Raw genomic sequence first — 57,671 nt, 5'->3', positions numbered from 1 at the left:
GAGTAAAAGCAGGATCCCCTATTTGGTTCCTGCTTCTTCTTCTAAAACTATCTGTGCCACGGACTCAACATGACTCGAATGCGGAAACATATCCACCGGCTGCACTTTTTTCGTCACATAGCCACCCTCTTCAAGCACCTTCAAATCTCTTGCAAGAGTAGCCGGATTACAAGATACATACACAACACGTTTTGGCTTCATCGATAGAATCGTTTCCAATAGCTCCGCGTCACAGCCTTTTCTCGGAGGATCGACAACAATGACATCTGCGCGTATGCCTTGAGCGTACCACCACGGCATAATTTTTTCCGCTTCCCCTACTGCAAAATCTACATTTGTGATGCCGTTTAATTCGGCATTTCTTTTTGCGTCTGCAATGGCGTCTGGAACAATTTCAACACCATACACATGCTTCGCTCTTTGAGCAAGGAACAGAGAGATCGTCCCGATTCCGCAATATGCATCTATTACTGTCTCTTTTCCAGTCAAATTCGCATACTCAAGCGCTTTATCATAGAGGACCTTCGTTTGCTCTGGATTCACTTGATAGAATGAGCGAGCTGAAATGGCAAATTTAATGTCACCAATATAATCATGAATGTACTCTTCACCCCAAAGCACGTTCGTCTCATCACCAAAAATAACGTTTGTCCGTTTCGGATTGATATTTTGAACGATCGATTTCACATTTGGAATTTGAGCTTGGATTTCTTCAATGATATTCTTCTTATTCGGAAGCTCTTTTCCTCTTGTTACGAGCACAACCATCACTTCATTTGTTACTTTCCCCTTCCGAGCGACAACATGACGAAGTGTCCCGCGGTGCTTTTCCTCATCATAAGCTCGAATCCCGTATTTGTTAGCGATGTTTTTTACAACACGAATGATTTGATCATTCTCTTCATGCTGAATTAAGCACTCATCCATGTTGATAATGCGGTGGCTTCTCTTTTGATAAAAACCAGCAATGACAAGGCCTCCTTCTTCTCCGACTGGTACTTGCGCTTTATTCCGGTAGCGCCAAGGATCTTCCATCCCTAGTGTCGGGTGTACCGTTACGTCCTTTAGCCCTCCAATTCTTTCAAGCACGTCTTTCACTTGCTTTTGTTTAGAAACAAGCTGAGCATCATAGCTTAAATGTTGAATTTGACAACCGCCACATTGGTGATAGATTGGGCATAGCGGTTCTGCTCTGTGCTCACTCTCTTTTTTAATTTCAAGGAGACGCGCAAAGCCAAAGCCTTTATTTGTTTTTATTACTTTTATATCAACGAGTTCGCCTGGTAGAGTGTTTGGCACAAATAGTGTGTAGCCATCTACTTTTGCCACACCAGCTCCTTCATGCGTTAAATCTTCTATTGTCACTTGTAGCTGGTCATTTTTTCGTACAGGTACTGTCTCTCTTTTCATCTCTTCCCGTCCTTCTTCCTCTATTCATGGTAGTTATTGTACCATAGACAAAGGATTACTCGAAATTCGGTGTTATTCTTAAACGCAAAAAAGGTATCTCTAACTACTGCGAGCTTTGAGACACCCTTTTCACTTAATATATTAACGATATTTCGGTAACCAATCACCGTGAGCTTCAATCAAGTCATCACACATAGCAATGATATCGTCCATCGACAATTCAGAGTTCGTATGTGGATCTAGGAGAGCAGCTTGGTAAATATGTTCTTTTTTCAATGTTGTAGCAGCTTCAATCGTAAGTAACTGCGTATTAATATTTGTACGATTCAATGCAGATAATTGCTCAGGTAGATCACCAATATAGCAAGGCATGATTCCGTTTCGATCAGCTACACATGGTACTTCGACACACGCATTTTCTGGTAAATTCGAAATTAGACTGCCCGTATTTAATACATTTCCACCAAACTTAAATGGCACATTTGTCTCCATCGCCTCAATAATATACGAGCCATATTCATGTGATCTTTCATGAGTTAGTTGTGTGTCATTAACCATTTTCTCACGCATTTCTTCCCACTCTTTGATTTGATTTACACAACGACGCGGGTACTCATCTAGCGGAATATTAAAGCGATCAATTAATTCTGGGTAACGATCTTTAATAAAGTATGGGTGGTATTCAGCATTATGCTCTGACGATTCAGTCACATAGTAACCAAACTTATCCATTAACTCAAAGCGCACCATATCATCATGTTTTGTTTTTTGTTTTTCTTTTGCTCGTTGTTTAATTTCTGGATAAAGATCTTTGCCATCCTTTTTCACTTCTAACAGCCATGCCATATGGTTAATTCCAGCAATTCTTTCTTCTACTCCTGTTGAATCCATATCAAGAGATTTAAATAAATGGTCCGTACAAACTTGAACACTATGGCATAAGCCGATTGTTTTAATGTTTGTATGGCGTAACATAGCACCTGTTAAGGAAGACATCGGGTTCGTATAGTTCAAGAACCACGCATCAGGACAAACTTCTTCCATATCTTTCGCAAAGTCGAATAGGACAGGAATGGTGCGCAAGCTGCGGAATAAACCTCCGATTCCAACAGTGTCAGCGATCGTTTGACGCAAGCCATATTTCTTAGGAATTTCAAAATCAATTACTGTGCTTGGCTCATACCCTCCAATCTGAACCGCATTTATCACATATTTCGCACCTGTTAACGCTTCTTTTCGGTCTAAATAAGCCTTAACCTTAATAGATGGGTTATATTTACGAGCTAAGTTCAGTAGCATTTGCTCTGAATCTCTTAATCTCGTTTCATCAATATCATGTAAAGCAAATTCAAACCCATTTAACGCAGGTACAAACATGCAATCTCCTAATACATTTTTAGCAAATATCGTACTTCCAGCTCCAATAAACGTAATTTTAGACATATGATGTCCTCCTCTAATTTAATAATAGTAGAATAATAGTTTTTTGTTCGTTTTAGCCTTTTACTGATCCTGATGACAGCCCTGCAATAAAGTATTTTTGTAAGATAAGGAATAACACGATCATTGGCAAGGAAGCCATTAGTGCAGCAGCTGCTACTAAGTTAAGATTGTTTTGATTTTCACCAAAGAAACTAGCTAACGTTACGGTTAATGTGTGTACACTCTTATCTTGTAAGAAGAAAATAGCAAACTGGTAATCGTTCCATATGAATACACAAGATATAATTAAAACAGTTGCTGTTACTGGTTTTAATAATGGAAAGATAATCCTAAAAAAGATTCCAAGTGTACTCGCTCCATCAATTTTGGCTGCTTCTTCTAACTCTTTCGGTATCGTCGAACGAATGAACCCTGCATAAAGAAAGATTGTTAATGGCAGATAAGCAGCTACATTATTGAATATCGCAATTTCATGCGTATTGACCATGCCCATATTAACGACGAGTTGATACAACGGTACTAATGCCGTCAAAGGAGGAATAACCATGATTGAAATAAAGATGTAATACACAACCTTGTTTAGTCTCGTTTTAACCCGAGCTAACGGATAAGCCGCCATTGATCCTACAAGAATTAGTAGCATTGCCGCTCCTGCTGTAATAATGATTGAATTCATAAAAGCATTCGTTAAATTCGCACGCTCCCAAGCACGAGCGAAATTTTCTAATGTGAAGTAATCAGGAAATAACCACCTCGAGCTAAAGTCATTACTTACTTTTAAAGAGGTTGTAGCGAGAATATAGAATGGGATGATATGAATAATACAGATCACAAACGCCACAATGGTTAAGATCGTTTTTTTAGATTGACTCATTCGATCCATTTATGCCTCTACCTCCTTACGTTTAAAGTAAATGAGAGCTACTAAGCTAATAATTAAAATAATTGTTGCCATTAATACCCCTTGAGTCGCTGCATATCCAGCGTCTTGTCTTCTAAAATAAAGAGAATACATAAACGTCGACATTGATTGTGAGGCATTACCAGGTCCTCCACCCGTTAATGAAATAATGACATCAAATAATTTTAATCCGCCTATTACATTCAAAACGACATTAATTGTAATTGCCGGGGCTAGTAATGGTAGAGTAATCTTTTTAAACTGAGCGAAAGCTGATGCCCCATCAATAACAGCCGCTTCATAATAGTCTTTAGATATACTTTGCAATCCAGCTAAATAGATAATCATCGCAATCCCAACGAACTGATATGTGTTAACTAACACAATAATCCATGGATTAAATGATGCATTTCCTAGAGCGTTAATGGGCTCAAATCCTAGAAATATTAATAGATCATTTAATGCTCCTCCTTGGTAAGCAAAGAAAAAGTACCATATATATCCCATTATTAACGGACTAATAATAACTGGTAAATACACAATCGTTCGCGTAAAAGCTTTTAATTTAATACTTTGATTTAATAGCAATGCATAAAGCAGTCCAATTACCGTTTGAAAGACGGTACTGCCAATTCCGTATAGCAACGTATTTTTTACAACAAGCCAAGTTGTAGGGTCAGAAAACATCCTTTTATATTGCTCCAAGCCAACCCAGTTATATCCTTGCGAAAACCCATTCCAATCTGTAAACGTTATTTTAATTCCATTTAAAAATGGATAAATAATAAACAAGCTCACAAAACTTAAGGCCGGAATATACATCCACATAAACGAAGATTGTTTCCTCTGTTTTACTTTTGGAGCTTTCTTTGCAACCGCGACTTTCCTTTCCACTACAGTTTGACTCATATTCTCAACTCCTTTTTATACCATCCTTATCCGAAGGTACCTTGGATTGGCTCGCAAGCAGGGATCGTTATTACGTCCCTGCCTACGTTTCCAATTCTACTGATTTCTCAAGCGTAAATATTCAGATTCCATTTCAGCTGAAACTTGTTCAGCCGTCAGTGTATCTGCTAGTAGCTCTTGTCCAGTCGTCGCGTACACATCCCACATTCCACTCGGTAAATAAACACGATCGAAGTAAGGTTGAATTTGAATATGAGCCCACTTATCATAAAATTCAGTATAATAGTTTTCTGTTTCGACATTCGTTATCCCAGCTGGTAATGATGCTGCTTCCGCTAACTTTTTCGCATTTTCTGGCTGAGCAAGAAACTCAATAAATTGTTTTGCTTCATCTAGCTTTTCTGAATCTTTAAAGGCAGCAAATGTATTACGCTCTCCCCCAATCCAACTAGGCTCATCACCTTCCCAGTAAGCCGGCACCGGAAACGTCCCAACTTGAATATCCGGATTAAGTTCTGTTACCGCCGGTCCGAAAGCGCCTCCAGCAAATGCAAATGCGATTTTATTTTGCGCCATTAACTCAATTCTCTGAGCTTCACTAGCAGTTAATACGTCTGTATTTAGTAAACCCTGTTCTTGTAACTCTTTTAAAAACTCAGCGAGTGGCGTATAATTCGACCAATCAAACGAGCCATCTAATAACTCTTCTTCAAAACTATTATTCTCATCCGTTACTAAGAGAGGAGTAGATAATTGATCAAGTACTTGTGCGATTGTATATTGATTACTACCAGGAATCCAAAGTGGGGCTACTTCACCATCACTTTTTTCTTTAACTGTTTCCATTGCACCAACCCACTCGTCGAACGTAGTTGGAAGGTCAATTCCATATTCATCTAATAAAGTTGCATTATACATAATGCCATCTTTTGCCTGATTAATCGGAAATGCATAAACTTTCCCCTCTTCATCTCTCAAAATCGGTGCCATCGCTTCATCGAAATACTCGACCCAATCCATATCACTTAAGTCAGCTGTATACTCACCATATCGATTGATAGCCCAACCATGAGTATCAAATAAATCAGGAAGATCATTTGAGGCCATCCTCACACGCATTTGATCCTCATACCCTGTACCCGGAAAATTCACATCAACTGAAATTCCTGTTTCTTCTGTAAAGGCAACCGCTATTTCTTCAATCGCTTCTTTTTCAGCATCCTCAGATACTCCAGAGTAAAGCGATAGTGCATTACTAGAACTACCTGATCCAGTAGATTCTCCTCCACAAGCTGTCAACACCATTGCACCCATCAAAATACCAGTGAACGTTCTAATTATTTTTTTCATAATGATCCCCCTAGAATTTTTTGATTTGTTCTGCTCTGCAATACAACTAAGAGTTATCTACTGTCATCCCCCCTAAACTTATAAAGCGCTTTCAGTGTTGTGTAAAAAATTAAGAAACAAGATTTGTTTCGCGCCCCGAATTTATTTACTAAATATAATCTATTTCTTAAGTAAAATAATAACTTATATCATTTACTGATTCAATAGTTTTTCCAGAAATTTTTAGACTTTTATACAAAAAAGAGCCTTTTTAGTAAAAAGCTCCAGAAAACATTACTTATTTTATTGTTCTATCACTCTATACGTGAGCTACTTTCACGTACAATTAATTTAGTTGGTATCTCGAGTTTAAAGGGGATCTCCCTGCCTCCCAATCTATCCATCAGAAGCTTAACAGCAGCTTTCCCCATCTCCTCTGTATACACTTTTACCGTCGTTAGCGCCGGCTGAGTAAAGCTTGCCATCTCGACATCATTAAAACTTACAATACTAACATCCTCTGGGATCTTTATCCCTAATTCATGGCAAGCTCTCATGGCACCTATCGCCATTGCATCACTTGCAATAAAAAAAGCACTTGGCAAATCTTCTGCCTCACCCGCTTTTTTCATAGAAGCGTACCCATCACTAATTAGGAATTGTCTAGAAATATACATGTGCTCAGGATTATAGAGACCTCTTTTTTTCATAACCTCTTCAAATGTCCTATGCCGCACATCCATAATTTTATTATTGCTTTGATCCCTTTCTTGGCCACCTATGAAACCAATTTTTGTATGCCCTAGAGAAAAAAGATGTTCCAATGCATCTTTGGTCGCTTTTTCGTGGTCAATAATCACAGCATCAAACTGCTCACTTTTAGAAACATAATTAATAAAGACAATGTTACGGTTAACCCTCTGGCTTAATTCCTTCTCATCCTCTTCACTTATCATCCCTACCACAATAACTCCATCAAGGTTATTCATCTGCACATCAGTCATACCGCCTGAATAATGACTAATTTTCTTTACTAGCAACCCCTTCTCCGAACATTCACTCTCTATCCCTTTACGGATAGATAAAAAGTACGTATCCTCCCACTCATACTCAGGTGAACAAAACATAACAATACCTATTTCCGTTTCACCAACAACAGATGAAACCTTTTTATCTGTATAACGCTTCCTAACAGGAACATATTTTAACTCTTTAGCAATCTCCATAATTCGGTCTCTCGTTTCAACCGTAACAGAGAGGTTTTTATCATTGTTTAACACTCTTGAAACGGTCGCTGTTGAAACCTTCGCAAGCTCAGCGATATCCTTTATCGTCGCCATCCTCTACTCCCTTCCCCTTTTAGTAAAACATTAAGTTAATATTTTAGTTAAGTATTTACTCAATTGTAGCATGACTTGTTACCTAACACAATGGACCCCTTGACCAAAAAAGAAAAACCCTCATAATGAGAGTTTCTGTTCATAGCGATTATCATTATTATCTTCGCTGTTTCCGATCCTTTGGAGTCAGCATTTGAAAGTGTTGATACATATTGACAAACTCAGCTGGTAGTACTCCTCCATACTCACCATCTAAGTTAAGCTGCATATCCCCTTTCACTTGTACTTTAATACGGTTCGCATGAACATACATGACTTTCGGATGGTTAATATGCTCTCCACGGAGCGCTAACGTTGCTAAATGAAGGAACTCAGGGAAGGAGAGCTTCTTAACGATAATAAAATCAAACATCCCATCCTGTAAAGAAGCGTTCGGAGCTAACCTTTCAAATCCTCCAACTGAATTCGTATTTGAGACTAGAAACATCATAATCTCACCTTCAAATAACTTTCCATCATATTCAATTTGAACCATTTGCGGGGACACTTGCGGCAGCTTTTCTAATCCTTTGATGTAATAGGCTAATTGACCAACAGCTGTTTTCATTTTACTTGGTACTTCATACGTTAACTCAGTTAACGAGCCGCCAGCAGCAATATTTACAAAATAACGATCATTTACACGACCAATATCGATTAGCTCAAAATGTTCTCCACACAAAATATCGCATGCTCTTTCAATATCTCTTGGAATTCGTAATGCACGTGCAAAATCATTCGTCGTACCTGCTGGAATAATTCCTAGCTTCGGTCTTTTCTCTAGAGCAGCTAGTCCATTTACTACTTCAAAAATGGTCCCATCTCCACCTGCAGCGATGACCAAATCATACCCAATCTCTCCAGCTTTTTTTGCTGCTCTAGTTGCACAACCTTCTCCTGTCGTTGCATGAGCCGAAGTTTCGTACCCTGTTTTTTCGAGTCGCTCCAAAATATAAGCTAAGCTTTTCCGGATTTGTTCACGTCCAGATGATGGATTGTAGATAAGTCGAGCTCTTTTCATTGCAGATCCCCTACTTTTTTTATCTTAGTCATTGCTTCTCTTTGTCAAATTCACTGCTTGTATTGTACATTACTTAAAGCCTATTCAGCAAATAGCTAAACTTGCATAAGAAAATATATGACACATAGAAAGAAGGGTACTAAAAAAGATATTCACTACCTTTTCAGCACCCTCTCTAGGACTATATTGTCCAGATTATTTAAACGTTTTAGCGCTTCTTAATTTCTTCTAGTAACAATTTATTTACCATAGGAGGATTCGCTTTCCCTTTTGAAGCTTTCATGATTTGCCCTACAAGGAAACCAATTGCTTTTTCTTTCCCATTTTTATAATCCTCAACAATATTAGGATTGTTATCTAGGACTTCGGTTACCATCTGCAAAAGCGCGCCTTCATCAGAAATTTGCACAAGTCCTTTATCTTTTACAATTTGCTCTGGATCTCCACCTGATTCTATCAACTCTTTGAATACCGTTTTAGCAATCTTAGATGAGATGGTTCCCTTTTCAATCAGTTGAATCATTTTCGCAAGTCCTTCTGGAGTAAGAGCAACATCTTGAAGCTCTTTTTGCTCGGCATTTAAATAACCTGACACTTCTCCCATCAGCCAGTTAGACGCTTGTTTTGCTCCTGCACCTTGGCCAACGGTTTCTTCAAAGAAGTCAGACATTTCTTTTGTTAATGTAAGAACAGCTGCATCATACGCTGGCAAGCCTAAATCTTCTACATAACGCTTTTTACGAGCATCAGGAAGCTCAGGAATCTCTGCACGAACACGCGCTTTCCAATCTTCATCAATATACAAATCAACAAGATCAGGCTCTGGGAAGTAACGATAATCATCGGAACCTTCTTTTACACGCATTAACAGCGTCTTGTTAGCTGCTTCATCATAACGACGTGTTTCTTGTTCAATCACACCACCAGATAGAAGCACTTGCTCTTGACGCTTCTCCTCATACTCAAGCCCTTTACGAACAAAGTTAAATGAATTTAAATTCTTTAGCTCCGTCTTTGTTCCAAATTCCTCTTGTCCTACAGGACGTAAGGAGATGTTCGCATCACAACGAAGCGATCCCTCTTCCATCTTACAGTCGGATACACCTGTATATTGAATGATCGCCTTAAGCTTCTCTAAATAAGCGTACGCTTCTTCAGGTGTACGAATATCTGGCTCTGACACAATTTCAACTAACGGCGTTCCTTGACGGTTATAATCAACAAGGGAGTAGCCACCGCCAGAGTGTGTTAATTTCCCTGCATCTTCTTCCATGTGTATACGAGTAATCCCTATGCGTTTTTTCTTACCTTCTACTTCAATTTCAATCCAGCCATTTTCACCAATTGGTTTATCAAATTGAGAAATTTGATATGCTTTCGGATTATCTGGATAGAAGTAGTTCTTACGATCAAACTTTGTATCAGTTCTTACTTCACAGTTCAATGCCATAGCCGCCTTCATAGCAAATTCAACAGCTTTTTTGTTTAAGACTGGCAATACACCTGGATACCCAAGGTCAATGACACTCGTGTTTGCATTTGGCTCAGATCCGAAGTGGTTCGGACTTGCTGAGAATATTTTCGATTCTGTCTTTAATTCTACGTGGACTTCAAGCCCAATAACTGTTTCGAAACTCATCGCTCGTCTCCCCCCTACAACGCCGGTTTTTGCGTGTGATAGTCTGTTGCTTGCTCAAATGCATGAGCCACACGATAAACAGTGCTTTCATCAAAATGTTTCCCAATAATCTGAAGTCCAAGTGGCAAGCCATCCTTGAATCCACAAGGAACAGAGATTCCTGGAACGCCAGCTAAGTTAACTGGAATGGTTAAAATATCATTTGCATACATCGTTAACGGATCTTTTGTATTTTCACCAATTTTAAAGGCTGGTGTCGGTGTTGTTGGTCCAATAATCACATCATAATTCTCAAATACTTTTTCAAAGTCTTGCTTAATCAATGTACGTACTTGTTGGGCTTTTTTATAGTAAGCATCATAATACCCAGAGCTTAATGCAAACGTTCCAAGCATAATACGACGTTTTACTTCATCCCCAAAACCTTCTGCACGTGTTTGCTTGTACATTTCAATAAGGCTCTCTGCATTATCAGTACGATAACCGTAACGAACGCCGTCAAAGCGAGCAAGGTTCGCTGATGCTTCAGATGAAGAAAGTAAATAATACGTTGCAAGTGCATATTTGGAATGTGGAAGCGAGACTTCTTCCCATGTTGCTCCTTGCGCTTCAAGCACCTTTAAAGCATCCAGCACAGATTGCTTCACATCTTCCTCGACACCTTCTCCAAGATACTCTTTCGGAACAGCAATCTTTAATCCTTTTACATCACCCGTTAAAGCGGATAAGAAATCAGGCACGTCAACATTCGCCGACGTTGAGTCCATTGGGTCAACTCCAGTAATCGTCTGAAGAAGGTACGCATTGTCTTCTACATTACGTGTAATTGGTCCAATTTGATCGAGCGAGGAAGCAAACGCAACAAGACCAAAGCGGGATACTCTTCCATATGTAGGTTTTAATCCAACAACTCCACAAAACGCAGCTGGTTGACGAATTGAACCACCTGTATCTGAACCTAGTGAGAATGGCACCTCAGCTGCTGCTACAGCCGCAGCTGAACCTCCACTAGACCCGCCAGGAACTGTTTCTAGATTCCACGGGTTTTTCGTTTCTTGAAAAGCGGAATTTTCCGTTGATGAACCCATAGCAAATTCATCCATATTTACCTTCCCAATTGTGATAGCCTGTGCGTCTCTTAACTTCTGAACAACAGTCGCATCATAAATCGGATCAAAGTTTTCAAGAATGCGGCTTGAACAAGTCGTGCGCAACCCTTTTGTAACAATATTATCTTTCACACCGATTGGCATACCAAATAAAAGGCCACGCTCACTGCTTGTGCTAAGTGCATCATCTAGCTCTCTTGCATAGGCACGTGCCTTTTCTTCATTTAGTGTAACAAACGCTTTAACTTTATCATCAACTTCAGCAATACGCTTGTATGATTCATCAACAAGATCAGAGACTTTTACTTCTTTTTTTTGAATCATTGTATGTAGCTCTGACATCTTATGGTCAAATAATGACATGAAGCTTGTCCTCCCCTATTACTCTATAATTGACGGCACACGGATTTGTCCGTCTTCATGATCTGGCGCATTTTTTAATACGTCTTCAACTGGCAAGCCCTTTTCTGACTTGTCTTCTCTAAGTACATTCTTCATATCAAGAACATGCGTTGTTGGCTCCACACCCGTTGTGTCAAGCTCATTTAACTGTTCTGCAAAAGTAATAATCGCATCAAGTTGTTCTGTAAACATTTTGGCTTCATCTTCCGTAATAGCAAGTCTGGCTAAGTTCGCTACATGCTTCACTTGCTCCTCTTGGATTCGTGACATAATCTTTCACCCCCGAAAAAATTCGATCATTTTGACAATATGATTAATAATACCAAATAACCCTTCTATAGGCAACAAAGCTCGACACTTCCCGACCCATTCAATACGTTAAAAAACCCCTCACTTTAGATCTCTCTTAAGCGAGGGGTTGATACTAGCTGTTTTCGCATACTTTTGTTGTTTTTATGGGTGACGTGTTCTCCACATGTTCGTTCCATTGCGCTCCATTTCACTACGAGAAATAACAGTAACAATATTTACGAAATAACCTTATAAAATGCTTGTTTTTGATTGCTCAAATTCTTCTTTCATCTTATTTGTAGGCTCGTCACCAACAAAACTAAAGACCATTGCGGCAATCCACGCTAAAATAAAACCAGGAATAATCTCATATAGACCTAAAATCGGAAATTGTTCTGGTGATAAGCCAAACCAGCTTTCAAGCTCTGCCCAAATGATCACCGTAAGTCCACCGACAATCATCCCAGCTAAGGCTCCATTTCTCGTCATTCGTTTCCAGAACAATGCTAATATTAAGACTGGACCAAAGGCTGCTCCAAAACCAGCCCACGCATAACCAACTAAATCAAGCACTGAACTTTCTGGATTATAAGCGAGCGCAATGGCAACAAGGGCAATCACAACAACACCAATACGCCCTACCCACACTAACTCTTTTTGACTAGCTTCTTTACGAATAAATCCTTTATACACATCTTCAGCAAGAGCACTTGAAGATACAAGAAGCTGAGAATCAATCGTACTCATGATCGCTGATAAAATCGCAGCTAATAAGAAACCAGCGACCCATGGATTAAAGAGAACTTGTGTAAACATAATAAAAAGCGTTTCGTGTGACCCGTCTGGCAACGCTTGCCCTCCTGGACCATTCGCAGAAAAATAAGCAATCCCTACAAATCCAGTAAAAATAGCCCCAAATAAAGCAAGCACCATCCAAGTCATCCCAACAGCACGAGCTTTTGGAATTTCATTGACTGACTTCACAGCCATAAAACGTGTCACGATATGTGGCTGACCAAAATAACCTAATCCCCATGCAAGCAACGAAACGACACCAATAAACGTTGCCCCTTGGAACGCATCTAAATAGGCAGGATCAATTGCTCCAACAGCATTTACAGTTTCACCCCAGCCTCCCATTTCAGAGATAGCTACAAGTGGTACAATAATTAATGCTAGGAACATAAGAATTCCTTGGAAAAAGTCCGTCCAACTTACTGCAAGAAAACCACCTAAGAATGTGTATGAAATAATCACAATTGCACCAATCCAAAGTGCTTGCGTGTATGTCATTCCAAATGATGCTTCAAAAAGAAGAGCACCACCAACAAGTCCAGAAGAAGTATAAAAAGCAAAGAATACTAATATTACAAGTGCTGATATAATCCGCAAGATTTTTGACTTATCATGAAATCGGTTTTCCAGAAAATCTGGCAGCGTAATCGAATCATTCGCTACTTTTGTATACTTACGAAGACGCGCTGCAACAAACTGCCAATTTAAATACGCACCAATAGCTAATCCTACAGCAATCCAAATTTCACCCATACCACCAATGTACATAGCTCCTGGCAATCCAAGCAATAGCCAACTACTCATATCTGAAGCGCCCGCACTTAACGCAGCTACACTTCCTCCTAATCGCCTTCCACCTAGTACATAGTCTGATAAATTACTTGTTAGCCGATAGGCTGCTATCCCAATGGCAAGCATCCCTACTAAATAAATAATAAACGTTATAATTGTGGCTAATTCCAAGTTTACTCACTCCTTCTCATAAATAACGACACAAACGATAAAATAATTAATAATGGCATTGGAATAAATAGCAACAGCCATGTTGCTGTCGTCAAACCATATTCCATCTTTTCACCTCCTCTTTTACACCATATGCAAGGACTATGCACGTACATCTCCTCACATGACATAAACAAACGTTTGTTTATTTTTTTAGGACACGCTATATACCATAACACGAAATAAGATTCAGAACATTCACTTATATCCCTTTTTTCATTTTTATTGCATGATTATTCAATAACATGTTTGTTGCAACCGTTTTTTTTGATATATAATAATAGATTATACAAACTAATTAATCTTCATTAATTTCTTTAGTGCTTTAAATGAATATAAAAAAGATGCCTCAAAAAGTCAAAAAATAACTTTCAAGACATCTCTTTCATTATAGTTTATTTTTTTATCTCGAACCTTTTACATAAGGTTTTCCAATCGCTTTTGGTGCATCGGCACGTCCAACGAAACCAGCTAAGGCTAAAATCGTTAACACGTATGGTGCTATTAACAAAAAGACAGAAGGAATATTAGCTAATCCCGGTATTTGCGCCCCTGTAATACTCAACGCTTGTGCTAATCCGAAGAATAGAGCTGCACCCATCACACCAAGAGGATTCCACTTTCCGAAAATCAATGCTGCTAATGCCATAAATCCTTGGCCCACAATAGTTGTCCCAGAGAAATTCCCTGCTACTGTAACGGCAAAGATCGCTCCTCCTAATCCAGCAAAAGCTCCACTGAGCATAACTCCGATGTATCTCATTTTGTTTACGTTAATCCCCATTGTATCTGCTGCCATCGGATGCTCTCCGACCGACCTGAGTCGTAATCCAAATGGCGTGTAATAGACGACATAATAAACAATAAAGACCAACGCAAGTGCAATATAGGATGTAATATAGGCATTTGCAAAAAGCAGAGGACCAATAATCGGGATATCACTTAAAACCGGCACATCGAAACGATAAATTCGATTGCGGATCGCGTCTGTTTGACCTTTGTTATACATTAATCGAACTAAGAAAACAGTTAATCCAACAGCTAAGAAGTTTAATGCAACACCACTGACAATTTGATCAGCTCGAAATGTAATCGAGGCAACGGCATGAAATAATGAGAAAATGGCCCCTATTAGAACGGCAGCGAGTAACGCAATCCAGGTAGAAGCAGGACCAACTCCCATACCTTCAAGTGTCAATGTCATAACAATTCCTGTGAATGCCCCTACGACCATTAATCCTTCAAGGCCGATATTAACTACCCCTGCCCGCTCACTAAACAATCCACCTAATCCAGTCAAGATAAGAGGAGCCGCGGCATAAATAGCTGCTGGAATAACAAGTGCTAAAACCTGCATTAAATCCATTTAAATCCCCTCCTTCTTGATACGGTTCATGATCCAGCGAATAAGATAGCTTGATGCAACAAAGAAAATGATCAACGCTATAACTATATCAACTAGTTCGGTTGGCACACCTGCTCTTGATTGCATTGTAATTGCTCCAACCTGTAACCCACCGAATAAGAAAGAGGCAAGTAAAACCCCAACGGCTGTATTTGCACCTAATAATGCTACAGCAATTCCGTCAAAACCAACACCTGAGAAACCAGAGAGAATACTCATGTATCCATACGTTCCTAACCCTTCCATCGATCCAGCAACACCTGCAAATCCCCCGGATATTACCATAGATAGAACAATATTTCTTTGTACATTCATCCCCGCATACATGGATGCATGTTGGTTAAAACCAACTGCGCGAAGCTCGTAGCCTTTTGATGTTCTCCAAAGAATAAACCACATGATTATACATCCAAGCAACGCAACGATAAATCCGTAATGCAATCTTGAAAAATCTGTTAACGATTGTAAAAATGGCGAAGCAAGTGACGCCGATGGAGAGATCGTCTCTGTTCGCTCCCCTGGCACTAGTAAATACGCTCGAATAAGGTAATTAACTGTATACAAAGCAATATAGTTCATCATGATTGTAACAATAACTTCATGAACCTGGAAACGAGCTTTTAGAAAACCTGGAATGAAGCCCCACATTGCCCCAGCTAATGCCCCAACAAAAATAGCCAGTGGAAGATGGATAATTGCAGGTAGATCAAATATGATTCCGACATAGACAGAAGCAAGCCATCCAACAATTACCTGTCCCTCTACTCCAATATTAAAAAGACCTGTTCGAAAAGCAAATGCAACAGCCAGTCCAGCTAAAATTAACGGAGTCATGGAGCGGATCGTTTCACCAATGTAATAAGTTTCACTGAAGATTCCGCTTAATAGGGCCGAATAACCTAAAACAGGATTATATCCGCTAACAAGCATGACGATCGCACCAATTAATATTCCTAAAGATACAGCTATTAAAGGTACGGCCAATGATACTAATCGTCCTTTAGGAAACAATTTATTCACCATGTGGCTCACCTTCTTTCTCTTTCTTTCCGCCGGCCATAAGCAAACCAAGCTCTCTTTCGTTCGTCTGGTCAGCATCGACAATTGCTACTATTTCCCCTTCATACATAACAGCAATCCGGTCACTTACATTTAAGATCTCATCTAATTCAAGCGACATTAATAGGACAGCTCGACCTTTATCACGTTCAACGACAAGACGTCGATGTATCGATTCAATTGCCCCAACGTCTAAACCTCGAGTTGGTTGTGCTGCAATTAAAAAGTCAGGTGAGCGATCTACTTCACGAGCGATAATTGCCTTTTGTTGGTTCCCTCCAGATAACGCTCTTGCTGGTGTATATTCACTCGGAGTTCTCACATCAAAGTCTTCTATTAAAGCCCTTGCTTTCTGATAAATTTCAGGATAGCTCAGTACACCACTCCTAGAGTATGGTTTCTGGTAATACGTTTGTAACACAATATTTTCGCCAATTGTAAAATCAAGGACTAACCCATGTTTATGACGATCTTCAGGAATATGTCCAATCCCGGCTTCTGTTACTCTTCTTGGCTTCATATTCGTTATTTCTTTTCCATTTAACAAAATTGAACCAGACTCAGCTTTTTTCAACCCAGTAATAGCCTCAATGAGTTCCGATTGGCCATTGCCTTCGATCCCAGCTAATCCAAGGATCTCTCCTGCTCTCATATCTAAATTTAATTTATTAACAGCATCAACTCCACGAGAGTCCTTTACGACAAGATCTTTCACACTAACAACAACCTCTTTCGGTTGCGCCGGATCCTTCTCTACTCCAAAATTAACTTCCCTACCTACCATCATTGCAGCAAGCTTATCCGGATTCGTTTCACTGACTTCAACTGTTCCAATACCCTTTCCGCGCCTTATTACCGTACAGCGATCACATACAGCCATAATCTCTTTCAGCTTGTGAGTAATTAATATGATTGACTTACCCTCTTTTACTAACTTTTTCATAATACCGATTAACTCTTGAATCTCTTGAGGGGTTAATACAGCCGTTGGTTCATCAAAAATCAAAATATCGGCACCGCGATATAATGTTTTTAAGATTTCTACCCGTTGCTGCATGCCAACAGAAATGTTTTCAATCTTAGCATGTGGATCCACACGTAACCCATATTGATTAGAAATTTTCTCTACTTCTTTTGCAGCTTTTTTTATATTAATTTTGCCGCCTTTTTTCGGTTCGTTTCCTAAAATGATATTTTCTGTTACAGTAAACTTCTCAACAAGCATAAAATGCTGATGAACCATTCCTATCCCAAGCCTATTGGCAACATTTGGATCTGTGATTTTCACTTTTTCTCCGCGTACTACAATTTCACCCTTTTCAGGCTGATACAAACCAAAAAGAACATTCATCAATGTTGATTTCCCAGCTCCATTTTCACCTAAAAGAGCATGGATCTCGCCCTTCTTTACTTGGAGCGTTATGTTATCATTGGCCACAATTCCAGGAAACTCTTTACGGATGTTATTCATCTCGATGACATAACTCACTTGTAACCACTCCTCACATCTATGTACTCTAAAATATAACGACTAACGTGCAGGCTCCTACTTTTTCTTAAACAAAAAGAGGCAATGAAGGATTGGGCAAACAGCAATCCTTCATTGTCCCTTCTGCCTGCTGTACATATCATTACTGAAAACAAAAGGCTAGTAATCACTAGCCTTTTGTTATTCATTCATTAAAGGGATGAAAGATACTCTTCATATTCCTCATCTGTTTGCGGTACTGAAATTTCACCAGCTTGAATTTGATTTAAGAAATCAACAACAGCTTCGAGTGCTTCTTCAGACATGTTATCTGTCGATGGGGCAATCCCTACTGCTTCATCCTCAAGTCCATATTCAAGGATTTCTCCACCCGGGAAGTCGCCAGCCATTGTACGTTCAGAAACTAAATATACCGCTCTATCCACACGTTTAACCATTGAAGTTAATGTAACGGATTGACCTTCATCGCCATATTCGCCTTCTTCATGTTGGTCACGGTCGACACCAATAACCCAAACAGGCTCACCGTTACGAGCACGGTTAATCGCTTCTGTAAAGACACCATTCCCTGTTCCACCAGCTGCTTGATAAATAATATCTACACCTTGGCTGTACATTGTGTTTGCAATTTGTGCTCCACGTTGCTCGTCATTAAAGCTTTCTGCATATTGCACTTCAATTTCTGCATCTGGATTTACTGCCTTCACACCAGCTTTGAAGCCATTTTCAAACTTTTTAATTAGAGCACCTTCAACTCCACCGATAAAACCAACTTTATTTCCAGCTGTTTGAAGACCAGCGGCTACACCTACAAGGAAAGAACCTTCATGCTCACTAAATGTAACATTTGCGATATTAGAGATCGTTTGTCCTTCTGCATCTGTAACAACAGAGTCAACAATTGCTAACTGCGCATCTTCAGCTTGTTCTGCAATGGTACGAATTGCATCTTCCATTAAGAAACCAATACCCCAAGCAAGATCAACATCTTCACGTACTAAATTACGAAGATTTGGTTCAAAGTCTGCCATATCTCCAGATTGTAGGTAGCGATAACCTGTACCTTCTTCTAAGCCCATATCTTGACCAAACTCAACAAGACCTTCCCAAGCAGATTGGTTAAATGATTTGTCATCAATTCCCCCAACATCGGTAACCATTGCTACTGTAAAGTCTGCAGCTTCGGTTGCTTCTTCTTCTCCATCAGCATCCCCTGTTTCAGGTGCTGGCTCGTCAGCTGCTCCACATGCTGATAGAGCTACAACTGCAGCAGCCGTCATCGTTAACGTACGTAACCACTTTTTCATGTAAAATCCCCCTTTTTTCTATTCCGTGCGAACGCCTTCATTCGGTCCGGACACACTTGTCTATACTAAGTAGACATCTAGTTCTCTGCATAGGTTTTCACGATGCTTAAGTTCTATTCCTATTTTGCTAAAATCTGTTTGCCTACTAGTAAAATCATGTTGTTATGTATTGGTCCCAACTAAATAATCAAGGCATCCTTTGTCAGACATCTGACATCTTACAAGTTATGGAACGAAATAAATATATCATGTACATTACAATTAATAAATAGTTTTTTTAAGTAAAATTCTCTGTTATTCGACATTTTTTTCACGTTGGCATGAAACCTTCCAAATCCATTTACAGTCAAACCAAGCTCCATTATAATGATGGTTTTTCTCTTAGGCTGTTTTCGTAAAGATTGTTGCTGTGAAGAAATGTGTTTTCTCGTAGTGAAATGGAGCGGAAGTCACTCGACTCCTGCGGGATTAAGAGGTAGGGTCGAGACCCCACAGGCCGAGGAGGCTCGACACCTCCCCGCGGAAAGCGAGTGGCTGGAGCGCAATGGAACGAACATGTGGAGACGCGACCACATAAAACAACAAAGTATGCGAAAACAACCTTCTCTTAAACAAGAAAAAGGACTTTGCTAATCCCTAAACGGATTCGACAAAGTCCTTTTCCTTAATCAAACACATGAATAAATGGATCATCATTCGGATTTTGAACAACAATAGCTTCTGTATTTCCTGAAACAGAAGTGATCGTTACACTCACTTTATAATTTGCTTGAAATCTTTGCTGAATTTGACTTGCTACATACTGTGACAATGCAACAATTTCTGCTTTCCCTTGGAATCTAAGCGGTATTTCAATTTGCAATTCTTGAATTTGGTTATCAACATATCGACCTTTTCCAACTACACCGATAAAGTTATCAAAAAACGACTGTACATCGTCTTTAAACCGTTGGAATTGGTCAGCTTCATTACGAGCTTCTTGGTTGGCTTCACTTGATGGGAACAAATAATAGCGCTCATTGATACGTTGCCATCTTTCAAGATCACTTCTTGGCTCAGCTTTAGACCTTGCTATAAAATGACCTGGGATCACAGACTCACGAGGTTGTTCTCTAAAAAGAGCAAAGACAATAGGAATATCCTGAAATGCTCCTTCTTCCATCGTGTCTGAACGAAGTCTTGCTAAAATTTCATTTGCAATCTTTTGCCCTTCTCGCTCAATTACATCGTCTGGAATCGGTAGTTCATAACGGTTATAACGCCCTTGGTCATCCTCTACGCGAAAGTTATAAACACTATTCATCGAAAGACCAATCACAATTCCACCTAGGTTCAATTGACCATTTTCATTCTCCACAAGATAGTTATGTTCCAAAATATGGGATAAATAACGTGGTTGACTTTCTTCCCGCTCTCGCATCGTTGCCCCCTCACCAAGGGGTGGATTTATACCTTGGGGGTTATCTTCCTCATGATACCTCATAAGCCAACTATTTAACGTATTTCTTTTAATAAACTGTCCTTCTCTAAAGTAATAATTCTCTTGATCAAAGTACTCTTGGGCAATTCGCGTTAATCCAATTTCAAGCTGCCCTAAATCAAGCCGATTGTATACAACTGCGTTTCCAAATCCTCTCGATTCCCCGTGCTTATAAGCTCCATCATATAATACACTTTGATAATAATTATCAGGAGTAATAATTTGTGGCACAACTTCTACTACTTGTTCATCTTGATTTTGATCTGTTTCCTCTAACATTTGTTCCTCTTCTTGAGGAGTTATAGGAAAACACCCTGACAATAGCACAAGGAGCAAAAAAGAAATTCCCCACTTCTTTAGCATACAATCTCCCTCCTACTCTTACTCTCGTTTACTTATTGACCGCTTCAACAAGCTTCTCTTCATCCCAAATCTCAATATTTAATTCCTCAGCCTTCGCTCGTTTAGATCCGGCATCTTCACCAGCAATGACAAGATCTGTTTTCTTACTCACACTTCCAGTCACTTTTCCACCAAGTGCTTCTATCTTCTCTTTCGCTTCACCACGCGTAAGCTGCTCAAGCTTCCCTGTTAAGACAACCGTTTTTCCTGCAAACGGGCTATCTGAGACTTCTGATTCAGAAGGAGCTTTAAGCCCTTTATAAGTCATATTAACTCCCAATGACTCTAGCTCGTCAATTAACTCTAACACTTCCTGTGTAGAAAAATATCGTCTAACCGATGCAGCCATTTTTTCACCGATTTCATTTACAGCTACTAACTCTTCTTCTTTCGCCTCAACTATCTTATGAACCGTTTCAAATTCCATCGCTAAGGTTTTTGCTGCTTTCGCTCCAACAAAACGAATTCCAAGACCGAATAAAAGTCTCTCAAGTGAATTATCCTTTGTTTTTTCAATTGCTTCAAGCAAATTGTCTACAGATTTTTCGCCCATTCTTTCTAATTGTAACAGCTCATCTCGGTTCAATTTATAAATGTCAGCGACATCACGAACAAGGTCATGTTCAAACAATTGACTGATCACTTTTTCACCTAAGCCATCAATGTTCATTGCATTTCTTGAGACAAAGTGAATTAACCCTTCCCGAATTTGAGCGGGACATTGCGGGTTAATACACCTTAACGCCACTTCTCCTTCTAACCTAACAAGTTCACTTTCACAAGCTGGGCAATGTGTTGGCATATGGAAATCGCGTTCGCTTCCATCTCGTAATTCAGCTAATACATTCACCACTTCAGGGATAATATCTCCTGCTTTCTTTATGACGACAGAATCCCCCAGTTTTAAATCCTTTTCCCGAATTAAATCTTCATTATGAAGCGAAGCTCGCTTTACTGTTGTACCCGCAACAGTAACTGGTGTTAAAAGAGCAGTAGGTGTCACAACACCTGTGCGTCCTATGCTCAATTCAATATCCTCAAGTTTTGTCACAACTTCTTCTGCTGGGAATTTAAATGCCGTTGCCCATCTTGGACTTTTTGCAGTAAATCCTAATTCTTTCTGTTGATTTAATTTATCAACTTTAATAACAATTCCATCAATGTCATATGAGAGATCTGCTCTTTTTTCCACCCATTCTTCTGTATAAGCAATCACTTCTTCAATATTAGCACAATGCTTGCTTTCCTGGTTCACACGAAAGCCAAGCTCTTGCAAGTACTCAAGCCCTTTCATGTGCGACTCAATTTCCTTATCCTCCAAAGAACCAATGGCATAAACAAAGATAGAAAGATTACGTTTAGCAGCAAGCTTCGGATTTAACTGTCTTAGTGAACCAGCTGCAGCATTACGCGGGTTAGCAAACCTCTCCTCCCCAGCTCTTTCTTTTAACTCGTTTAATGCTTCGAATGAACCTTTGGGCATATACGCCTCTCCTCGTACTTCAATCGTTACAGGTTCACTTAAACGAAGGGGAATGGCTGGAATCGTTTTAAGATTTGCTGTAATATCCTCACCAACTGTTCCATCGCCTCGTGTAGCTCCACGAACAAATTTCCCATTCTCATACGTTAGCGATACAGCCAAGCCATCTATTTTTAGTTCACAGCTATACGTAATATCATCACCAACCAATTGTTTTACACGACGATCAAAATCACGTAAATCACTGTCTGAAAAGGCATTTCCTAAGCTAAGCATCGGAATACGGTGTTCGACCTTTTCAAAGAATGGCAACGGCTCTCCACCTACTCGTACGGATGGAGAATCCTCACTGAAAAATTCAGGGTATTCCCCTTCAAGTTTCAATAGTTCTTGCATAAGATTATCGTATTCTGCATCAGAAACTAGCGGCTTATCTAGAACATAATAATGATGGCCATACTCTTCTAACAACTTCCTAAGTTCCTCTATTCGTTTCTCAGCCTGTAATCGCTCCATTGCTTTCGTCCTTTCTTTCACAATCAAGAGTGACTGAAAGGATACTCAGTCACTCTTGAATAAAATTACTGTTTTGTAATGGGGGCAAACTTGGCAAATAATCGTTTCACACCTGTTGGATTCGGGAACGCAATATCTAACTCGAGAGATTCACCCTCACCTTTTAGACTGACCACCGTCCCAACTCCCCACTTCTTATGCGCTGCTTTATCACCAACACTCCACGAAAAGCTTTCTCCACCTGTTTGCACCGTTCTCGGCCTGTCAATCGTTCTTGAACGTTGCACCTGATTTGGGCTGTTGCGTGATGTCTTCATCCAATCTGGCGCTTGCTTTTCTTCATTTAATGGCTCTAAGCACTCCTGTGGAATTTCAGCAATGAAACGGGAAGGTGGATTTGAACTTGTCCGACCGTATAACGTCCTAAGTCTTGCATTCGTTAAATAAAGCTGTTTCTCAGCCCTTGTAATACCAACGTAAGCTAGCCTTCGTTCTTCTTCCATTTCCTCTTCCTCAAATAACGAGCGACTATGAGGGAAGATTCCTTCCTCCATTCCAATTAGAAACACAAGCGGAAATTCAAGACCTTTCGCTGAGTGAAGCGTCATTAACGTAATCGCGTCTTTGGGTTTTCCTTCATTCTCATCGTCTAATTTATCAATATCAGCTACTAATGCAAGATCTGTTAAAAAAGCAACAAGTGATCTGTCCTCATTTTGCTTTTCAAATTCATTCGTTACTGTTATAAATTCATCGATATTTTCCAAGCGACTTTGAGCTTCAATTGAATTTTCATTTTTCAACATTTCACGATAGCCGGTCCGCTCTAGTAACTCTTCCACTAATTCTGTGACAGATAAATATTCTTGCATTTGTATCCAATGTCCTAGTTGGTCCGAGAAATCTCTCAACTTGGTTACTGTACGACCAGTTAAGCCAATTTGCTCTACTTCCTGAAGAGCAGCAAACAAGGAGATTCCTTGCTCAATGGCAAAGGCACCAATCTTATCTACCGTAGTCGCACCAATTCCACGCTTAGGAACATTAATAATTCGCTGCAAACTAATATCATCATCAGGGTTAGCAATTAAACGTAAATAAGCTAATACGTCTTTAATCTCTTTACGATCGTAGAACTTAGTTCCCCCGACAATGTTATAGTCAATATTAGACTTTACAAAAAATTCCTCAATTACACGCGATTGTGCATTCGTACGGTATAAAATCGCAATGTCAGAATAAGCATAGTCATCCTTCTGCATCGCTTCTCTAATTCGCTCCACAACAAATTGAGCCTCTGATTGCTCCGTATCCGCTGCAAAATAACCAATTCCACAACCAGCATCATTTTCTGTCCAAAGATTTTTCTTCTTTCGGTTTGGATTGTTTTCAATAACACGGTTGGCTGCTTGCAAAATGGTTTTCGTTGAGCGATAGTTTTGTTCGAGCAAGATCACTTTTGCATTCGGGTAATCTTCTTCAAATGAGAGGATGTTAGAAATATCAGCTCCACGCCAACGGTAAATGGATTGATCCGAGTCACCAACAACGCAAAGATTTTTGAACCGCTCCGCAATCATATTTACAAGCATATATTGAGCACGGTTCGTATCTTGATACTCATCAACAAGGATATACTGGAATTTCCGTTGATAGAATTCCAACACTTCCGGAACAAGTTTAAATAACTCAATTGTCTTCATAATAAGGTCATCAAAGTCTAGCGCATGGTTCTTCTTTAATTGCTTTTGATACTCTTCGTAAACTTCAGCCGCTGTTTGCTCATAAGGACCTGTTGCAGTTTTGGCAAACTGATCGGGCTTTTTCAGTTCATTTTTTGCACTACTTATCGTCCCAAGAATGCTACGTGCTTCAAATTTCTTCGGATCAACGTTTTTATTCTTTAATATTTGCTTAATGACTGTTAACTGATCTCCTGAATCTAATATTGTAAAGTTACGATTATAACCAATTCTGTCAATGTCTCTACGTAAAACCCGTACACACATGGAGTGGAATGTCGAGATCCAAATGTCCTCAGCGACAGGTCCAACAAGTCCTGCGACACGATCCTTCATTTCACGAGCAGCTTTATTTGTAAACGTAATCGCAAGTACACTCCAAGGGGCGACTTCTTTTTCTCTTAATAAATAAGCAATGCGATGCGTAAGTACACGCGTCTTCCCACTTCCAGCACCAGCCATTAACAATAATGGCCCTTCCGTATGAGTGACTGCTTGCCTCTGTTCGGGGTTTAACCCTGCTAACATTTTTTCAATTATTTTCGCTTGCACACCCTCACCACCAAACATTTGTTCTCATTTTTTATTTTACTTTGAATAGATCTTTATTTCAATGCTTCTTTTACTGCATGAACCGTTTCAAGAGCTGCTTGTAAATCTTCATAGATTATATTACCAACAATCACCGTATCGGCGTATTGTGCCATTTCTTTTGCCTGTTCCACAGAGTGAATGCCACCGCCATAGAACAACTTCGTTTTATCTAGTACGTTAGAAACTTCTTTTACGATATCGACATCGCCGTAAGTTCCACTGTATTCTACATAGAAAATCGGAAAATGGTAGAGCTTCTCTGCCATTCGTGCATATGCAACAACATCTTCATGAGAAAGATCGGTATTCGCTTCTGTAAGCTTGGCCGCTTTCGCTTCGGGGTTCAAAATGCAATAGCCCTCGACGACAATCTCATCCCAATTCATGATTGCACCGTATTCTTTGATCGCCTGATGGTGGTAACCAGAAATCCACCTTACATCCCGACTATTTAAAACAGATGGAATGAAAAAATAATCAAACCCAGGAGTAATCGCATCAATATTTGAGACCTCTAGCGCACATGACACCGTGTAGCGCCTGACTCTAGCAAGCAGCTGCAATGTATTATCAAGCGTTACTCCATCCGTTCCTCCGATAATAAGTCCATCCGTACCAGACTCACAAATTGCCTCTAACGCTTCGTCTGATATATCTTTGTTCGGATCGAGCTTAAATACATGTCGCCACTTTGTGTACTCTAGCATCATTATCACTCCTGCTTATCATTATTTCCAAGTAAGTACCTATCTGAACAGACATTATATCAAAGAAAAGTATGGTTGTCGCTGAGAGCACTGAAAAAGGGCGTTTTTTCCTTTTCCAGTGCTCTCGAAGCAATGAGCCGAACCGTCCCAATTTTTAAAAGCCTGCTATAAGTGGGTTTCATAGGTGCAAACTTGCTTTGCACCTGCAGCCGACTTTAGGAGGATCATGTTTCTCATAGCAGGCACGCAACGAGTGAAGCCATTACGGCTTCACTGAGTATATTTCAGCGCTCTAGTTTTCCCCATAAGAAAAAAGAAGAGTTCTTCCAATTCAACTGAAAGATACTCTTCTCCTTAAATAAACGTTTATATGAATAGAGACTATTACAACTCATCAAATCCGTTCACATCTGATACTTTCACATATTGTCGTGATTTTTGTTCAAAGAAATCACTTTTGCCGCTATCGACGTCTTCATAAGCCTTTATCCATTTCATCGGATTTTGACGATAGCCTTCGTAAGGGCGTTCGATCCCTAGTTGATTAACACGTTTATTAGCTATGAACTTAATGTAGCTCTCAAGTTCATTCATATTTATACCTTCCAACTCATCTCCAATAATCGACCTGCCCCATTGTATTTCTAATTCGACAGCTCGTCTAAATGTATCTTGAACAAATTTGTGATTCCGAGGTGTATTAAGTTCTGGGTTCTCATGTAATAACTCTTTAAAAATATGGGAAAACAAATTCACATGTAATTGTTCATCCCGATTAATATAATTAATCATCGTACTTGATGACACCATCTTCTGGTTTCTTGCCAAGTTGTAAAAGAATGCAAATCCTGAATAAAAATTAAGTCCCTCAAGAATGACGTCAAATACAATTGATTCTAGAAACGTTTGCGGTGTTGGGTTATCAACAAAGCGTTGATACCCTTCTGCGATAAAATCGTTCCTCTCCCTCAAGATAGGATCATGCTTCCAATACTCAAAGATTTCATCTTGTTCCTGTTTAGGTACGAGACTTGATAAGACGTAAGAGTATGACTGATTGTGAACGACTTCTTGAAACGATAGAACTTGCATTAATGCAGCGAGACTAGAATCCGTTAAATACCCAGCCACTTTCCCTGAATAATCTGTTTGGACACTATCTAAAAAAGCAAGCAAACCAATAATTTTTTTAAATGCATACCTTTCATCTTCAGAAAGTTGAAGCCACTGCTTAATATCATTAGACATATTAATTTCAAATGGAGTCCAGAAGTTTGCGAGCATATTTTTGTACATAGGATACGCCCATGTAAAGCGAACATCATCCCAATTTAAAATATTAGAACTTCTACCATTAATAATACCTGTCGAGGCATTTGGTGCCGTTGGGTCATATAATTTACGAGATTGTAATGTATTATGATTCATATTCTAAACCTCACTAATAATAGATTAAGAAGAACAGCTTTCACACTCTTCAATTTCAACCATCGAAGTCGACCTTGTATAATAAGTCGTTTTCAGGTTTGACTTCCAAGCTTCTAAGTGAAGCTGTAACAAATCTTTTGCTTTAATTGTATTTTTAACATAAAAGTTAAATGAAATAGATTGGTCAATATGGCGTTGGCGCGCTTCATTTTGTTTAATGCTCCATAGTTGATCGATTTCATAAGCGGACTTGTAATACCATGTCGTTTGCGGCGTTAGGTCTGGAGCTGTGACCGGAATTTTGTAGTTCTTTTTCTCCTCTGAGTATTCTTTCTTAAAAATAGGATCAATCGATGCCGTCGTCCCTGCAATAATCGCTGTTGTCGAATTCGGTGCCACAGCCATTAAATACGCATTTCGAATCCCTTTTTCCCTTACACTTTGACGAAGCTCTGTCCACTCTTCACTTGTATATTGACGATTAATAAAATAGTCCCCTGTTTCCCAATCAGACCCTTCAAAAAGTGGATAGGTTCCTTTTTCCATTGCCAGCTCATTACTTGCACGAATCGTCAGATAGGCAATACTTTCATATAAGTTATCTGCGTATTCTACCGCTTCGTCTGATTCCCATTTGACCCCTTTAAGAGCTAGTAAGTGATGCCAGCCAAATGTACCTAACCCAATAGAACGATACTTTTGATTGGTTATTTGAGCTTGCGGAACTGGAATATTATTTAAATCAATGACATTATCAAGCATTCGAACTTGAATTGGGATTAGTCTTTCAAGGACATTTTCTGTAACAGCTTTAGCTAGATTAATAGAAGACAAATTACAAACAACAAAATCTCCAGGTTCTTTGACTACAATAATCTTGCCATCTTCCGTTTTTTCCTCTATAACGGTCGTTGCTTTCATATTTTGCGTAATCTCTGTACACAAATTACTACAATAAATCATTCCTTGATGACGATTGGAGTTAGCACGGTTTACCGTATCCCTATAAAACATATATGGTGTACCTGTCTCAAGCTGACTCTTTAAGATTTCTTTAAAAATATCAATGGATGGAACAACTTCCCACAGTAATCCTTTCTCACCTAGTAATCCGTTGTTTGCTGCTTCCACACACTCTCTGTACTTATCTCGGAAACTTCCCTTGCCTCTTTCTTCATCATAATAATCTTCTAAACTAAAACCTAACGTTTGACGTATCGTATGAGGATCGAATAAATACCACTCTTGTCTGTCTTCAACTTTTTCCATAAATAAATCTGGCAAGCAGACACCTGTAAATAAATCATGGGTACGCTGCCTCTCATCACCATTATTTAATTTGACTGCTAAAAAATGAAAGATATCGCGGTGCCATATATCTAAATAAACACTGATTGCCGTTACTACCCTCGGTTTCCCGATATTTATTAGGGGACTAGACTGTATCATCATCTTATTAAAAGATGCTCCTCGTCAGTCGTTGAGGGGATTTCATATCAATAAGACTTAGAAATCAGCCCTGCTGATTATCACCTTGTCCTTCCGATTTTCAGATAGTTATATAGTTTCCCATATAGCTTACTAAGGAAGGCTGTTGACGACGTTCCAGCATATTCGGAGTTTTCTATAGTGGTCACCCTACTATAGGGGCAAAAGTTTACCCTGTCTTTGACCTAACTGGTCGACACTTACAGCAGTATTATTTAGCTGTTTCATCCACGGGATGACACCGGACGATACTCCTTTAAATCCTCTTATATCACTTCCTCGGCTGCGCAGCTTTCCTAAATACGCTCCGATTCCTCCTCCGCTTTTACTCAGAGTTGCAATATCCGTGTTGCTGTCATAAATCCCTCTGAGACTATCATCAACGGTATCAATAAAACAGCTCGATAATTGACCATAGCTTTTCCCAGCATTTGATAGAGTCGGAGTTGCCACCGTCATATATAAATTAGAAATGGCCCAGTAAGATTCTTTTATAAGTCCTAATCGTTTTTCCTTCGGTTCTTTAACCATTAACGTCGCTGCAATAATCATAAAACGCTCCTGAGGAAGTTCATACAGCTCTCCACTATGCGATTTAGCTAAATAACGATCGGCTAATGTTAACAAGCCAATGTATGTAAACAACGAATCGCGCTCCGGAACAATCTCCTGTTCAAGTTCTTCTAATTCTTCTTTCGAGTACTCCTGCAAGATCTGATCTGAATATATCCCCATCCTCGTTAACTCTTGAACTAGTTGATAAAAGGATCCATATCTTAAGCTAGTATGATAGTTTCTTGAATGAGCTGCTCTTTTATATAGTTGCTTTAAATAAACATTAGCTGCAACAAACGTCCAATCTGGCTCCTCTGCTGAAATTCTCTCTACCGAAGACAAAACTAACAAATGATTAAGCTGGTCTTCTGACATGTCTTCTTTTGCATAGATAGCTTGTTCAATCTTTTCCTTATAAGCCGTAAAATCGAGGTTTGGAAATAAATTCACTAATACATCAATCTGAGATGATGCATAATCAAATAATGTTGTCGTTGCCATACTCTTCATTGATCTTCCTCCTTAATGATAATAAAAAACGCCCTTTCTCGAGAGTCGAGAAAGAGCGTAAAACGGCGTAAATAGTAAGACTTATCCGACCAAAATTCACGTTGGCCTTCTTTGCCGTCTCACTTCTTACACCCCGAAGATAGCTGACTTGAAAATGACGGCAGGTCTCCTGACTTGTGCTTCACTCTACTTTGAGCCTTCCCATGCAAGCTAGCTAAATCTAACCATAGAGCACAGTGGGTACCTCATTTCGTCCACACTTACAGTTGCGGGGGCAGTTCTGGCTTTCTACCAGATTCCCTATTAAGTCTAATTGACACCGTTCATTTTGCGTAATCAATATATAGTTGTAATAACACATCATTAATACGATATATTGTATATACTAAAGGAATATTCATCCTGTTGCAAGGAAAAAGATCCGAAAAATCTTAAAAAATAATAAACTAGGTTCATCCCTCAATTCTATTACATGCGGGATGAACCTAGTAATTTAGCATTATAAGTTACTCTAACCAGCTATTTTCCTTTTAAGTGTTCTTTCTTTTTCAGGCGCCTTGCTTTGCCCTTTAAGTTCTTGATTCAATTCTTTCACAAGTCCGTAACACATGGCAAGAACAATGAACGAGAGTGGAAGAGCACTAACAATAATCGCTGTTTGTAGACCAGCTAACCCTCCTGATGCCATTAATACAGCCGTCGATGCTACTAGTATTAATCCCCACGTTACCTTCACTCGATTTGATGGGTTTAACTTTCCTCCCGTTGTTTGCATCCCTAAAACAAATGTTGCCGAATCTGCTGATGTAACAAAGAACGTTGTAATTAAAGCAACTGTTAAGATCGATAAGATAATCCCAAGTGGCAGCTGCTGATATACAAAGAAGAGAGCTGTTTCAAGTGCTTGTCCTGAGACATTTAATCCTTGTGTAACCTCAAGAAAAATCCCTGTACCACCAAAAACAGTAAACCAAATCGCACATACTAATGATGGGACTAGAAGAACAGCTACCGTAAATTCACGAATTGTTCTCCCTTTGGAAACACGAGCAATGAACATTCCAACAAATGGAGTCCACGACACCCACCATGCCCAGTAAAACACTGTCCACCCTTGTGTCCATGCTGCCTCACTAGCATCAAATGGTGCAAGACGCAAGCCCATCGGAATGATATTTTGTAAATAGCTCCCTAAACTCGTTGTAAACATATTAAGCAAGAATAGCGTCGGACCAAGAATTAACATAGCAAAAAACAATACCGTTGCAATTGACATGTTTGCAAGGCTTAAATACTTAATCCCTTTAGATATTCCTGTATTCGCTGAAATGATGAAAAGAACAGTTATGATACCCATAATAATCATTTGTACCATAAAGTTATTTGGAATCCCCACCAAATATTCTAGACCTGCATTTATTTGCTGAGATCCTAACCCAAGCGATGCTGCTACCCCAAACAAAGTTGCAAATACCGCAACAACATCGATCGTTTGTCCAATCGGACCTTTCACCTTTTCACCAAGTACAGGGTAAAGAGTCGCACTCATTAAACCTGGCGCGTCTTTTCTGAATCTCTGATAAGCAAGTGCTAATGCGACAATCGCATATATTGCCCAAGCATGTAATCCCCAATGAAGCCATGTATAACGCATTCCAACAATTGCTGACTGTTCCGTACTTCCTTCTCCTGTAGGTGGCGTAGAAAAGTGTGCAATTGGCTCAGATACACCATAAAATAGAAGACCAATACCCATCCCAGCAGAAAACAACATTGCAAACCAAGCTGGACGGCTATATTCAGGTTTCGAATCAGGTTTCCCGAGTTTGATTTTCCCATATTTACTAAAGATCATGAATATGGCAAACAACAGAAAGAATGTAGCAACTAACTGATAAAACCAGCCAAATGACTCAAGAACAAAGCTTTGCGCTACTGCCATCGCTGCCCCAAGTTGATTCGGGATCAACACTCCAATTAATACAAAGATAACCGCAATCCCTACTGACACTTTAAAAATCGACCTATCACTTTCACCTTTATCAGAAATAACAAACACTTCCTTTTTTAAATTTACATTTATTGCAAGAACTCTTACAAATAAATACCTTTTTATTAAATCATATAATTAAAAAAAATTTAAAAATGATATGAACGCAAATTCAGCAATCTTTCCTAATCTTTTAAGCTGATTGAAGGTCAGCGTAATAATTGGTTAAAATTACGAGAGAATAAGGCGAGATTCTATCGTTTTCTAAAACACGGTGGCGAATTTGACTATTTTTTAAATAAAAAAATGCCCCACCCATTCTCTTCATGAGCGGACCATTTTGAAAAGGAACTATCTTTTCTCGATTACAACGGCTGTACCATAAGCTATAATCTCTGCTGCATTTGCCATGACGGTTGACGTTTGCATCCTCATCCCAATGATTGCATTGCCGCCTTTCTCTTCTGCTTCTTTCACCATTCGATGTACTGCCAACTTACGTGCTTCTGTCATCATTTCGTTGTAGCCTTTTATCTCTCCTCCGACAATTCCTTTTAATCCTGCTGTAATATCACGGCCAATATGCTTCGTTTGAATCGTGCTACCTTTGACATATCCCAATACCTCTTTTATGTCATAGCCTGCTACTTGTTCAGTAGTTACGATCATCATAATCGATTTCCTCCTTCTTCTTTTCTCCGTTCAACTATAAAAATTACAATCAACCCAACTAAGACAACAGCATAAACACTAAATGCAATTAGCCCATGTTAGATTAACAAATAGAAGAGCTATTCCATCAAGTTTACTACATACTTCCACTTCAGACATGTCGGTCTAACCAACTTTTTACAACCGTAAGTAACTCTTTAGACAATGGCTTCTCCCCAATATTTTTGTATACTTTTTTCAAATGCAAAATATCCGTGTCCTCATCTTGATCCCGAAGCATGTGATTCATCCCTTTAATAATATGGGTTTCCGTCTCGACGGTTGTATACTTCTTGACCTCATGCACTTGTTTAGGTGTCGCTTGCACATCTTTAGAGCCTGTAACAGCAAGGATTGGACAAGTTACTTCTGCTAGGCTTTGATAGACGTCATGCTCATAGTGCTCTCTAAACCATTTTGCATTGATTTTAACCCCTTGATAGCGAATAACATCTCTTTTAGTCATTGATACTTTCCGATCAAATTTCTGACCTTGTTTTTTTACTTTATCTGTTACGTTAAGCAGACGAATCAGCTTTCCTTTTAACCCTTTTGTTTTTTGAAAAGAATCTACAATTAACTCCCTTTGATAACTTTGAGCATCAGCTAGTGACTGAGCAGCTCCAGCAACAAAAATTAACCCTTGTATGCCTTCTCCCTTAGCTACTTCAGGAGCTAACATACAGCCTTCACTATGTCCGAGTATAAATACTTTATTTCGATCAACAATTGGTTGGTCTCTTAGAAAGTGAAGTGCGGCCTTGGCATCGTCAATTAAGTCCCAAAACCCTGTCTTTATGAAATCTCCACTACTTTTCCCCGTCCCCCGTTTATCATAGCGCAATACGACAAACCCACATTCCGTTAAAAAAGCAGCAAGCTGGTTGTAAAGATGCAACATTGGGCCTTTTCTTGTTCCATTCCCATTTCGGTCAAGCGGGCCTGAACCAGCAAGAATAAGAATAGCAGGTAACGCGACAGGTGATGTTTCTGGAAAGGAGAGCGAACCAGCTAATTGCCCCTTTTCACCAAACTGAATCTCTTTTTCCGTCATCAGAGCCACCCCTTTATATTTGATAAATAAAGTAGCAAACATTCGGACAAATCGACCAAATTCACGTCGAAACTAATCTATAATAAGCAAGTACAGTATACTCAGTTTCTCTTAAATTATGCTATAGTATCACTACGAAAACAAAAAGTAGGGGGTCATTGATGAATTCAAATAAATTTGATCGTGTCTTCGATTCACTTGAAGATTTTGTTGATACGATAAGTGACGTTTTAGCTTGTCCTGTCACACTTGAGGATGCCAATCATCAATTACTTGCCTATAGTTCCCATGATGATGGAACAGATGCTGCCCGAATTTCAACGATTATCGGAAGACGCGTTCCTGAAAAACTCGTTAACCGCTTTTGGAAAGAAGGAGTCATCCCCACTTTAAACCAAAGCGATGATCCTATAGAAATTAGCAGCATTGTGGATATGGGCTTACGTAATCGTGTGGCAATCTCCATACGAAAGAACCAAGAAGTACTTGGATATATTTGGGTCATCGAAGTTGATACGAAATTATCGAAAGAAGAGAAACAACTATTAAAGGTTGCTGCTACAAAAGCAAAAAACCTCTTACTTCAGTTAAATTTACAAAAGAAACGTCGGGAGAAAAACCATCAAGAGGTCTTATGGCAAATCATTACAGGTGATACGAATTCACATGAAGGAACGACTCTACTATTAGATAAGATCGGGATTATTGATTCAAAACCGTTAGCCTTTATGCTCATACGTTTTCAAGAAATGACAGATGTTTTGTATCGAAATGTCATGTATATTGTGAAAACGACGAGTAAAGTAAGTATGTTAATTGATACAGTTGATGACAATCAACTTGTATGTTTAATAAGTCCTATTACTGAAACAACAACAAATCAATTAGAACTCACCCAATTCATGGAAACCATCCAGCGTCAAATGAGTGAGCGATTTAATATTCATAACCTGTTTATCGGATGCGGGTATTTATATACAGATTACTCTAAGCTAACACAAAGTTATCAGGAAGCTCAAAAAGTCGTCCAAATCAAATCGAATGGATTAACGGAGTTACAAAAAGCATTTTTTTACCACGAACTAGGAGTCTTTCGTCATCTTGACGTGTTACACAATCACAATAAAGACCTTGTCATGAATCCAGCTTTAACTCTTTTACAGGTCTATGATCAACAACATGCGACCTCGCTATATAAAACGCTTGATGTATTTCTAAACAAAGATGGAAATATGAATGAAGTTGCAAAGGAGTTGCATATTCACGTCAATACTCTTAGCTATCGCCTAAAAAGGATTCAGGAAATTGCAAATACCGATCTCAAAGATCCAATACAACGAATTGGTCTTTACTTAGATCTGAAACTAAAAAGCCATCAAACGAATGAATAACTTTTCGCTTGATGGCTCTACTTTTATTCACTCGCTGAAACGTCAATATGTGTAAAGTTTTTCACATCAAACAATCCGGTATCTGTTAATTTTAATGAAGGAATGACTGGCAAAGCAAGGAACGAAAGCGTTAAAAATGGATTCCAATTTTCTTTGAATCCGATTGCCTTTAATGCTTCTTCTAGTTTCTTTAGTGAATCGTTAATGTGATCAAATGGTTCAAGTGACATTAAACCAGCTAGAGGTAAAGGGAGATTAGCTAATACTTCTTTCCCTCTTACAACCGCAATTCCACCCTGTCCTTTTGCAACTTGTTCAACAGCAGCGAGAATACTTTCATCGTCCGTTCCACACGCTACGATATTATGGGAATCATGTGCCACGGTTGCAACGATCGCTCCTGCTTGAATGGGAATTCCTTTCACAATACCAACGCCTACATGCCCTAGCTTATGATGCCTTTCAGCAACAACTAACTTTAATTGATTGCTCGCAACGGACGGCTTGAACAATCCACTTTCTACCTTAACCTCTTCTATTAAGTGGCTTGTAACAATTGAGCCAGGAGTTACACCAATCACATGAGCCCGGTTTCCATTAACGGGTAAATTTAACTTAGCAGGCGTCAATGGTTCTAACCGCACACTTTCTAAAAGGTATGCAGGAGGTGTAATTGGCTCTCGTACCGTATATGTCATCTTGCCATTTTCAGCTACACACTCTCCCTTAACATAGACAGCTGTGATATCAACCTCTTCCAAATCACGTATTAGAAGAAAGTTCGCTTCATAACCTGGAGCAATTGCTCCTTTCCCTTCCAATTTAAAACACTCAGCTGCATTTATACTAGCCATTTGAATAGCTTGCAACGGGTCAACTCCGAGCTTAATCGCCTTTCTTACGCTTGCATCAATCGATCCTTCATTTAGTAAGTCGTCAAGATGCTTATCATCGGTAGCAAACACACAGCGCCTTGCATTTTGCGCCGTTAAAATTGGAAGCAGTGCCTCAATATCCTTTGCTGCTGTTCCCTCTCGCATGAGCAAATACATTCCTAGACGAAGACGATCTAGACCCTCTTTTGCAGTAACAGCTTCATGATCATTGCTAATCCCTGCAACACGGTAAGCATTCAAACCAGTGTTATCTAGCCCTGCAGCATGTCCATCAATTGTCTTTTTGCGATTCCATGCCGCTTTAAGTTTATTTATCATTGTCTCTTCCCCAGACAAAACAGCCGGATAATCCATCACCTCTGCAAGTCCATAGGCGTCATGCTCATCAAATAACTTCTCAATCTCAGCTGTCGTCAAATCAGCCCCATTATGTTCAAAGTTTGTTGCTGGTACACATGAGGGAACCATTATCTTAATATCAAGAGGCAGATCTTTAGCTGCTTCAATCATATATTTCACAGCTTCAAACCCACCGACATTAGCAATTTCATGAGGATCAGCCATTACTGTTGTGACACCGCGTGGAACAACAATTTTTGTGAATTCCTCAGGCGGGACCATCGCAGATTCAATATGAACATGCCCGTCTACAAATGCTGGAGCCATATACGATCCATTCGCATTAATTTCTCTACATCCTTCATATTCACCAATACCGACAATCATTCCATCTGTAATTGCAACATCTGCTTCATGCGTCGTTAAGGTAAAAACATCAATTATTTTTGCATTTTTTACAACCACTTCTGCTTTCTCTCTTTTTGTTGCTGCAGCGATTCGTTTTTTCAGTACTTGACTCATGCTATTACACCCCGTTCTTTACATCATGGTTTATCTATTGTAGTACGAATCGTACCGAAATACACGCACTCAGCAAGGTTTTCTTACATTCATACTACTCTAGCTTATGAGCTTTTCTTAATCTATGTATATGACCAACTAAATAAACAAAAAGAAAAAACCACAGGAACCCCTGTGATTTTTTATTCTTTCACTTCTACCTCTTGTTCACTCACACGATCTAAGGTCATTTTGTAGCCGTCATTTCCATAATTCAAGCAACGTTTGACACGTGAAATCGTCGCTGTACTCGCCCCTGTTTCCGTTTCAATTTTATGATACGTATAGCCATTTTGTAACATTCTGGCTACTTCTAAGCGTTGGGCTAATGATTGAATCTCATTAATGGTACATAGATCATCAAAAAACTCATAACATTCCTCAAGATCTTTAAGTGATAAAATGGCTTTAAATAGTTGATCTAGCTCCTTGCCACGTAATTTATCTATTTGCATCTGTACACAACCTTCCTCAACAATACATTAGTCATACGAAAGTGCCTCTTTTATCCCGGGATTTGACGGCACGATATTAACCCACGTTTGACCTGGTTTTAGCTTTACTGGTTCTCCATCATGAACTGGAATAAGCTGTCCATTACGATTTTCCCACGATACCTCGTTCATAATGCCACTTTGGAAAAGGATCGCTCTTCCACCTGATGTTAAATCGATGGCCCGTCGTCCTTGATCATCTAATACACGGTGTTCCGTTTCTAAAACAAGAACATTGGACAAGAGAACAGGATCATTTGTTTCGTATTCAACAGTCTTTCGTTCACCATTAAAACGCTCATAATACCCAGAGGCTTCATCATAGACATATTGAATATGATTTTTCCCTAAGTAATTCACTTCAACCTCACTAGCTTTATTGCCAACGATATGAATATCTTCATTTTCATAAAAGTCTAAGGCTGGAACTTCTCCTGTTATAACATAGCCTTTTTCATTTACAAAGCCTTGGATCATATCCTCATACGTAATGTATGAATTATGGGGTGCCTTACGTTCAGGCGCTCGCTTAAAAAGTGACCCATCATAAGAAATACCATTAATATGATCAACTTTCCCTTCACTAAGGAGCTTCTTTGCCGTGGGACTATAACCATGAGCAACAAGCATCCCATCAAATCCGTGCACTAAATCAACATGGTACTCTCTAGCACTTCGAATAGGACCTACCTTGTTTGGAAATTGACTCTGGTAAAGAGCAACAAAGCGAGTAATCGTCCCTTCAGCTAATAACTCGTAAACAATATCTGCTTGGCTTAAACCAGTTTGTGGACGTGCAGCAGGGTCATTGTTAATCAATACGCTAATGATACGGTGAGTAGCCTCTTCCTCTGCTTCCATGCCACTAAGTGGATATGTATAGGAAGGAGCCTCAGCCAGCTCCTCTTCCACAAATACTTCTTCCACTGTCTCTGTCTCTGTCTCTTCTTCTATTTGACCATTATTACTGCATCCCCCTACTATTAAAAAAGCAGTTAACAAAAGGGGGAATTTCCATAACTTCTTCATCATTACACGACCTTTTTTCAATTAACTCACTAAACTAAAAAAGTGTCCTTTCTTAGTTTAACGCATAATCGCAGGAAAGAGTACCGTTTTCTTTTTCACATCATAAATTCCTCTTTGTGTGACACGGATATATGGAAGATGTGTTGACGAGAAGAATAACAGGCTATAAATTGGATCCTCAAATTTGTAGCCGCGATCACGTAATAAGGTGACAAATTTCTTCTCATCTTCCATAACGCCTTCCATCGACTTTGTAGATAATGTTCCAAATATCTCTAATTGTATTTGACCAATAAGTTTTCCATCTTCAACCAAGGTCATTCCTCCACCTTGCTCTTTTAAAGCATTAAAAGCAGCAATCATGTCTGAAACATTTTTTCCAATAAGAATTACGTCACCTGTATTGGAAAACGAACTAGCAAAACCTGATACATGTGTGGCAAAACCTTTAATCATTGTAGCAATATGCCACTTTCCATATTTATCAATCATCACAAAGAAGCTCTCATCGTGATCGGTACTTAATACTTTATCTGTACTTTCAATCGGGATTTGATACGGTTTTAAAATAACGGAATTTGTCATTTCAATTCCCATTGCCATCGAAAAATGGAGATCATCTTCCGATAAATTCCAATCAATCTTAAATGGCTCTATTCCGTAATCTTCCCACGGAAAATCGCCAAACTGATCAATATGCTCCCCGTCTCTAACAACCCATTTCCCTTTTGCTAAAACAGAGCTTGGTAACGGATTGTTAATATCATCAAGAATATTGATATGTGCAATTCTACCTGGAGCAATCATTCCAAGCTTATGATCAATATGGTAATATTTCGCCACGTTATAACTAGCCATTGAATATGCGTCAATTGGGTCTAATCCACTTTCTAATGCGATCTTAATTAATTGATCCATTACTCCTTTTTCATAAAAAGCAGGTGGAGAACCATCTGTGGTCATAAGACACCTTTCGAAATAATCAACCCCCAGCTCTTGCATTTCCTTAAGCAACTTAGGTAAATCAGGGCGGATTGAAGAGTGTCGTAACGACGTAGTATACCCTAAGTCTAGACGTCTTACTGCCTCTTCTCCAGTCATAGCTTCATGATCGCATGTAACACCTAAAAGTGCCATTTGTGCTAACGTTCTCTCTGAAGCACCTGGCAAATGCCCTTCAATCGGTTTACGGAGTCTTGTCGTTTCTTGCATTAAGTGAAGCGTAGAATCATCACCTTCTAACACTTTAGGCCAAGAAGTCAACTCTCCCCCTTGTAACACAAGAGGATGCTCTAACCATTCCTTCATTTTTGAATTCGTTAATGGTTCTTCATCTCGAAGTTCCGTTTGCGCATCATAGCGCGACCACCAATACATAGAAGCCGGCAACTCATCAAGAGCTTCAATCAAAGTAAGCGCTTTCTTTTTTTCAAGATGTAAAAAAAACATTAGATTATCATTGATCAGTGTTGTTGTCCCTCTTCCTGACGCATACTTAGCGAAGCTATGGGGATTATAAAGTTGAAACGGGTGAGCATGGTGCTCAATATATCCTGGTACAACCAATTTGTTATCACAATCAACAATCTCTGTATCAGTTAACTTCGCAGGCATTTCATTTCCTACGTATACGATGCGGTCTTCAGATATCCATATATTAGCCGTAAGCCATTTTCGGCGTGCAAAATTTAAATATGTTGCATTTCGGAGGACAAGTGAAGGAGATTTTTCTCCTTTTACTACAGCTAATTGCTGCCGTAATCGTTGTTTTGTCCAGCGGTAAAGTCTCTCAGTCATCCTGTCATCACCCATTTCATCATTTCCTTTTTTATAATAGTACCACAAATCTGGGAATTCGCTCACTACTTTGTTAAATATCTTAACAAAAATAATTGGAAGATTGACAAACATGTGAAAGGTGGATCTAATTATGAAACCAAATATCGGTCGTGTAGATGCATTATGTCGTATCACAATGGGTTTCACAATCCTTGCTTGGTCTACCTCAAAACTTGTTAAAAGACCAAACGATAATGTACCTCTTTTTGCAGCAGTCTGTGGGAGTATGAAAGCTGCAGAAGGGATTACAAGATTCTGCCCTCTAACTTACTTAGCTGAGCAGAAAATGGAAACGATGCAAGATCATGCTTGTCATCATGACAGTCACAGTGAGTAATATGTAAAACAAAATGAAGCCGTATAAGATCCAAGTATGTGATCTTATACGGCTTATGATTCAATCTTTTTAGGAGGAAATCGCTATGTTTAATATTCAGGAATATGCAACTGACACTCTTTTCATTTATATTATGGTCATTGGAAGTATCGTTGCTCTTATTTATTTGTTTATGAGGAAGAGACGCGCGAAATAGCTTTATGCGCGATATCTTTACGATAAAATAAGCCGTCTGTACTTACTTTTTTCACTTGATCATACACACGTTGTTGCGCTTTTAGCAATGACGCTTTTTTTGTTGCAATTAACAAAACTCGCCCACCGTTCGTTTTCCACTTGCCTTCTTCCTTTTTTGTACCCGCATGGAAGACTAGCATGTCTTCTTCAAGCTCCTCTAATCCCTCAATAACTGTCCCTTTTTTATAGGACACAGGATATCCTTCACTTGCTAAAACAATACCTACCACTTCATCTTCTGACCATTCTAATGTAGGTGTTTTTCCATCTAATAAAGATGTATACACTTCTACCAGGTCCGAATTTAAACGAGGCAAGACAACTTGTGTTTCCGGGTCACCAAATCGAGTATTAAACTCAATTACTTTTGGCCCGGCTGACGTCATCATTAATCCAGCATATAAAATTCCTGTAAATGGAGTCCCTTCTTTTATTAAAGCATCCGCTGTTGGCTGAAGAACTTTTTCTACCGCTTCAGTAACATCCTCACTAGAAAATTGCGGCACTGGTGAGTATGCTCCCATTCCTCCTGTATTTGGACCTTGATCACCGTCAAGTGCTCTCTTATGATCTTGAGCGCCAACCATAGGAATAACTGTGTCATGATGAACGAATGCCATCAGGGAAAGTTCTTCACCTTCTAAATACTCTTCAATAACAACTTGTGCACTTGCCTCCCCAAACACAAGATCCTTTAACATGGAAGAAAGAGCATTGATCGCTTCCTCTTCCGTCATTGCTACAACAACGCCTTTTCCAGCTGCTAATCCATCAGCTTTTATCACGATTGGTGCTCCTTGCTTTTTCACATAAGCAACAGCCTCATCATAATTCGTGAATGTTTCATAGCTTCCAGTTGGGATATTGTATTTTTTCATAATCGATTTGGCGAAAGATTTACTACCTTCTAACATAGCAGCCTCTTTTTTCGGGCCAAAGATACGCAGTCCTTCTTCTTGGAATCTATCAACAACTCCTCCAAGTAAAGGAACCTCTGGACCTACGATCGTTAATCCAATCTCTTGTTCTTTTGCAAAAGCAATAAGTCCATCAAAATCATTTTCATTAATCTGAACTGGTGTTGCTACATCAACCATTCCTTCATTTCCTGGTGCAACAAACACTTCTGAAACCTGATTGCTTTGGGCAACTTTCCAAGCAATGGCATGTTCGCGACCGCCACTACCAATAATAAGAACTTTCATTTGAACACTCCTTTAATGTTTAAAGTGTCTTACTCCTGTCATAACCATAGCAATTCCGTATTTATTAGCCATTTCAATGGATTCTTCGTCACGGATTGAACCGCCTGGTTGAATAATAGCTGTTACACCTGCTTTACCCGCAAGTTCTACAGTGTCTCCCATTGGGAAAAAGGCATCAGAACCCATTACAGCTCCCTCAATTCGCTCACTAGCTTGCGTAATAGCAATATCAGCAGCACCAACACGGTTCATTTGTCCAGCTCCAACACCGACAGTCATTTGTCCATTTGTTAATACAATTGCATTTGATTTCACATGTTTAACAACTTTCCACGCTAATTTAAGAGCTTCCCATTCTGCATCAGTTGGCTTGCGGTCTGTTGGGATTGAAATTGTTGCTTCGTCGATTCCATAATGATCTTCATCTTGAACTAAAAGACCACCATGAATCGATGTTAGCATGGCTTCAGGTTGCTCTTGCTTAGTCATTGGAACAGTTAACAGACGTAAATTTTTCTTTGCTGTTAAAACATCAAGTGCTTCTTGTGTAAAAGAAGGAGCGATAATAATCTCAAGGAAAATATCCTTCATTTTCACTGCCGTTGCCTCATCAATTTCGCGGTTTGCAGCGACTATACCACCAAAAATCGAAACCGGATCAGCTTCATATGCACGCCCATAAGCTTGTTCAATGGACTCACCTGTACCAACCCCACATGGATTCATATGCTTAACTGCCACAACAGCCGGCTCAGCAAATTCTTTTACTATAGCAAGAGCTGCATCAGCATCATGAATGTTGTTATATGAAAGTTCCTTTCCGTGAAGTTGAACTGCGCTAGCAATCGAGCTTTCATCAGCTAAAGGCTTTTTAAAGAATGTTGCCTTTTGATGAGGGTTTTCTCCATAACGTAAACCTTGCTTACGCTCATATGTCACTGTAAATGTTTCAGGCTCTTCTTCACCTACAGCTTCTGTTAAATATTCAGCAATTAATGCATCATAAGCTGCTGTATGTCTAAATACTTTCGCAGCTAAGCGACGCTTCGTTTCGACCGTTACATCTTGCTCATTAGAAAGTTCATCAATTACAGTTGGATAATCTTTCGGATCAACAACAACGGTTACATGCTGATGATTCTTTGCTGCTGCACGAAGCATACTCGGTCCGCCAATATCAATGTTCTCAATTGCATCTGCAAATGTACAATTTGGCTTTGCAATCGTCTCTTTGAATGGATACAAGTTAACGACTACTAAATCAATAGGTGAAATATTATGTTCAGCTAGTTGATCTTGATGCTCAGCACGCTCTCTCATCGCAAGCAACCCGCTATGGATATTCGGGTGAAGAGTTTTCACTCGACCATCTAAAATTTCTGGGAACCCTGTTACTTCCGAGATACCAATAACAGGTACTCCAGCCTCTTGTAGAGCTTTCTTTGTTCCTCCAGTAGAAACTACTTCAAAGCCTTTTGCGACAAGAGCTTCGACAAACTCAACAATGCCTTCCTTATTTGAAACACTTACTAACGCTCTTCTTTTACTCATCAATTACCCAACCTCTTTCGTACGATCTATGATTGTTTGAATTGTTTTAGGATATAGTTCGTGTTCAACTGCCTGGACTTTCTTTTGTAAGGAATCAACCGTGTCATCTTCCTCAATTCGAACTGGTTCCTGTGCAATAATTTCACCCGTATCCATACCCGCATCGACGTAATGAATGGTAACTCCTGTAATCTTTACCTTTGCTTTAAACGCTTGTCCAATCGCATCTAACCCAGGAAAAGAAGGAAGCAAGGAAGGATGAATATTAACCATCCTTCCTTCATATGCATTTAGCAACGTAGGACCTATTAACCTCATATACCCCGCTAACACAACAAATGAGACTCCACATTTTCCCAATTCACGTATGACATCTTGTTCAAAGTCAGCCTTCGTTTCATACGTTTTTGGATCAGCAATGAAACAGGGAATGTTAAACAGATTCGCTCTTTCAATAACTTTCGCATTTGGTTTATCTGTAACAATGAGAGCAACTTCGACATCAAGGAGTCCGTCCCTAGCAGCATGAATAATTGCTTCGGCATTCGTCCCACTCCCTGAAGCAAAAATAGCGATTTTCATCATTACTCAATGCCCCCAATGGTAACACCTGTACCTTCTTCTACTCGCCCTATAATATGTGCAGATTCACCATTCTCCTCAAGTGTACGTAGAACTGGTATATGTTCTTCCTCAGGAACGACTAATACCATTCCAATCCCCATATTAAATGTTGAGAACAGCTCCTTTTCCGTTAACTCGCCATACTTTTGAAGCAAGTTAAAAATAGGAGGAACCGGCCATGATCCGTTATCTACACTTACACCAACACCAGCCGGTAACATACGTGGAATATTTTCATAAAATCCACCACCAGTGATATGTGCCATTCCATGTACAGTATGGTTCTTCAAGCAAGCGAGCAAAGGCTTAACATAAATTTTCGTTGGAGTTAACAGCTCTTCTCCTAATGTTTTTCCTAACTCCTCGACTTGATCATTTAAAGAAAATGAATGATCATGAAGGAAAACTTTTCTAACTAATGAAAAACCATTGCTGTGCAATCCACTAGATGAAAGCCCAATGACCACATCTCCTGGTTTGATTTTTTCACCAGTGATAATTTGCTGCTTTTCAACAGCACCAACTGCAAAACCAGCTAGATCATATTCGTCTTCACTATACATTCCAGGCATTTCTGCTGTTTCTCCACCAACAAGGGCACAACCTGCTTGTTCGCAGCCATCAGCTACCCCCTTAACGATTGCTTCTAAACGTTCAGGAACCGCTTTGCCACATGCAATATAATCTAGAAAGTAAAGCGGCTCTGCTCCTTGAACAACAATATCATTTACACACATCGCAACGGCATCGACACCAATTGTATCGTGACGATCTAGCATGAAGGCAAGCATAAGCTTTGTTCCTACTCCATCAGTTCCAGAAACAAGTACTGGCTCTTTTAGATTTAATGTAGATAGATCAAACATTCCTCCAAAACCACCAAGTGATCCCATGACTCCAGAACGTTGTGTTCTATTTACATGACTCTTCATTCGCTCAACTGCTTCGTAACCTGCTTCAAGACTGACTCCTGCTTTTTTATAAGCTTCTGACATTCTCCTTGCTCCCTTCCTTCTAAACCTTTGCGTATGGATGTAACGTATCTGGATAAATTTCGGTTGGATATTCCCCTGTAAAGCAAGCTAGACACTGACCACAGTTCGATGTTTCATCAGAACGACCAATCCCCGTTTTTAATCCTTCTACTGATAAGAAGGCTAATGAATCTGCTCCCATTATTTCGCGCATTTCTTCGATAGAATGGTTTGCAGCAATTAATTCACCTGAGTTCGATGTATCAATTCCGTAGAAGCATGGATTCTTAATTGGAGGTGAACTGATTCGCACATGGACCTCTTTAGCACCAGCTTCTCGCAGCATGTTCACAATTCTTCTACTTGTTGTACCACGTACAATCGAGTCATCAATCATGACAACACGTTTTCCTTCTACAACGCCTCGCACAGCAGAAAGTTTCATTTTCACACCTTGTTCACGAAGCTCTTGAGATGGCTGAATAAACGTACGCCCTACATAACGATTTTTAATCATCCCTAATTCGTAAGGAATTCCAGCTTGTTCAGCGTACCCAATTGCTGCTGAAATACTAGAATCCGGCACCCCTGTAACAACATCCGCTTCAATCGGAGATTCAATTGCTAGCTGCTTCCCTAGGTTTTTTCTAGATGTATGAACATTAATTTCATCAACATTGCTATCTGGACGTGCGAAATAAACGTATTCCATACTACAGATTGCTCTTGTAGCAGAACCTGAAAATCTAGTTGAACGAAGACCATTATCATCGATAATGACAAGTTCACCTGGCTCTACCTCGCGCTCATATTTTGCACCAATTAGATCAAACGCACATGTCTCTGATGCGATCACATATGCATCACCAAGTCGACCGATCGATAAAGGACGAAGACCGTTTGGATCAAGTGCTACCATTAGTTGTTTTTCATTTAACACAGCTAGAGCATAGGCACCCTTTAACATCGCTAATGCATTTCTAAGCTGTTCTTCTAACGTATTGTAGCCACTGCGCTTAATTAAATGAGCAACTACCTCCGTATCAGATGTAGATTGAAAAATGCTCCCTTGACTCTCTAATTGATGCTTCATGCTATTGGCATTCACTAAATTTCCGTTATGTGCAATGGCCAAGCTTCCCATTTGTGAGCGGAAAAGCAGGGGCTGCACATTGGCAAATCCCCCACCTCCAGCTGTCGCATAACGAACGTGACCAATAGCAGCATGCCCGCTTAGCTGATCAAAATCATCCGGACTAAACACATCATTAACCAAGCCCAATCCTTTATGAACTTTTAATTGCTTTCCGTCTGTTGCAACAATCCCAGCACCTTCTTGGCCGCGATGCTGTAAACTATGAAGACCATAATAAGTTAGGTGAGCAGCATCTTTATGTCCCCAGATGGCAAACACACCACATTCTTCATTTAAGCCTTTGATTTCAGCAAACATGGAATGGCTCCTTTCCAAGCCGTTACGATCTCATCCTGTGTTGTTTCAAGAATGACACCTTGTTCATTATTTTTAATTACAAGAGATTTAGAATCTGTTACTTCACCAATTTTTGTAGCAGCAACTAATTGTTCAAATTGCTCTGCTTTTTCACTTGGAACTGTTACGATAAAGCGAGATTGTGATTCCGCGAATAAAGATGCCGTCGTCTCACCTGCTAACGAAACTGTTGCACCCACTTCACCCGAAGTCATACATTCAGCAAGACCTACCGCTACTCCACCTTCTGCTACATCATGAGCTGATGCAACAAGACCAGAACGAATCGCTGTTAAAAGTTGCTTCTGAAGTCTTTTTTCTAGCTCTAGATCAAGCGTAGGAGCTTTTCCTGAAATATCACCTTCAACTAGCTTTTGTAATTCACTTCCACCAAATTCAGGTTTTGTCTCTCCAACAAGATAGATCACGTCTCCTGCTTGTTTGAAGCCTTGAGTCGTAATATGATCAATATCCTCAATTAGACCAACCATACCGATAACTGGTGTTGGATAAATAGCTACCCCAGCTGTTTCATTGTAAAGAGACACGTTACCACCAATGACTGGTGTTTCTAGAACACGACAAGCTTCACTCATTCCGTCTGTAGACTTTTCTAACTGCCAGAAAATTTCAGGCTTGTCAGGGCTTCCGTAGTTCAAACCATCCGTTAATCCAAGTGGAACCCCACCAGAACAAACAACGTTACGTGCTGCTTCAGCAATCGCAATTTGCCCACCAACTTCTGGGTCAAGGTATAAATAGCGTGAGTTACAATCTGTTGTCATCGCTAAAGCTTTTCTTGTACCACGGATTCGAACGACAGCAGCATCTGATCCTGGTTCCACAACTGTGTTTGTTTGAACCATATAATCATATTGATCATATACCCATTCCTTACTAGCAATCGTAGGCTGAGCTAATAGCTTAAGGAGAGTTTCTTTATAATCATCAACAACAGGAGTCTTTTCTTCTTGTTGTTGGAACGTTTCATAGTAAGCCGGAACACTAGATGGCTTATGGTAAACTGGTGCTTCTTCTGCTAATGCATCAACTGGAAGATCCGCAACAACTTCTCCTTTATGAAGAAGGCGAAGACGCTTATCATCTGTTACATGACCTACTTCAGCAGATAATAACCCCCAACGATCAAAAATTTCTTTAATTTCTTGCTCGCGACCTTTCTTCACAACGATTAACATACGCTCTTGAGACTCAGAAAGCATCATCTCATAAGGTGTCATCCCTTGCTCACGCTGTGGAACAAGATCTAAGTTCATTTCAATACCAGATCCAGCTTTACTTGCCATCTCTGCAGAAGATGATGTAAGTCCAGCAGCTCCCATATCTTGAATTCCAACAAGAGCATCATTTTGAATTAACTCTAAACAAGCTTCAAGTAATAGCTTCTCCATGAAAGGATCTCCTACTTGAACAGCTGGACGCTTTTCATCAGAATCTTCACCAAGTTCTTCAGAAGCGAATGTTGCCCCGTGGATCCCGTCACGACCAGTGCTAGCACCTACGTACATAACTGTGTTGCCAACACCTTTTGCTTGTCCTTTTTGAATATCTTTATGATCAATTAAACCAACGCACATCGCATTGACGAGCGGATTGCCTTCATAGCAAGGATCAAACTGAATTTCTCCCCCTACTGTTGGCACTCCCATACAGTTGCCATAACCTGCGATCCCTGCAACCACTTCCTCAAATAAGTAGCGGACACGCGGTGACGTTAATTCACCAAAACGTAAGGAATTTAATAGTGAAATTGGACGAGCTCCCATTGAGAATACGTCACGAAGGATTCCACCTACACCTGTTGCAGCACCTTGGTATGGCTCAATTGCTGATGGGTGGTTATGACTTTCAACTTTAAACACAACCGCTTGTTCATCACCAATATCAATAATACCAGCACCTTCACCAGGGCCTTGCAAAACGCGTTCTCCTTCTGTCGGAAACTTTTTCAATAGAACTTTTGAGTTTTTATAACTACAATGCTCGGACCACATAACCGAGAAAAGACCTGTTTCTGTCCAGTTCGGTGTTCGACCAATGATCTCCTCAATCATTGCAAATTCATCATCTGTTAAACCCATTTCGCGGTAAAGCTTCTCCTCTTTCACGCGCTCAGCTGTTGGTTCAAGAAGTAGTGACATGAGATTCCCTCCAATTTCTTACAATCGATTGAAATAAACGCAGACCATCGTCGCCGCCAAGTAATGCTTCCACAGCACGTTCAGGGTGTGGCATCATTCCGAGTACATTTCCACGTTCGTTTGTAATTCCTGCAATATCGGCTTTTGATCCGTTGATAGCTTGTTCATAACGGAACACAACTTGATTATTTGCTTCTAATGCCTCTAATGTCTTTTCATCACATTCATAGTTACCTTCACCGTGTGCTACTGGAATTGTGATGACTTCGCCCTTTTCATACCCTGTTGTAAACAACGTCTCATTGTTTTCAACTTTTAGTTCCGTCGGACGGCAAATGAACTTTAATCCGTCGTTACGCTTCATCGCACCTGGGAGCAGTCCTAATTCAAGAAGCATTTGAAATCCGTTACAAACCCCAAGAACTGGCTTTCCTTCTTCTGCAAATTTCTTCACTGCATCCATGATAGGTGAGAAACAAGCAATCGCTCCAGAACGAAGGTAATCACCGTATGAAAATCCACCTGGCAAAAGAACTCCATCAAAGCCTTCTAAAGATGTTTCGTCATGGCGAACATAAGCCACTTCTTCTTGCAGGGCATCCTGAATCGCAAAGAACATATCTGAATCACAGTTCGAACCAGGAAAAACAATTACTGCAAATTTCATGAAGGAACAACCTCCTCGATTTCAAAACGATAATCTTCAATCACTGTATTAGCAAGTAATTTTGAACACATTTCATCAATACGTTGTTCCACATTATCAGTACTGTTTACTGTAAGCTCCATGTATTTACCGATGCGTACTTCTTCAACCTCTTTGTACTCCATTGTGTGAAGAGCACGTTTCACAGCTCCTCCTTGTGGATCTAGAACACTTTCTCTTAACGTAACGTAAACTTTTACTTTGTACATGATGCGCCTCCTAAGCGTGATAAGATTTCTTGGTAACCTTCTTGTAAGCTTCCTAAATTTCTTCTAAATAGATCTTTGTCAAAACGTTGATTTGTATCTTTATCCCAAAGTCGACAAGTATCAGGTGAAATTTCATCTGCAAGCAAAATCTCATTGTCACTTGTACGCCCAAATTCTAATTTGAAGTCAATTAAGCGTACATTCATGTTATCGAATAAATTAATCAAATGTTTGTTTACTTCCAATGCTTTCTCTTTAAGGATTGTTAAATCAGAGCTTGTTGCTGCATTTAAAATTGCAATATGATCTTCTGTAACTAGTGGATCTCCAAGTGCGTCGTCTTTGTAATAAAACTCGACAATTGGCTGTTCAAGCGCTGTTCCTTCTTCAATTCCAAGACGCTTTGCCATACTGCCTGCGACTACGTTTCGAACAACTACTTCCAGTGGAATAATCTCTACTTTCTTTACTAGCTGTTCTGTTTCCGAGAGCCTTTTTATAAAGTGGCTGTCAACGCCATTGTCATTTAAGTAAGAAAAGATTAAAGAAGTAATCTCGTTATTCAGTCTAGCTTTTCCTGTTAGTGTTTCTTTTTTCTCGCCATTAAATGCAGTAGCATCATCTTTATAGCTAACCCAAAGCTCGTCTGTATTACCTGTTTGATAGATTTGCTTTGCTTTTCCTTCATATAGCAAAACGCCTTTTTCCATGATTCAACCTCCAAAAACTGAAATATTGGAATTTTTTATATACAAGAGGGACAAGCCCTCTTTCTTTATTAGTCTTCTAAGCCAACTCTTGCAAAAATCGTACTTACATGCTTCATATGGTGTTCATAGTTGAAACATTCTTCAATTTCATCAGGAGTTAACACACTTGTAATTCTCTCTTCCGCTTCAACTAATTCACGGAATTGAATACCTTTTTCCCAAGCTTCCATTGCTTTTGGTTGAACTAAGTCATATGCCTCTTCACGAACCATCCCTTTGTCAATTAAAGAAAGGAGAACACGTTGAGAGTAAATTAACCCATACGTGCGAGTCATGTTACGCTTCATGTTTTCAGGAAATACCGTCAAATTCTTAACAATATTTCCGAAACGATTTAGCATGTAATTTAAAGCAATCGTTGCATCTGGAAGAATGATACGCTCAGCAGATGAATGAGAAATATCACGCTCATGCCATAATGGAACATTCTCATACGCTGTCATCATGTAGCCACGAATCACTCGAGCTAGTCCCGTCATATTTTCCGAACCAATAGGGTTACGTTTATGTGGCATAGCTGACGAACCTTTTTGCCCTTTTGCAAAGAACTCTTCTACTTCTCTTGTTTCACTCTTTTGCAAACCACGAACTTCAACAGCAAACTTTTCAATTGAAGTAGCAATAAGTGCTAAAGCTGCTAGATATTCGGCATGACGGTCACGTTGCAAAGTTTGAGTAGAAATTGGTGCTGCTTCTAGGCCAAGTTTTTTACATACGAATGCTTCAATTGATGGATCAATATTTGCAAATGTACCAACAGCTCCAGAAAGCTTTCCAACGCGTACTCCTTCAGCTGCATGCTTGAAACGTTCTAAATTACGCTTCATTTCTTCATACCATAATGCGAGCTTTAGACCAAACGTAGTTGGCTCTGCGTGAACACCATGTGTACGTCCCATCATAATTGTGTATTTATGTTCTTTTGCCTTATTTCCTAATATCTCAATAAAACGTTCGATGTCAGCAAGTAAAATCTCATTAGCTTGTTTTAATAGATAAGATAGAGCTGTATCAACAACATCTGTTGACGTTAAGCCATAGTGAACCCATTTTCTTTCTTCGCCTAACGTTTCAGAAACGGCACGTGTAAAGGCAACTACATCATGGCGAGTTTCTAGCTCAATTTCGTTAATACGATTAATATCAAAGCTTGCATTTTCGCGAATTTTCTTCACATCTTCTTTTGGAATTTCTCCAAGTTCTGCCCAAGCTTCACAAGCAACAATTTCTACTTCCAACCAAGCTTGAAATCTGTTTTCCTCTGTCCAAATAGCTCCCATTTCAGGGCGAGTATAACGTTCGATCATCTATAACCAGCCTCCGCTTTTATCTAATTGTATTATTTAAGGATATTAACCTGATGCAGTCGCTCTATCTTCTCACATGCTTCCTCTACTGAGTTAGCTGTTGCCGTCAAGTGACCCATTTTTCTTTTTACTTTCGCTTCTTTTTTACCATAAAGATGAAGTTTCACATCATTTATATTGGAAACGGATTGAAGTACACCTTCTAAATCCTCACCAAGAATGTTCTCCATAACAACAGGAGACCATAATTGAGTAGATCCAAGTGGCAAGCCACACACAGCTCTTATATGCTGTTCAAATTGTGACGTTTTGCATGCTTCAATCGTATAATGACCAGAATTATGTGGACGTGGTGCGAGTTCATTAGTATATAATCTGCCATCCTCAAGCATAAAAAGCTCTACAGCAAGTGTTCCAACGACGTCTAACCCTGTTACAATCTTTAAGGCCATATCCTTCGCTTGCTCACTTACCGTCTCATCAATTCGAGCTGGAACATGAGAGCGGTAGAGAATATTGTCTCGATGTTCATTTTCCGATACAGGAAAGACCGATGTCTCTCCGTTTCGTGAGCGTGTAACGATTACCGAAAGTTCTAGCGAAAAAGGAATCCAAGCCTCTAGCACACATTCACTATTTTTCAGTAATTCTTCTGCCCCTTGCTTCAGTTGCTCTATATCATGAACTACTCTTTGTCCCTTGCCGTCATAACCACCACGGCATGTTTTTAGCACAGCTGGGAAGCCAAGCTTTTCTGCTGCCTCTTCTATATCATCTAGTGAATGAATGGCCTGAAAAGGAGCAACTGGAATCCCTAAATTTTGAATAGCTTCCTTCTCTCTTAAACGATGCTGAGTAATCCCTAATACCTTTGCACCTTGTGGGAAATCTGCTTGCTCTGTCAGCCAATTTGCTGTTTTTTCATCAATATTTTCAAATTCATAAGTGATCACATCTGATACTTCAGCAAGCTTTTTAGCGCCGGTAACATCATCATAGGCAGCTTCAATTACTATATCAGCAACTTGTCCACAAGGTGAATCCTCTGTTGGCTCTAAAACAGCTATCCGGTAGCCCATTTGCTTAGCAGCAGTTGCCATCATTCTCCCAAGTTGGCCACCACCGATAATCCCTATTGTTGCTCCAGGGGTAACGATTCGACTCATAGTTGATCACTACTTTCTAGAACAGCTTGCTTTGTTTTTTCTCGTCTTGCTTCTAAGCGATCAGCAACTTCAGTCTCGTAAGCACCTAGCATTTGAGCTGCAAGCAAGCCAGCATTCGTAGCACCCGCTTTGCCTATCGCTACAGTGGCAACAGGAACACCTCCTGGCATTTGGACAATCGATAGTAAGGAATCAAGACCTTGTAATGCTTTCGATTGAACAGGAACACCAATGACAGGTACTGTCGTCTTCGCTGCAACCATTCCTGGCAAATGAGCCGCCCCACCTGCACCGGCAATAATGACCTTTAAGCCTCTGTCCCTAGCTTCCTCAGCATATTGAAACATGAGATCCGGAGTCCGGTGCGCTGAAACTACTTTCTTCTCATACGCAATTTCTAACTCATCAAGAACGTCACATGCAGCTTTCATTGTATCCCAGTCAGAAGTACTTCCCATTATGACACCAATTTTTGGATTCATCGTCGCTCTCCTCCACTACTTATCTTTATCCTGTTTAAATTATGACATTAAAAAAGCGCAGAACAACTTTCTAATCTACTCATTTTGAGAGAAAGGAAGCTGCACCTACGCTTTTCATCGATACAGAGAAAATAACTTCTCAGTATCTCCCGCTTTCCCTCATAGTCTGACTATTTAGGGTAGTCAGGTAGAAACTTATGGACCATATCTCCAAGATTATATGAGGCGTATTTCGTTTTTCGTTCGTTCTTATAGGTATATCTTACAAGCATCCTATGTTACTGTCAACAAAATGTCGAACATTAAAAATGTCAGACTTTTTATTGTTCGCCTTCTACTAAAATCCCTTCAAAAATAATCTGCTGGCGGATTGGTACGTATTCCTTATTAGAGTTAACCTTTTCTTCTTTAAAAATAGGCTTTTCTATCCTTTTTACAGGTTGGTATCCCGCTTCTTTCATTCGATCTAGACAAGCTTCAATCGTTTCTGATTCTCCTACTTCAAACCGTTCTTTTCTTTTTTTGGCCAATATTGTTCCTCCATTCCCTAAAACTACCTGTTTATTTATCATATCTTCCTAACTAAAGTACATCAAGAATTATTGATACTATGTTAGAAAGCTCAAATTAGTGAAGCGCTTTCTAGTCTTCATAATTTGAGCTAGGAATGAATCTCTTATGCTTTTCAAACACTTCCTGGTAGTTTGTAGCTTCCTCAAGAGCCGCTTCCTCCATCTTAATTCGAACCGAAAGAACGAACGCATTTATGATCGTAAAGGCGATTGCTGTCCAATAAGCTTGAAAGATTAACGGAAGACACGCTATTTCCGTAACAACGATCACATAGTTAGGATGCCGCAAATATCGATATGGCCCTTTTGCTATAACCTTCGCCCCCGGTAACACCATAATTCTTGTATTCCAAAATCTCCCTAGGGAAGACAACGCCCAAACACGCCCCATTTGAGCTAATAGAAAAACAAGTAACGGGATAACTGACCAAAGAACAAAGCTTCGATCAATGACAGAAACTTCTATTAATAATGAAACAAAAAACATGGTGTGTAGAGCAACTATTTGCTTATAATGATCTTTCCCTACTTCATAACCTCCCTGACTTTTTATCCATTTCGCATTTCGATTAGCAATCACTACTTCAACCACTCTTTGTACAACAACAACCAATATAAACACATAAATAGCAAGCATCACTGTATCTCCTTCCATTGTAATAGTACTAACTCCGAACAAAACCCAGGTCCTAGAGCCGCCATGAGACCGAGTTCACTATCAGAATGGTTCTGCAGCATAAATTTCTCCAATACATAAAGAACTGTTGGCGATGACATATTGCCATGATGTCTAAGAACCTCTTTTGAAACATTCGTCATTGCCTCATCTAGTTTTAACGTTTCTACGTAAGCTTCGAGTACTTTCTTCCCACCTGGATGAGCAATAAATGAAGTAATTTCCTTCATTCCGATTTGATTTTTCTCAAGAAAATTTGTTACATTCGGACCTAGCCAATCTTTAATTATGGTTGGTATATCTCTTGAAAAGACGACATGTAACCCTGAATCTTTGATATTCCACCCCATTACATCTTCTGAATGGGGCATTAACGTCGACTGGCTAGACAATATGCTCGGCAGTATTTCTTTTTTCACTTTACTACTTAGTTCGGATCTATCTCCTATAACGAATGCACATGCCACTCCATCGGCAAACAAAGATGTTCCCACAAGGTTGCTTTTGGAATGATCATTTCTCTGGAATGTTAGACTGCAAAGCTCTACACAAACAACTAATGCATTCTCGTTTGGAAATGCTTTGCAATATTCATAGGCTCGACTCACTCCTGCAGCTCCCCCTGCACACCCAAGCCCCCATAAAGGGATTCTTTTTGTATGTGGAGAGAACGGAAGGTGATTCATGATTCTTGCATCCAAACTAGGAGTTGCCATACCTGAACTAGAAACTAAAATGATAGCATCAACGTCTTTTTCTTCTATTTTTTCTTTTAAGAATACTTGGTTATAAAGACATTTCTGAATGGCTTCCACACAAAAGGAAGTAGCCAGCTCAATATATAAATCGTTCTTTTCTCGTAATGAATGATCGCTTTCAAACCAATTCATCGGAACAGAAAATTGACGTTCCTCAATTTGGCCATTAGCAAACACCTTCAGTAACCGTTCAATATCATCATAGCTATCCGTAAAAAGCTCTCTAGCAAATTCAGTGGTTGTTTGTTGATTTAACGTATACGGGGGCTCAAATGTACTTACGGAAACAATGGATGGCATAAACTCACCTAGCCTTAACGTATAATTTACCGTTAGCTTCACCAAATATTGGGTAATCATGCATGATAATGGATTGTAAAAAGACCAAGAGATAGTAGATACTTACCTCTTGGTCTTTAAGCAATGAGCGGAACCGTCGCTTTGTCTTAAAGCCTGCTATGAGTGGGTTTCTCATAGCAGGCGCGCAACGTGTGGAGCCATTGCTGCTTCCTCGAACCCGCTAAAAAGGACCTTTCAGTGCCCTCGGTCTTTTCGTCACTGGAGTACAATGGAAAAATAATTTCTCGGATTTAAGAGCATTCATTATATTGAAGTGGAACAAGAGGAAAAAAAATTGAGTGAGTTACGTGATTTAGTCTCTTTTTTGCTCAATCTAACTTGGAAAAACAATTTCTCCGACTTATAAAATGTGCAATTAAATAAATGATGATTTGTATGGGAACTGAGTAACTATAACGCCAAGTTTTCGGTTGATATATTTCTAACCAGGTAAAGAACGGTTCAGCAATATATGATGCGACTAGAGCAAATAAAACAGCTTTCATCAACGGATTTATATTAGGCTTAATTTGTAAAAAGAACATGATTGTTACAGGCATTAAAGCGATGTCCCAAGGAAGAAAGCTAGGTACTATAGGGATCACGTTATACCTGTAATGCCATAAACCAAATTGAGATCCTAGTACATCAAGGATAAGAGCAGTGACCATAACAAAAAAACCTACGTACAGTAAACGATCAGTACTTTGGTTATTTCTGAAGATAAACCAAATCAGCCATGGAACAATGGATAAGGCTACTCCAAGCCACCAAAAACCTGTAAATAAAACATGCTCTAACCAAATATCAATTTTTTGGTTAAGGAGTTGCTCTATTTGGTTTGAGTTTTCGTCAATTAATGTGATTACTTCCTCTTTGTTTGTCATAGCTTCCCAACTTTATTCATAGTCAATCTTAAATTTTGTCATTGCAACTAGGAATATACGGTGGGATTACATCTTAAGAGGTGGAATCTACTGTTCAATACAGAGTTTCTTTGTACAGAGGAGACTTTTTCATTTTTTAAGCCCACATTTTTCTTGTATCGATTTTGTTTGGTGAAGTACTACGCCTATATAGTGTTAAAAAGTGAGGCACATAACGCCTTACTGGCCTAATTGAGGGATATTCTGTCGAAAGTGGAGGATTTACTGTCCAAAGTAGTGAATTTACTGTCGGTTCTCTTTGATTTTCTGTCGGAGTGTTATTTCTGTTTATTTGTCCTCTTTTTTTAGACAATAACAATCAATCATCTCTTAGTTTGAGCACCCTCTGCTTGGCAACGTCCTGACTCGCCCTTTCTCTTCTACGGGGGTGATTGGACATGGAGTTTTTCAAGATGTCTTTTCACGTTGTAACCATCGGCTTATTCGAGGAAGATGCTGTTCCTTCGGGCTCACTACTATTATGCAGCGTATCTCCGTCTCTCCTATTTTCATGCGGAGCGTGCCCGCCTGGAAACGTCCTGGCTCACCCTTTCTCTTCTACGGGGGGGATTATTCATGAAGTTGTTCTTTAGAAGTAATTCACGTTGCGTTACGAAGAGAAAGGGTTCGGACTCACTTCTTTTCTTCTACTAGGAAGGCACGATACTATTCTTAGAAGCACTCTGTGAAGTTTACGAAAAAAAAGAAGCTCGTCTCACAGGGGGACATGATGTTTTTTCAGAGAAGTATAATCACGTAGTAACCATCGACTCATTCGAGGAAGATGCTGTTCCTCCGGGCGCTCTACTAATATGTACAGCGTATGTCCGTCTCTCCTATTTTCATGCGGAGCGTGCCCTGCGTGGCAACGTCCTGGCTCGCCATTTCTCTTCTTCGGGGGGGATTATTCATGAAGTTGTTCTTTAGAAGTAATTCACGTTGCGTTACGAAGAGAAAGGGTCCGGACTCACTTCTTTTCTTCTACTAGAAGGCACGATACTATTCTTAGAAGCACTCTGTGAAGTTTACGAAAAAAAGAAGCTCGTCTCACAGGGGGACATGGAGTATTTCAAGAAGTT

46 protein-coding genes, 2 pseudogenes and 2 riboswitches are annotated in these 57,671 nt (G+C 39.6%); of the genes and pseudogenes, 3 read left to right on the top strand and 45 right to left on the bottom strand.

Translation table 11 applies throughout. The features are described from left to right. Positions 1-18 precede the first annotated feature (18 nt). The 25 genes and pseudogenes from rlmD to MF646_RS10950 form a co-directional block, all read right to left on the bottom strand. On the bottom strand, positions 19-1,410 hold the full coding sequence (gene rlmD, locus MF646_RS11070) for a 23S rRNA (uracil(1939)-C(5))-methyltransferase RlmD (protein ID WP_250096558.1): 1,392 nt from the start codon (positions 1,408-1,410) through the stop codon (positions 19-21). Between the two features lie 141 nt (positions 1,411-1,551). Further along, a complete protein-coding gene (gene melA / locus MF646_RS11065) occupies positions 1,552-2,853 on the bottom strand; it encodes an alpha-glucosidase/alpha-galactosidase (protein WP_250096557.1) in 1,302 nt (433 codons plus the stop codon). Between the two features lie 52 nt (positions 2,854-2,905). Continuing rightward, positions 2,906-3,727, bottom strand: a complete 822-nt coding sequence (locus tag MF646_RS11060; protein WP_420842500.1) for a carbohydrate ABC transporter permease — start codon at positions 3,725-3,727, stop codon at positions 2,906-2,908. A 9-nt stretch (positions 3,728-3,736) separates the two neighbouring features. Then, entirely contained in the window at positions 3,737-4,663 is a 927-nt protein-coding gene (locus MF646_RS11055; RefSeq protein ID WP_250096555.1) for a carbohydrate ABC transporter permease, read from the bottom strand. A gap of 96 nt (positions 4,664-4,759) precedes the next feature. Further along, on the bottom strand, positions 4,760-6,013 hold the full coding sequence (locus MF646_RS11050; protein ID WP_250096554.1) for an ABC transporter substrate-binding protein: 1,254 nt from the start codon (positions 6,011-6,013) through the stop codon (positions 4,760-4,762). Positions 6,014-6,306: 293 nt separating this feature from the next. Continuing rightward, complete coding sequence (locus MF646_RS11045; protein ID WP_250096553.1) at positions 6,307-7,332, bottom strand: LacI family DNA-binding transcriptional regulator; 1,026 nt, start codon at positions 7,330-7,332, stop codon at positions 6,307-6,309. 157 nt (positions 7,333-7,489) lie between these two features. Then, positions 7,490-8,392, bottom strand: a complete 903-nt coding sequence (locus MF646_RS11040) for a diacylglycerol kinase (protein ID WP_250096552.1) — start codon at positions 8,390-8,392, stop codon at positions 7,490-7,492. 208 nt (positions 8,393-8,600) lie between these two features. Next, on the bottom strand, positions 8,601-10,031 hold the full coding sequence (gene gatB / locus MF646_RS11035; protein WP_250096551.1) for an Asp-tRNA(Asn)/Glu-tRNA(Gln) amidotransferase subunit GatB: 1,431 nt from the start codon (positions 10,029-10,031) through the stop codon (positions 8,601-8,603). A gap of 14 nt (positions 10,032-10,045) precedes the next feature. Continuing rightward, positions 10,046-11,503: an Asp-tRNA(Asn)/Glu-tRNA(Gln) amidotransferase subunit GatA gene (gatA, locus tag MF646_RS11030; RefSeq protein ID WP_250096550.1), complete on the bottom strand. Its 1,458-nt coding sequence runs from the start codon at positions 11,501-11,503 to the stop codon at positions 10,046-10,048. Between the two features lie 18 nt (positions 11,504-11,521). Beyond that, a complete protein-coding gene (gatC, locus tag MF646_RS11025; RefSeq protein ID WP_250096549.1) occupies positions 11,522-11,812 on the bottom strand; it encodes an Asp-tRNA(Asn)/Glu-tRNA(Gln) amidotransferase subunit GatC in 291 nt (96 codons plus the stop codon). Positions 11,813-12,082: 270 nt separating this feature from the next. After that, positions 12,083-13,591 (bottom strand): sodium/proline symporter PutP, encoded by a 1,509-nt coding sequence (gene putP / locus MF646_RS11020; protein ID WP_250096548.1) that lies wholly within the window; start codon positions 13,589-13,591, stop codon positions 12,083-12,085. Between the two features lie 442 nt (positions 13,592-14,033). Continuing rightward, complete coding sequence (locus MF646_RS11015; RefSeq protein ID WP_250096547.1) at positions 14,034-14,996, bottom strand: ABC transporter permease; 963 nt, start codon at positions 14,994-14,996, stop codon at positions 14,034-14,036. After that, positions 14,997-16,058 (bottom strand): ABC transporter permease, encoded by a 1,062-nt coding sequence (locus MF646_RS11010; protein ID WP_250096546.1) that lies wholly within the window; start codon positions 16,056-16,058, stop codon positions 14,997-14,999. Continuing rightward, on the bottom strand, positions 16,048-17,583 hold the full coding sequence (locus MF646_RS11005; RefSeq protein ID WP_250096545.1) for an ABC transporter ATP-binding protein: 1,536 nt from the start codon (positions 17,581-17,583) through the stop codon (positions 16,048-16,050). The genes MF646_RS11010 and MF646_RS11005 overlap by 11 nt, the downstream gene beginning before the upstream one ends. A 191-nt stretch (positions 17,584-17,774) precedes the next feature. Continuing rightward, positions 17,775-18,890 carry a BMP family lipoprotein gene (locus MF646_RS11000; RefSeq protein WP_250096544.1) on the bottom strand — a complete coding sequence of 372 codons (1,116 nt, stop codon included), beginning with the start codon at positions 18,888-18,890 and terminating at the stop codon, positions 17,775-17,777. A 664-nt stretch (positions 18,891-19,554) separates the two neighbouring features. Continuing rightward, positions 19,555-20,733: a CamS family sex pheromone protein gene (locus tag MF646_RS10995; RefSeq protein ID WP_250096543.1), complete on the bottom strand. Its 1,179-nt coding sequence runs from the start codon at positions 20,731-20,733 to the stop codon at positions 19,555-19,557. A gap of 28 nt (positions 20,734-20,761) precedes the next feature. After that, positions 20,762-22,771 carry an NAD-dependent DNA ligase LigA gene (ligA, locus tag MF646_RS10990; protein WP_250096542.1) on the bottom strand — a complete coding sequence of 670 codons (2,010 nt, stop codon included), beginning with the start codon at positions 22,769-22,771 and terminating at the stop codon, positions 20,762-20,764. Between the two features lie 65 nt (positions 22,772-22,836). Further along, positions 22,837-25,083 (bottom strand): DNA helicase PcrA, encoded by a 2,247-nt coding sequence (gene pcrA / locus MF646_RS10985; protein WP_250096541.1) that lies wholly within the window; start codon positions 25,081-25,083, stop codon positions 22,837-22,839. A gap of 35 nt (positions 25,084-25,118) precedes the next feature. Further along, positions 25,119-25,814, bottom strand: coding sequence for a heptaprenylglyceryl phosphate synthase (gene pcrB, locus MF646_RS10980; RefSeq protein ID WP_250096540.1), 696 nt, complete (start codon positions 25,812-25,814; stop codon positions 25,119-25,121). 384 nt (positions 25,815-26,198) lie between these two features. After that, positions 26,199-27,242 (bottom strand): ribonucleotide-diphosphate reductase subunit beta, encoded by a 1,044-nt coding sequence (locus tag MF646_RS10975; protein ID WP_250096539.1) that lies wholly within the window; start codon positions 27,240-27,242, stop codon positions 26,199-26,201. A 24-nt stretch (positions 27,243-27,266) separates the two neighbouring features. Then, positions 27,267-28,791, bottom strand: a pseudogene (locus MF646_RS10970) (ribonucleoside-diphosphate reductase subunit alpha); the annotation flags it as partial. Between the two features lie 116 nt (positions 28,792-28,907). Next, positions 28,908-29,786 (bottom strand): annotated as a pseudogene (locus tag MF646_RS10965) (ribonucleotide reductase N-terminal alpha domain-containing protein); the annotation flags it as partial. 151 nt (positions 29,787-29,937) lie between these two features. Then, positions 29,938-30,135, bottom strand: a riboswitch (cobalamin riboswitch). A 171-nt stretch (positions 30,136-30,306) separates the two neighbouring features. After that, complete coding sequence (locus tag MF646_RS10960) at positions 30,307-31,815, bottom strand: glycine betaine uptake BCCT transporter (protein WP_250096650.1); 1,509 nt, start codon at positions 31,813-31,815, stop codon at positions 30,307-30,309. A 321-nt stretch (positions 31,816-32,136) separates the two neighbouring features. Next, positions 32,137-32,457, bottom strand: a complete 321-nt coding sequence (locus MF646_RS10955) for a YbjQ family protein (RefSeq protein ID WP_250096538.1) — start codon at positions 32,455-32,457, stop codon at positions 32,137-32,139. Positions 32,458-32,608: 151 nt separating this feature from the next. Continuing rightward, positions 32,609-33,550: an alpha/beta hydrolase gene (locus MF646_RS10950; protein WP_250096537.1), complete on the bottom strand. Its 942-nt coding sequence runs from the start codon at positions 33,548-33,550 to the stop codon at positions 32,609-32,611. Between the two features lie 161 nt (positions 33,551-33,711). Here MF646_RS10950 and MF646_RS10945 point away from each other — a divergent pair, with 161 nt between their 5' ends. Then, entirely contained in the window at positions 33,712-34,941 is a 1,230-nt protein-coding gene (locus tag MF646_RS10945; RefSeq protein ID WP_250096536.1) for a PucR family transcriptional regulator, read from the top strand. Positions 34,942-34,964: 23 nt separating this feature from the next. Here MF646_RS10945 and ade read toward each other — a convergent pair whose 3' ends face one another. The 4 genes from ade to MF646_RS10925 form a co-directional block, all read right to left on the bottom strand. Continuing rightward, positions 34,965-36,698, bottom strand: a complete 1,734-nt coding sequence (gene ade / locus MF646_RS10940; protein ID WP_250096535.1) for an adenine deaminase — start codon at positions 36,696-36,698, stop codon at positions 34,965-34,967. Positions 36,699-36,880: 182 nt separating this feature from the next. After that, entirely contained in the window at positions 36,881-37,192 is a 312-nt protein-coding gene (locus tag MF646_RS10935) for a YerC/YecD family TrpR-related protein (RefSeq protein WP_250096534.1), read from the bottom strand. A 27-nt stretch (positions 37,193-37,219) separates the two neighbouring features. Then, positions 37,220-38,260 (bottom strand): DUF3048 domain-containing protein, encoded by a 1,041-nt coding sequence (locus tag MF646_RS10930; protein ID WP_250096533.1) that lies wholly within the window; start codon positions 38,258-38,260, stop codon positions 37,220-37,222. A 57-nt stretch (positions 38,261-38,317) separates the two neighbouring features. After that, entirely contained in the window at positions 38,318-40,057 is a 1,740-nt protein-coding gene (locus tag MF646_RS10925) for an adenine deaminase C-terminal domain-containing protein (RefSeq protein ID WP_250096532.1), read from the bottom strand. 133 nt (positions 40,058-40,190) lie between these two features. Between MF646_RS10925 and MF646_RS10920 the strand changes: the two genes are divergently transcribed. Then, positions 40,191-40,436, top strand: coding sequence for a YgaP family membrane protein (locus tag MF646_RS10920; RefSeq protein ID WP_250096531.1), 246 nt, complete (start codon positions 40,191-40,193; stop codon positions 40,434-40,436). An 85-nt stretch (positions 40,437-40,521) separates the two neighbouring features. After that, entirely contained in the window at positions 40,522-40,632 is a 111-nt protein-coding gene (locus tag MF646_RS23430; protein WP_338035491.1) for an EYxxD motif small membrane protein, read from the top strand. Here the strand turns inward: MF646_RS23430 and purD are convergent. The 16 genes from purD to MF646_RS10840 form a co-directional block, all read right to left on the bottom strand. Then, on the bottom strand, positions 40,607-41,878 hold the full coding sequence (gene purD / locus MF646_RS10915) for a phosphoribosylamine--glycine ligase (protein WP_250096530.1): 1,272 nt from the start codon (positions 41,876-41,878) through the stop codon (positions 40,607-40,609). The genes MF646_RS23430 and purD overlap by 26 nt on opposite strands. Positions 41,879-41,890: 12 nt before the next feature. Further along, positions 41,891-43,429, bottom strand: coding sequence for a bifunctional phosphoribosylaminoimidazolecarboxamide formyltransferase/IMP cyclohydrolase (gene purH, locus MF646_RS10910; RefSeq protein ID WP_250096529.1), 1,539 nt, complete (start codon positions 43,427-43,429; stop codon positions 41,891-41,893). A gap of 3 nt (positions 43,430-43,432) precedes the next feature. Then, complete coding sequence (gene purN, locus MF646_RS10905) at positions 43,433-44,014, bottom strand: phosphoribosylglycinamide formyltransferase (protein WP_250096528.1); 582 nt, start codon at positions 44,012-44,014, stop codon at positions 43,433-43,435. Next, on the bottom strand, positions 44,014-45,048 hold the full coding sequence (gene purM / locus MF646_RS10900; RefSeq protein ID WP_250096527.1) for a phosphoribosylformylglycinamidine cyclo-ligase: 1,035 nt from the start codon (positions 45,046-45,048) through the stop codon (positions 44,014-44,016). The genes purN and purM overlap by 1 nt, the downstream gene beginning before the upstream one ends. 19 nt (positions 45,049-45,067) lie before the next feature. Beyond that, on the bottom strand, positions 45,068-46,480 hold the full coding sequence (gene purF / locus MF646_RS10895) for an amidophosphoribosyltransferase (RefSeq protein ID WP_250096526.1): 1,413 nt from the start codon (positions 46,478-46,480) through the stop codon (positions 45,068-45,070). Continuing rightward, entirely contained in the window at positions 46,456-48,681 is a 2,226-nt protein-coding gene (purL, locus tag MF646_RS10890; protein WP_250096525.1) for a phosphoribosylformylglycinamidine synthase subunit PurL, read from the bottom strand. Before purL ends, purF begins: the two co-directional genes overlap by 25 nt. Beyond that, positions 48,665-49,348 carry a phosphoribosylformylglycinamidine synthase subunit PurQ gene (purQ, locus tag MF646_RS10885; RefSeq protein ID WP_250096524.1) on the bottom strand — a complete coding sequence of 228 codons (684 nt, stop codon included), beginning with the start codon at positions 49,346-49,348 and terminating at the stop codon, positions 48,665-48,667. Before purQ ends, purL begins: the two co-directional genes overlap by 17 nt. Next, positions 49,345-49,596: a phosphoribosylformylglycinamidine synthase subunit PurS gene (gene purS, locus MF646_RS10880; protein ID WP_034633516.1), complete on the bottom strand. Its 252-nt coding sequence runs from the start codon at positions 49,594-49,596 to the stop codon at positions 49,345-49,347. Before purS ends, purQ begins: the two co-directional genes overlap by 4 nt. Next, on the bottom strand, positions 49,584-50,306 hold the full coding sequence (gene purC / locus MF646_RS10875) for a phosphoribosylaminoimidazolesuccinocarboxamide synthase (protein ID WP_250096523.1): 723 nt from the start codon (positions 50,304-50,306) through the stop codon (positions 49,584-49,586). Before purC ends, purS begins: the two co-directional genes overlap by 13 nt. A 68-nt stretch (positions 50,307-50,374) precedes the next feature. Beyond that, positions 50,375-51,673, bottom strand: coding sequence for an adenylosuccinate lyase (purB, locus tag MF646_RS10870; protein WP_250096522.1), 1,299 nt, complete (start codon positions 51,671-51,673; stop codon positions 50,375-50,377). Positions 51,674-51,705: 32 nt separating this feature from the next. After that, positions 51,706-52,839, bottom strand: coding sequence for a 5-(carboxyamino)imidazole ribonucleotide synthase (purK, locus tag MF646_RS10865; protein WP_250096521.1), 1,134 nt, complete (start codon positions 52,837-52,839; stop codon positions 51,706-51,708). Next, the gene (gene purE / locus MF646_RS10860) at positions 52,836-53,321 is read right to left on the bottom strand and encodes a 5-(carboxyamino)imidazole ribonucleotide mutase (protein ID WP_250096520.1); all 486 of its coding nucleotides are present in this window, start codon (positions 53,319-53,321) and stop codon (positions 52,836-52,838) included. Before purE ends, purK begins: the two co-directional genes overlap by 4 nt. A gap of 142 nt (positions 53,322-53,463) precedes the next feature. After that, a riboswitch (purine riboswitch) is annotated at positions 53,464-53,565 on the bottom strand. Positions 53,566-53,641: 76 nt separating this feature from the next. Beyond that, positions 53,642-53,851: an NETI motif-containing protein gene (locus MF646_RS10855; RefSeq protein WP_275980289.1), complete on the bottom strand. Its 210-nt coding sequence runs from the start codon at positions 53,849-53,851 to the stop codon at positions 53,642-53,644. A gap of 112 nt (positions 53,852-53,963) precedes the next feature. Then, a complete protein-coding gene (locus MF646_RS10850) occupies positions 53,964-54,530 on the bottom strand; it encodes an isoprenylcysteine carboxyl methyltransferase family protein (RefSeq protein ID WP_250096519.1) in 567 nt (188 codons plus the stop codon). After that, positions 54,530-55,627: a type III polyketide synthase gene (locus MF646_RS10845; RefSeq protein WP_250096518.1), complete on the bottom strand. Its 1,098-nt coding sequence runs from the start codon at positions 55,625-55,627 to the stop codon at positions 54,530-54,532. The genes MF646_RS10850 and MF646_RS10845 overlap by 1 nt, the downstream gene beginning before the upstream one ends. A 368-nt stretch (positions 55,628-55,995) precedes the next feature. Continuing rightward, the gene (locus tag MF646_RS10840; protein WP_250096517.1) at positions 55,996-56,553 is read right to left on the bottom strand and encodes a CBO0543 family protein; all 558 of its coding nucleotides are present in this window, start codon (positions 56,551-56,553) and stop codon (positions 55,996-55,998) included. Between the last annotated feature and the right edge of the window lie 1,118 nt (positions 56,554-57,671).

Origin of the sequence: Halalkalibacter alkaliphilus, assembly GCF_023555415.1 — a bacterium.
GTDB lineage: Bacteria > Bacillota > Bacilli > Bacillales > Bacillaceae_D > Halalkalibacter > Halalkalibacter alkaliphilus.
Note: the sequence above shows the minus strand (reverse complement) of the source record. Positions and strands in the feature narration are given on the sequence as shown.

Bases quoted from the DNA above. Each gene is read 5' to 3' on its own strand.
- rlmD (WP_250096558.1), bottom strand. From the start codon at position 1,410: ATGAAAAGAGAGACAGTACCTGTACGAAAAAATGACCAGCTACAAGTG.
- melA (WP_250096557.1), bottom strand. From the start codon at position 2,853: ATGTCTAAAATTACGTTTATTGGAGCTGGAAGTACGATATTTGCTAAA.
- MF646_RS11060 (WP_420842500.1), bottom strand. From the start codon at position 3,727: ATGAGTCAATCTAAAAAAACGATCTTAACCATTGTGGCGTTTGTGATC.
- MF646_RS11055 (WP_250096555.1), bottom strand. From the start codon at position 4,663: ATGAGTCAAACTGTAGTGGAAAGGAAAGTCGCGGTTGCAAAGAAAGCT.
- MF646_RS11050 (WP_250096554.1), bottom strand. From the start codon at position 6,013: ATGAAAAAAATAATTAGAACGTTCACTGGTATTTTGATGGGTGCAATG.
- MF646_RS11045 (WP_250096553.1), bottom strand. From the start codon at position 7,332: ATGGCGACGATAAAGGATATCGCTGAGCTTGCGAAGGTTTCAACAGCG.
- MF646_RS11040 (WP_250096552.1), bottom strand. From the start codon at position 8,392: ATGAAAAGAGCTCGACTTATCTACAATCCATCATCTGGACGTGAACAA.
- gatB (WP_250096551.1), bottom strand. From the start codon at position 10,031: ATGAGTTTCGAAACAGTTATTGGGCTTGAAGTCCACGTAGAATTAAAG.
- gatA (WP_250096550.1), bottom strand. From the start codon at position 11,503: ATGTCATTATTTGACCATAAGATGTCAGAGCTACATACAATGATTCAA.
- gatC (WP_250096549.1), bottom strand. From the start codon at position 11,812: ATGTCACGAATCCAAGAGGAGCAAGTGAAGCATGTAGCGAACTTAGCC.
- MF646_RS11015 (WP_250096547.1), bottom strand. From the start codon at position 14,996: ATGGATTTAATGCAGGTTTTAGCACTTGTTATTCCAGCAGCTATTTAT.
- MF646_RS11010 (WP_250096546.1), bottom strand. From the start codon at position 16,058: ATGGTGAATAAATTGTTTCCTAAAGGACGATTAGTATCATTGGCCGTA.
- MF646_RS11000 (WP_250096544.1), bottom strand. From the start codon at position 18,890: ATGAAAAAGTGGTTACGTACGTTAACGATGACGGCTGCTGCAGTTGTA.
- MF646_RS10995 (WP_250096543.1), bottom strand. From the start codon at position 20,733: ATGCTAAAGAAGTGGGGAATTTCTTTTTTGCTCCTTGTGCTATTGTCA.
- ligA (WP_250096542.1), bottom strand. From the start codon at position 22,771: ATGGAGCGATTACAGGCTGAGAAACGAATAGAGGAACTTAGGAAGTTG.
- pcrA (WP_250096541.1), bottom strand. From the start codon at position 25,083: ATGTTTGGTGGTGAGGGTGTGCAAGCGAAAATAATTGAAAAAATGTTA.
- pcrB (WP_250096540.1), bottom strand. From the start codon at position 25,814: ATGCTAGAGTACACAAAGTGGCGACATGTATTTAAGCTCGATCCGAAC.
- MF646_RS10975 (WP_250096539.1), bottom strand. From the start codon at position 27,242: ATGAATCATAATACATTACAATCTCGTAAATTATATGACCCAACGGCA.
- MF646_RS10955 (WP_250096538.1), bottom strand. From the start codon at position 32,457: ATGATGATCGTAACTACTGAACAAGTAGCAGGCTATGACATAAAAGAG.
- MF646_RS10950 (WP_250096537.1), bottom strand. From the start codon at position 33,550: ATGACGGAAAAAGAGATTCAGTTTGGTGAAAAGGGGCAATTAGCTGGT.
- MF646_RS10945 (WP_250096536.1), top strand. From the start codon at position 33,712: ATGAATTCAAATAAATTTGATCGTGTCTTCGATTCACTTGAAGATTTT.
- ade (WP_250096535.1), bottom strand. From the start codon at position 36,698: ATGAGTCAAGTACTGAAAAAACGAATCGCTGCAGCAACAAAAAGAGAG.
- MF646_RS10935 (WP_250096534.1), bottom strand. From the start codon at position 37,192: ATGCAAATAGATAAATTACGTGGCAAGGAGCTAGATCAACTATTTAAA.
- MF646_RS10930 (WP_250096533.1), bottom strand. From the start codon at position 38,260: ATGAAGAAGTTATGGAAATTCCCCCTTTTGTTAACTGCTTTTTTAATA.
- MF646_RS10925 (WP_250096532.1), bottom strand. From the start codon at position 40,057: ATGACTGAGAGACTTTACCGCTGGACAAAACAACGATTACGGCAGCAA.
- MF646_RS10920 (WP_250096531.1), top strand. From the start codon at position 40,191: ATGAAACCAAATATCGGTCGTGTAGATGCATTATGTCGTATCACAATG.
- MF646_RS23430 (WP_338035491.1), top strand. From the start codon at position 40,522: ATGTTTAATATTCAGGAATATGCAACTGACACTCTTTTCATTTATATT.
- purD (WP_250096530.1), bottom strand. From the start codon at position 41,878: ATGAAAGTTCTTATTATTGGTAGTGGCGGTCGCGAACATGCCATTGCT.
- purH (WP_250096529.1), bottom strand. From the start codon at position 43,429: ATGAGTAAAAGAAGAGCGTTAGTAAGTGTTTCAAATAAGGAAGGCATT.
- purN (WP_250096528.1), bottom strand. From the start codon at position 44,014: ATGATGAAAATCGCTATTTTTGCTTCAGGGAGTGGGACGAATGCCGAA.
- purM (WP_250096527.1), bottom strand. From the start codon at position 45,048: ATGTCAGAAGCTTATAAAAAAGCAGGAGTCAGTCTTGAAGCAGGTTAC.
- purF (WP_250096526.1), bottom strand. From the start codon at position 46,480: ATGTTTGCTGAAATCAAAGGCTTAAATGAAGAATGTGGTGTGTTTGCC.
- purL (WP_250096525.1), bottom strand. From the start codon at position 48,681: ATGTCACTACTTCTTGAACCAACAGCTGAGCGCGTGAAAGAGGAGAAG.
- purQ (WP_250096524.1), bottom strand. From the start codon at position 49,348: ATGAAATTTGCAGTAATTGTTTTTCCTGGTTCGAACTGTGATTCAGAT.
- purS (WP_034633516.1), bottom strand. From the start codon at position 49,596: ATGTACAAAGTAAAAGTTTACGTTACGTTAAGAGAAAGTGTTCTAGAT.
- purC (WP_250096523.1), bottom strand. From the start codon at position 50,306: ATGGAAAAAGGCGTTTTGCTATATGAAGGAAAAGCAAAGCAAATCTAT.
- purB (WP_250096522.1), bottom strand. From the start codon at position 51,673: ATGATCGAACGTTATACTCGCCCTGAAATGGGAGCTATTTGGACAGAG.
- purK (WP_250096521.1), bottom strand. From the start codon at position 52,839: ATGAGTCGAATCGTTACCCCTGGAGCAACAATAGGGATTATCGGTGGT.
- purE (WP_250096520.1), bottom strand. From the start codon at position 53,321: ATGAATCCAAAAATTGGTGTCATAATGGGAAGTACTTCTGACTGGGAT.
- MF646_RS10850 (WP_250096519.1), bottom strand. From the start codon at position 54,530: ATGCTTGCTATTTATGTGTTTATATTGGTTGTTGTTGTACAAAGAGTG.
- MF646_RS10845 (WP_250096518.1), bottom strand. From the start codon at position 55,627: ATGCCATCCATTGTTTCCGTAAGTACATTTGAGCCCCCGTATACGTTA.
- MF646_RS10840 (WP_250096517.1), bottom strand. From the start codon at position 56,553: ATGACAAACAAAGAGGAAGTAATCACATTAATTGACGAAAACTCAAAC.